Source organism: Streptomyces sp. NPDC027962, from assembly GCF_055566095.1.
Window position 1 is genome coordinate 48,138 of sequence record NZ_JBVHTA010000008.1, and the last position, 56,459, is coordinate 104,596.

Sequence of the window (56,459 nt, forward strand, 5' to 3'; positions counted from 1 at the left end):
TTCTTTTTTCCTCTCCTCTTTCCCGCGCAAGCAGATCCCCTTCTCTCCCCCCCCCCCCCCCCCCCCCCCCCCCCCCCCCCCCACGAGGCGGATGACCGTCGTCAGAAGGACGAGAGCCTGAGCAGACGCTCCTTGGTGCCGTCGCCGTCCTGCGAGGGCCAGGTCCAGTCCAGGCTGCCGGCGCCCTGCAGAGCCGTCTTGACGCTCTGCGGCGGTGCGCCGGGGTGGGTGGCCAGGTACAGCGCTGCGCCGCCCGCGACGTGGGGCGCGGCCATCGAGGTGCCGGACAGCGTGGTGTAGCCGCCGCTGTTGGAGGTGGAGTAGATGCACACGCCAGGCGCGATCAGGTCGATGTCGGGGCCGTAGTTGGAGAAGTCGGCGAAGGTGTCGTCCTGGTCGTTGCGACACGTCGGCCGGCCGAGACCGCCCGGCTTGCCGTCGAAGTCGGCCAGGGCGCTGACGGTGATGACTTCGTCGTACGCGGCGGGGATCATGTTCTTGGCGTCGGCGTGGTCGTTGCCGGCCGCCACGGTGTAGGTGACGCCCTTGGCGACGGAATTGCAGATCGCCTGGTGCATGGCGTCGTTGTTGCTCTTGCCGCAGTTGCCGTCGTCGGTGCCGGCGCCGCCCAGGCTCATGTTCGCGACCTCGATCTCGTCGGCGTGCTGGGTGACGTAGTCGATGCCGCAGATGACTGACGAGGTGGTGCCGCTGCCCAAGGGGTCGAGCACCTGGACCGGCCAGAGCCGGGCGCCCGGTGCCGTACCCACCACCCCGGTGCCGTTGTCCAGGGCGCCGATGGTTCCGGCGACATGCGTTCCGTGACCGTGCCAGTCGTTCGGGGGCAGGATGGGGAGCCAGCAGTTCTTGCCGCCGGCCCGGTACACATTGAGGTCGGGGTGGTTCGGGCTGATCCCGGTGTCGATGACGGCGACATCAGCGTCCACCCGGGTGTCGACGCCGTCGATGGCCGCTGTGGGGCTCTTGTCCGCCTCAACCCGGTCCACACCGGTCGGGACCGACTGAGCGGTGGCCTGTACCCGCCGGTCGGGCTCCACCGAACTCACCCGCGGGTCGTCCGTGAGCGTGGCTGCGACGCTCGGGCTCATGGACGCCGCATAGCCCTGGAGGGCGTGGCGGTACACGTGCTGCACCTCGGCCCCGAGGTTGGCGGCCTCCTCGACAGCCGCGTTCACAGCCGCCTCCACGCCGGCAGCGTCGGCAGCGGCCGTGTCCTTGAGGGTCACGATGTAACGGCCGGGGATCTGGTCGGACTGCGGAGGCGCCTTGGCCACCGCCGGGCTCAGTGGTGTGGCGGCAAGAGCGAGCGCGAGGAGGGCCACAGGGAAGATTTTGAGCATCCCAGACCTTTCTTGAGGCATGGAGACCGGAGAGCAACGCCGTGTTTCCGGAGGACTTTTCGTAGCTGTACGTGTAGCTACCGCGCTCACAGCTAGCAGCTTCGCGGAGGTGGCCGCAGGCCGACATCCGGCGTTCACCGGATTCCCTGACTCTCTGTCAACCATGTGGTCCTGTGCTCCCGGCTGCCGGTCGCAGTCCGGGCCACCCCGGGAACGGGGCGTGTGGACGCTACCGTCCGGTGTTGGCGCCATCGGCGAAGCCCGAGCCGCTGATGGTGACCGGGGTGCCGGCCTTTCCGCTGGTCGGGCTGACCGCACTGACCACCACAGGTGCGGGTCCGCGGTAGGCGAACTGCTCCATCGCGACGTGCGTGCAGTTCGCCGAGCCAGGTGCGCAGCGCGGTCGCCAGAGCTGCGGTGTCCGCGGGCAGGCCCGGGGCGGCGGCCCAGGCGACGATGCGGTCGGGGCGGATGAAGGCGGCCGACAGATCGCCGCGGTCGGCAGGGGCGGCCGCCATGGTCGACAGGCGGTCCCGCTGTCCGGCCGCATCCTCGAAGACTCGGCTGCCGCCCGGGGCGAGGAGGCCTCCCGCTCATAGGCCAAGGGCCGGAGGCATCAGCCTCCGGCCCTTTGACAACTACGGCTGACAGCGCAACCTGCGGCACCCATCACAGCAGGTCACCGACCCGCCCCGTTACCGGGAGACCAAGAAGGCTGCCGCCGCACACCGAGCCTGGACGAGCCAGCGAGGGCCGCTGCCCCGGCTATGGGGTAGCGGCCCTCGCAGTGTTTCTGACATCAAGTCAGCGAATCGGCCGGGCGATGCGCACTCGGTGCACAAGGTGGCGGAGACCAAGCGGTGACAGTGAGGACTGCTGAGAAGAGTTTTCGCAGGTCACAGTCTGTTTCCAGGGCTCCAGGCCAGGTCGCGCGACCCCGCTCTCTTAGATGTCGAAGTACAGCTCGAACTCGTGCGGGTGCGGACGCAGCTGGATCGGGGCGATCTCGTTCGTGCGCTTGTAGTCGATCCACGTCTCGATCAGGTCGGACGTGAACACGCCGCCCGCCTGCAGGTACTCGTTGTCCGCCTCGAGGGCGTCGAGGACGGCCGGGAGGGAGGTCGGGACCTGCGGGACGCTCGCGTGCTCCTCGGGGGCCAGCTCGTAGAGGTCCTTGTCGATCGGCTCGGCCGGCTCGATCTTGTTCTTGACGCCGTCGAGGCCCGCGAGGAGAAGGGCCGAGAAGGCCAGGTACGGGTTGGACGACGGGTCCGGGGCGCGGAACTCGACGCGCTTGGCCTTCGGGTTCGAGCCCGTGATCGGGATACGCATCGCCGCGGAGCGGTTGCGCTGCGAGTAGACCAGGTTGACCGGGGCCTCGAAACCGGGCACCAGGCGGTGGTACGAGTTCACCGTCGGGTTGGTGAAGGCCAGCAGCGACGGCGCGTGCTTGAGGATGCCGCCGATGTAGTAGCGGGCGGTGTCCGACAGGCCCGCGTAGCCCTGCTCGTCGTAGAAGAGCGGGGAGCCGCCCTGCCAGAGCGACTGGTGGACGTGCATGCCGGAGCCGTTGTCACCGAAGATCGGCTTCGGCATGAAGGTCGCGGTCTTGCCGTTGCGCCAGGCGACGTTCTTCACGATGTACTTGAAGAGCATCAGGTCGTCGGCCGCCGCGAGCAGCGTGTTGAACTTGTAGTTGATCTCGGCCTGGCCGGCGGTGCCGACCTCGTGGTGCTGGCGCTCGACCTGGAGGCCGTTCTTGTCCAGCTCCAGGGAGATCTCCGCGCGCAGGTCGGCGAAGTGGTCCACCGGCGGGGCCGGGAAGTAGCCGCCCTTGTAGCGGACCTTGTAGCCGCGGTTGTTCTCCAGCGCGCCGGTGTTCCAGGCGCCCGCCTCGGAGTCGATGTGGTAGAACGACTCGTTCGCCGAGGTCTGGAAACGCACGTTGTCGAAGACGTAGAACTCGGCCTCGGGACCGAAGTACGCGGTGTCGGCGACGCCGGTGGAGGCGAGGTACGCCTCGGCCTTCTTGGCCACGTTCCGCGGGTCACGGCTGTACTGCTCGCCGGTGATCGGGTCGTGGATGAAGAAGTTGATGTTGACCGTCTTGTCGCGGCGGAAGGGGTCGACACGCGCGGTCGACAGGTCCGCACGGAGCGCCATGTCGGATTCGTGGATGGCCTGGAAGCCGCGGATCGACGAACCGTCGAAGGCAAGCTCCTCCGCCGGGTCGAACGCCGCAGCCGGGATGGTGAAGTGCTGCATCACGCCCGGGAGGTCGCAGAACCGGACATCGATGAACTTGACGTCCTCGTCCGCGATGAACTTCTTCGCGTCGTCGGCGTTCTGGAACATCCAACTCCTCCTACTCCCACCCGGGAGGGGCGGGGTTGCAGCTCGTCCGTGAGGCCAGTGCGGTGGCACACGCTGGTCTCGACCGTAGGCGGACGGGATTTCTCCAGCATGACCCATTTGTTTCGTCGAAGTTAACCGGATCGAACTCGCAGCGCCGGATCGGCCCCCGGGCGCAGGCGGGTGAAACCGAGCACAGTACCGTGGACGGGTGGACAACAGGCAAGCAATCGGATCGTGGCTCTCCGGGCCCCGCGCGGCGGCCGAGGACATGGGCGTCGACTTCGGATACCGAGGTCAGCGGCTCGGTCTGCCGGAGACGGGACCGGGCTCCGTGGCCCCTGTCGGGCGGCGCTTCGGGGCGCTCTTCATCGACTGGGGGCTATGTTTCCTGATCGCATACGGACTGTTCGCGGGCGGTGACCGGCAGGCGGCCGGCAACTGGGCCCTCGGCATCTTCTTCGTGCTCAGCGTGCTGACCGTGGGGACGGTCGGGTTCACCCCCGGCAAGCGGCTCCTCGGCCTGCGCGTCGTCTCCGAGAACGGCGGACGCCTCGGCGCCGGCTGGGTCGTCGTACGCAGCGCGCTGCTGTGCCTCGCGATCCCGGCGCTCATCTGGGACCGCGACGGCCGCGGACTGCACGACCGCCTCGCCCGCGCCGTGCAGGTGCGGATCTGAGCGAGGGGCTGCTGATCTGAGCGAGGGGCGATGCCTCTCGCATGAAACGAAGCACATGAACGAGTCAGGCGGCCGGGGCATCGTCCCGGCCGCCTGACTCGTTCGTTCGCTCGTTCGTCGCGTCAGCGCATCTTTCCGCCGCGAGGCATCCGCATGCCCTTCGGCATCGGCCCCTTCGGCAGCGGCATGTTGCTCATCAGGTCGCCCATGGCGCGCAGTCGGTCGTTGGTCGACGTCACCTGGGGGCCGGTGAGCACCCGAGGAAGCTTGAGCATCGTGGTGCGCACCTTGTTCAGCGGCACCTGGCCCTCGTCGTTGCCGACCACGATGTCGTGCACGGGGACGTCCACGACGATGCGGTTCATCTTCTTCTTCTCGGCCGCGAGCAGGGTCTTCAGCCGGTTCGGGTTGCCCTCGGCCACCAGCACGACCCCGGCCTTGCCGACCGCGCGGTGCACCACGTCCTGGTTGCGGTTCATCGCGACCGCCGGGGTCGTGGTCCAGCCGCGTCCCACGTTCTGCAGGACCGCGGCCGCCGCGCCCGGCTGGCCTTCCATCTGTCCGAAGGCCGCCCGCTCCGCGCGCCGTCCGAAGATGATCGCCATGGCCAGGAAGGCCAGCACGAAGCCGAGGATGCCGAGGTATACGGGATGGCCGATCAGGAAGCCGATCCCGAGGAAGACACCGAAGGTGACGATTCCCACACCCGCGACGACAAGACCGACCTTCGGGTCGGCCTTCCGGGTCATCTTGTACGTCAGAGCGATCTGCTTCAGTCGCCCCGGGTTCGCAGCTGCGTCAGCGCTGTCTGAGTTTGCCTTCCTCGCCATACGAGGAAGTTTACGTGGCCTACGAAGTGCGGGCAGCCACGGCCTCCAGTACGTGCTGGGCCTCGACCCGGTCCTTGGCCCTGCGGCGGTCCTCGAGGACCGCCGTCCACGCGTTGCGGCGGGCGGTGCGCTGGCCGCCGGAGAGCAGCAGGGACTCCACGGCGCGCAGCGCGCCGGTGACGGACGGGATCGGGTGGGCAGTGACGTGACGTACCGGCGCGGCCTGCATGGTGAAGGTTCCCCCTCGGGGTGAGCGGCGATGAGTGGGAGCTGTGCGTGAGTCAAGCGTCACTGATTGGTGTTACCAGGGCATGACGGGGTGGTCAAACGCTGATGAAAGACAAATGCGCGGGTCGCATGCACCCGCAGGACGCCGACGCGGTCCGCCCCCTGCCCCCGACCTGCGGGGAGGGTGCGGACCGCGTCCAACTGAGCGTTACCGACCGGTAGCTGCTTGTGCTTGACTTCACACAGTCCTGGTGGCCGGAGCTGCGGCGCCGGCTCCGCGGGCCTCCATCGCCTGCTGGAAGAGGCGGCCGGCCCGGTACGACGAACGGACCAGCGGGCCCGACATCACACCGGAGAAACCGATCTCGTCGGCCTCCTCCTTCAGCTCCACGAACTCCTGAGGCTTCACCCAGCGCTCCACCGGGTGGTGGCGCACCGACGGGCGCAGATACTGCGTGATCGTGATCAGCTCACAGCCCGCGTCGTGCAGGTGCTGCAGCGCCTCGCTGACCTCCTCGCGGGTCTCGCCCATGCCGAGGATCAGGTTCGACTTCGTCACCAGCCCCGCCTCACGGGCGCGCGTGATGACCTCGAGGGAGCGCTCGTAACGGAAACCGGGACGGATCCGCTTGAAGATCCGGGGCACGGTCTCGACGTTGTGCGCGAGCACCTCGGGGCGCGCGGAGAAGACCTCGGCCAGCTGTTCGGGCACCGCGTTGAAGTCGGGGATCAGCAGCTCGACCTTGGTGTGGCCGCCCTCGCGGTCGGCCGTCATCGTGTGGATCTGGCGCACCGTCTCCGCGTACAGCCAGGCGCCGCCGTCCTCCAGGTCGTCGCGGGCGACGCCGGTGATCGTGGCGTAGTTCAGGTCCATCGTGACGACCGACTCGCCGACCCGGCGGGGCTCGTCACGGTCGAGGGCCTGCGGCTTGCCGGTGTCGATCTGGCAGAAGTCGCAGCGCCGGGTGCACTGGTCGCCGCCGATGAGGAAGGTCGCCTCGCGGTCCTCCCAGCACTCGAAGATGTTGGGACAGCCCGCCTCCTGGCAGACCGTGTGCAGACCCTCGCTCTTGACCAGTTTCTGCAGCTGGTTGTACTCGGGACCCATCTTCGCCCGGGTCTTGATCCACTCGGGCTTGCGCTCGATGGGGGTCTGGCTGTTGCGGACCTCCAGACGCAGCATCTTGCGTCCGTCGGGTGCGACTGCGGACACGACCGGCTCCCTACAGCTTCGATTCTTCGGCGAACACCAGAGTACGCCCGTTAAAAGTGCGGCATTACGTCTGGCCAACCCATGGCCAGAGGGGCGCATTCCCCAGCGCCCTCGGCGGGCGTCAGACGGAGGCTTTCTCGGCCTTCTGCTGCCCGGCCTCCGGCTTCTCGATCTCGCGGGGGCGCGGCTCGGCGTTCTCCAGCACCACTCGCAGATGCCTCTCCAGAACGGGGAGCACCTCCTCGATGGTGATGTCGCGGCCCAGCTCGTCAGCCAGCGAGGCCACGCCCGCGTCGCGGATGCCGCAGGGCACGATCCGGTCGAACCAGGTGTTGTCCGGGTTCACGTTGAGCGCGAAGCCGTGCATCGAGACGCCCTTGGCGATACGGATGCCGATCGCGGCCAGTTTGCGGTCCTCACGGCGCTGGCCGGCGTTGGAGGGCGCGTACTCCGGGCCGCTCAGCCGCGGGTCGAACTCCTCGTCGTGCAGCCGGGGATCGAAGTCCAGCGACAGCCCTCCGGTCGTGGGCCGCTGCTCCAGCGGATCGCCGAGGACCCACACGCCGCTGCGGCCCTCCACGCGGCTGGTCTCCACGCCGAACTCCGCGCAGGTGGCGATCAGCGCGTCCTCGAGACGGCGCACATGCGCGATGACGTCCACCGGCCGCGGCAGCTTCAGGATCGGATAGCCCACCAGCTGGCCCGGACCGTGCCAGGTGATCTTCCCGCCGCGGTCCACGTCGACGACCGGAGTGCCGTCCAGGGGGCGCTCGCTGTCCTCCGTACGCCGGCCGGCCGTGTAGACGGGCGGGTGCTCCAGCAGCAGACAGGTGTCCGGGATCTCGTCGGCGAAGCGGGCGGCGTGGACCTCGCGCTGCTTCTGCCATGCCTCCCGGTACTCGACGGCCTCGTCGCCGAACCCCAGTCGGACGAACCGCAGCTCACTCACGGCTGTGCCTCCCTCGAACCTCGCCCGGCGGTGAGCCGGGCCCCAGCCACTGTACGGCGGGTGAAAACAAGGCGGCCGGGCAGGTCGATGCCCGTCAGCCCCATGGCCAGTACCGGCACCAATCCTCACACGATCGGATGAATGTGGGGCGAAGGCGGCGGAACGGCCGTGGCGGGCCGCTACATTCGCGCCGTTCCAAGAGGGCTGCTCCCGGCCCGGAAGGCAGGAGACCCCGTAACCGATGACGGAACGGACCACACAGCGCACCCCCAACCGGCAGCTCGCGGCGCTCATCGCGGAGGCCGGCTTCTCGCACGCCGGCCTCGCCCGCCGAGTGGACCAGTTGGGGCTGGAGCACGGCCTCGACCTCCGCTACGACAAGACGTCCGTCACCCGCTGGCTGCGCGGGCAGCAGCCGCGCGGCACCACCCCCGCGCTGATCGCCGAGGTGTTCACCCGCAGACTCGGCCGGCGGCTGTCCGCCCAGGACCTGGGACTCGACGCCTGCGCGCCCGTGTACGCGGGACTGGAGTTCGCCGCCACCCCCGAGGAGGCCGTGGACATCGTCAGCGGTCTGTGGCGCAAGGACTCGGGGAGCCACGCCGAACTGCGCAAGATCGCGTTCACCCCGGCCGGACTGGTGGTGCCGAGCAGGGACTGGCTGATCGGGCGGGCCGACGAGCACGTGGGCAGAGGCGACGCGGCGCACACCGGGTCGGGGCGGGTCCCCCTGCAGGGCCCCAGGATGGTGGTGCCCCGGCAGCGGGGCACCACCGACCGTGGGCCGGGCCAGCGGGTCTCCGGCGGTGACATCGCGGCGCTGCGCTCGGTCGGTGAGCTGTTCCGCGCCCTCGACCACGCGTACGGCGGCGGGCACGCGCGGCAGGCCCTGGTGCGCTACCTCGAGCACGAGGCCGAGCCCATGCTGCGCGGCACGTACGGCGAGACCACGGGTCGGCGGCTCTTCGCGGCGGCCGCGGACCTGACCAGACTCGCCGGCTGGACCTCGTACGACATCGCGGCCCACGGTCTCGCCCAGCGGTACTACGTCCAGGCGCTGCGGCTCTCGCAGGCGGCGGGCGACCGGGCGTACGGCTCCTATGTGCTGGTCACCATGAGCCGCCAGGCCGTCTACCTCGGCCACGGCAGGGAGGCCGTGCAGCTGACCAGGGTCGCTCAGCAGGGCGTCGGGCCGTCGGCCCCGCCGCTGGTGCAGGCGCTGCTGCACTCGGTGGAGGCGCGTGGGCACGGAGTGCTGGGCGAGGCACCGGCGTGCACGGCGGCGCTCGTACGGGCCGAGCGGGCACTGGAGACCGCCAGGCCCGGGGACGACGTGCCGCACTGGGCACGGGGCTTCGACGAGGCCCAGCTGGCCGACGAGTTCGGCCACTGCCACCGGGACCTGCGGCAGTACCGGACCGCGGCCCAGCACGCGGAACGCTCCCTGCAACTGCAGGCCCCGGCCTTCGCGCGCAGCCGGCTCTTCTCCCGCGTGGTCCTGGCCTCGGCCCGGCTGGGCCTCGGTGAACTGGACCAGGCGTGCGCGCTGGGGGCGGAGGCGGCGCTGCAGGCGTCGGAGATGCGGTCGGCGAGGGCGACGGAGTACGTACGCGATTTCGAACGCCGCCTGGAGCCGTACCGCGACGCGGCCCCGGTCCGCACGTACCGCGACCGCGTGTCGGCCCTCGGCTGAGGGCCGCCCCCGGGCCACCCGGGGGCGGTCCCCGGCGGCCCGGGGCGCTGTCCCCGGGCCTGGGGCCTGGTGATCGGCCCGGCCGGCGTTCGAGGACAGCGCCGAAGGCGGTACGGGGCCCGGGGCGTGCCCCGGTTTCGGCGTCCCCGTGGGCCCCGGCGGGCGGGTCCGGGGCCTGTTCCGCCTCAGCGTCCCGTGGGCCCTGATGGCCGGCGGACGGGGCCGGGGACCGCCCCGGTTCCGGTGTTTCCCCCGGGTGAGCCCGGCGGCCGGCGAACGAATTCCGGGCCGGCGGCCGGGGCTGCGGACTGCCCTCAACGTCCCCCGTGGGTGCCGGTGGCCGGCGGGCGGGGTGGCGGCCCCGTCCGCCGGGGTTTCAGGCCGCCGCCGTCAGTGGCTTCGGCGCGTGGTCGGCACGGATACCGAAGTCGCTCAGGACCGCCTGCGCCGCCCTGCGGCCCGAGTGCAGAGCGCCCTGCACCGTCCCCGTGTCGCGGTGGTCGCCGCAGACGTAGAGGCCGGAGAGCACCCGCACAGGGCGGCGCAGATCGTGCGGCGCGGGCGATGCCGGCACCGCGCGGGGGTCGTGGTGGACCGCGAGCAGCTCCCACCCGTGGGTGGGCGTGGCGTACAGCGCCGCCAGATGCCGGCGCACCCGCCGCTCCAGGTCCTCGCCCTCGGACCGCGCACCCAGCACCGTCGACGAGATCAGCACCCGGCCGTCCGACGCCCGGGACGGATCGACCTCGCTCATCACCGCGGTGTGCGAGACCGGGCCCGTCCGGTCCGCGTCCAGCACGAGCGACGGCTCCCGCAGTGGGGACTCGGGCGCGGTGTGGTGAAACACGGTCACCGTGTGGAACGACGGCACCCGCAGGCCCGGCAGCAGCCCGGCGGCGGCCCCCGCCCCCGTGGCCAGCAGCACGGCCCGGCAGCGGAGAACGCCGTGCTCCTCGGTGGTCACCGACGTGGTCGAGACGTCCGTGACCGACACCTCCGTCCGTACGGCTCCCGACGGCAGTCCCGCAGCCAGCAGTTCGGGCAGTGTCGCCGCACCGCCCGCCGGTACGCACAGGCGGCCGCGGGCGTAGCCCAGCAGCGCCAGATCGGCGCACCGGCTCGAGGTGCCCGTCAGATCCGGGTCGCTCAACAGCGCGGAGAGCAGCGGGCGCAGAAAGCCGTGCACCGTACGGGCCGGCAGCCCGCGGCCGTACAGCGCCTCCGCGGCGGTCCGTTCCGGGCGGGCCAGGATCCGGTCCACCGGCGTCGCGGCGAGGCGGGCCAGCGACGCCCCGAGCCGCGCCTGGTCGAGCTGGCGGGGCCGAGGGGCGCTCGCGAGGGCGCGCGCAACGGTGAATGCGACCCCTACGCCCCTCGGGGCGTTCGGTGCCCCCCGGCCCACGCTCCGCAGAGCGTGGGGAGAAGCCCCCACTTCGCCGGTCCGCTGGAGCCGGCCTCCGCTGTGCACCAGCACACCGGGCGAGAACATCCGCAGATCGGCGTCCCGGAGCGCCGCCGTGCGGCGCAGCTCCGGGTACGCGGTACTGACCAACTGGCCTGTTCGGTCGAGCCGGAAGCCGTCGAGCTGCTCGGTGGCCATTCTGCCGCCCACCACGGGGCCGGCTTCCACGACGCTGACCGTGACACCCGCACTGGTCAGACGGTGGGCCGCCGACAGTCCGGCGACTCCGGCCCCGACGATGACGACATCCGCATCATGAGCGGTGCTGAGCACGTGCCCCTCCCCGAGGTCGGCGCGGCTGGTGGGAGGGTCATGCCCCCAACAGGCCCGAGGAATACCCGAGTTCGGATCGAGACTAAGGAGGTATGGGGCCGGGGAGGTCGCGCACACCGCGGAGCACCGGAGCGCGGGGGCGCACACGGCGGCCCAGCTCGCCCCGATGTGCCTCCTGCGTCCTCCTCTACCGCAGCGCGGCCCTGATCGCGTCGTCGATGCGCGGGAACGCGAAAGAGAAATCCGATTCCAACAAACGTGCCGGAAGCGCCCGCTGACTGCTCAGCACGTCGGACGCCATGTCTCCGAGCGCCGCGCGCAGTACCGGCTGCGGAACCGCGAACGGCGTCGGGCGCCGCAGCACCCGGCCCATCGCCGCCGTCGCCTCCCGGTTGGTGACCGGTTCCGGCGCCGTCAGGTTCACCGGTCCCGACAGCGACTCGGTGTCCAGGATGTGCCGCAGGGCCGCGATCTCGTCGTGCAGGGCGATGAAGCTCCAGTACTGACGGCCACTGCCCAACCGCCCGCCCAACCCCGCCTTGAACAGGGGGAACATGCGCCCCCACGCGCCGCCGCTCCGGGCCACCACCAGGCCGGTACGGGCGAAGGCCGTCCGTACCCCCGCCTCCTGGGCCGGGGCCGCCGCCTCCTCCCAGTCGACGCACACCTGCGGCAGGAAGCCGTCGCCGGGCGGCGCGCTCTCGTCCACCGGCCGGTCACCGGTGTCGCCGTAGTAGCCGACGGCGCTTCCGCTCACGAGCACCCGCGGCGGTACGTCGAGGGAGACGAGGGCCTCCGCGATCGCCGCCGTACCGAGCACTCTGCTGTCGCGGATCTCCTTGCGGTACGCGTCGGTCCAGCGGTGGTCGCCCACCCCCGCTCCCGCAAGGTGCACGACGGCCTCGCAGCCGACCAGGCCGGCCACGTCCACGTACTGCCGCTGCGGATCCCATTCCACCTCGTCACCGGAGCTCGGCGGGCGCCGGACCAGACGCACCACCTCGTGTCCGTCGGCGCGCAGTGAGTGCACCAGCGCCTTGCCGATGAGTCCGGAGGCGCCGGTGACGGCAATTCGAGATCTCTGCATGGAGCCCATCCTGCCCCCGCCGTCCGCCGTGACACAGTGGCTCCATGCCCGAGTCGCACATACGCCCCGCCCGACGCGTCGACGACGCGGAGCTCGGCGAGCTCGACCGTGCCGCCTGGTCGCCGACGCATGCCGTGACGCCCCGGCCGCAGCCGCCGTACGACCCGTTCTTCGACCCGAAGCACCGGCTGGACCAGTTCCTCGTCGCCGAGGACGCCGACGGCACGATCGTCGGCTATATCCGGCTGGCACCGCCCACCCCGCTCGTCTGCAACCAGCACGTCCGCCAGATCCAGGGCCTCGCCGTGGCCGCCCGGGCACGGGGCCGCGGAGTCGGGCGGTCCCTGCTGCGGGCGGCGTGCGACGAGGCCCGGCGCCAGGGCGCCGTCCGCATCACGCTGCGGGTGCTCTCCCACAACGCGCCGGCGCGGGCGCTCTACGAGGCGGAGGGCTTCGTCGTGGAGGGGGTCCTGCCGGGCGAGTTCCACCTCGACGGCCGGTACGTGGACGACGTCCTCATGGGCCGGACCCTCGACGGGAACTGAGCGGAACTGAGCCGGGAGCCGCGCGGCGCGGGACCGGCCCGGAAGCCGAGCGGCCGGCTCACAGACCGCCGAACCGCTCCCACAGCCGGGGAAAGCGCCGAGCCAGCGCCATGTCGTCGTCGAAGTCGAACGGTGTGCCTGCCGGTTCCGCGGCCTGCACCGGGATGCCCAGGTCGGGCGCGGCGACACCGGTCAGCTGCTCGTACGCCTCGTCCGCCGCGTACCCGAGCTCCTCGCCGTCGCCGTCGATGTCCTCGTCGAACTCCTCCAGCAGCTCGACCAGAGAGTCCGGTTCGTGCACCGCGCCCTCGAAGATCTCCCGGCCCTGCCCGATCAGCCAGCAGCGGAAGTAGTCGAACGCGTCGTCGCTCGCCCCGCCCAGCAGCACCGCGGCGGCACCCCACAGGTCCCAGGTGTAGGCGCGGTTGTAACGGGACTCGAAGTGCCGCGCGAAGTCGAGCACGGAATCGGGGTCGAGCTGCAGCAACCGTTCGACGAGCAGCTCCGCGTGATCCTCGGGGTCGCCTTCGGCGGCCTCGCGGGTGCTGTCGATGATCTCCCAGAACTCCGTCTCGTCCATCACGGGTCCAGCATCGTGGTTGGCGGAGGGCGGCGCACGCGGAGCCGCCGAAAAGCGGCTGTTTCGCAATCGGACACACCTGCACGGGTCATACCAGACAGAAGATGTCCGGTATCCGTGCGACGGTCGGTTCATGACGATGAACAAGCCGCTGGACGGCAGCCTCTCGAACAGGATCGCGCTTGTCGCCGGCGCGACCCGGGGCGCCGGCCGCGCGATCGCCGTCCAGCTCGGCGCCGCCGGCGCGACCGTGTATGTGACCGGCCGGACCACCCGGGAGAGGGTCAGCGAGGTCGGCCGGCCGACCGAGACCATCGAGGAGACCGCGGAACTGGTCACCGCGGCCGGCGGTGAGGGAATCGCCGTGCCCACCGACCATCTCGAGGCGGATCAGGTACGGGCGCTCGTGGAACGCATCGACCGCGACCACGGCCGTCTCGACATCCTCGTCAACGACATCTGGGGCGGGAACTTCCTGCTCGACTTCGACACCAGGATGTGGGACGTCGATCTGCGGCGCGGGCTGCGGATGATCGACCTCGGGGTGAGGAGCCACATCATCACCAGCAGCATCGCGCTGCCCCTGCTGGTCCGTGAACCGGGCGGCATGGTCATCGAGGTCACCGACGGCACGAAGGAGACCAACAAGGGGTTCCGCGAGAACTTCTACTACGACCTGGCCAAGAACGGCCCGATCCGGATGGCGTTCATCCTCGGCGAGGAGCTGGAGGGCGTCGGCTGCACGGCCGTGGCGGTCACTCCCGGGTTCCTCCGGTCCGAGGAGATGCTCGACATCTTCGGCCTGACGGAGGCGAACTGGCGCGACGGCATCGGGAAGCAGCCGCACCACTGGGCGCTGTCCGAGTCGCCCGTGTACCTGGGCCGGGGGGTCGCAGCACTCGCCGCCGACCCGGACCGGTCCCGCTGGAACGGACAGTCCCTCGACAGCGGCCGGCTGGCCAGGGAGTACGGCGTCACGGACGTGGACGGCAGCAGGCCCGACGTGTGGGGGTACATGCTGGCGGAGCAGGCGGGGCAAACACCGGCGGTGGAGGACTACCGGTAGAGGTGCGGGACTGCCGGCAGAGGCGGAGGACTACAGATAGAGGTCCCGCATCCCGGCCGCCGCCCGCGCGAAGCGGTCCCGCAGCTCCTGCGGCTCCAGGACCTCCACCTCCGGTCCCAGGGACAGGAGTTGGCCGTATGCGACGTCGAGGGACTCCACCGGCAGCGTCACCGTCACCCTGCCGCCCCCGTCCGGCGGATCCGCCGCGGCGAGCGCCTCCTGCGCGGCGGCGCGGTCCGTCACGTACGGCAGCCGCCGTGCGCCGTCCGCGGTGGCGCGGACGACGACCTCGGCGCGGAGGATGGAGCGCGCGAACTGCGCCGCGCGCTCCTCCCAGAAGCCGGGCAGATCGAAGGCCTCGTCGCGTTCGAAGAACTCCCCGTCCGCCTCGGCCGCAGAAAACCGGTCGATCCGGTACACCCGGAACGTGTCGTTCGCCCGGGCGCACAGATACCAGACGCCGGCCTTCAGCACGAGCCCGTACGGCTCCAACTCCCGTTCCACCTCGGCGTCCCGGCGGCGGTACGCCGCCCGGATGCGGCGGTCGTCCCACACCGCCTCCGCGATCACCGGCAGCAGCTCCGGGGTTTGCGGCTCCTGATACCAGCCGGGGGCGTCCAGGTGGAAACGGCCGGCCGCGGAGTCGGAGGCGTTCCTGAGCGAGGGGAGCAGCGCCGCGGTCACCTTCAGGCGTGCCGCGGACGCCGCGTCCTCGAGCCCCATGTCGCGCAGGGCGCCCGGCAGCCCGGACAGGAACAGGGCCTCGGCCTCCGTGCGGGCGAGCCCGGTCAGCCGGGTGCGGTAGCCGCCGACGAGCCGGTAGCCGCCCGCCCGGCCCCGGTCGGCGTAGACCGGCACACCGGCCTCCGACAGGGCGAGCGCGTCCCGGGTGACGGTGCGCTCGGACACCTCGAGCTCCCGGGCGAGCTCCGCCCCCGTCATCGACGGCCTCGACTGCAGGAGCAGCACCATCTTGATCAGCCGGGCAGCGCGCATGCCCTCATCATGGCGCAGGTCAGGCCAGCGGTACCTGGAGCTCCGTCACCCACTTCCGCTTGTCCGGCGGGCACTCCAGATAGACCTCGCGGGCGTAGCCGGCCGAGATGTGGCCGCCCGCGTCGATCCAGCGGGCCAGGGTCTGCTCCGTGGGCATGATGGTGTCCATCGGCCCGCGGTGCACGATCGTCGCCGCCCGCTCGACGGCCGGGAGGTCGACGATCTCGAAGTCCTGACCGGGGGCCGCACCGGCCGCGACGGTGCACCCGGCGTGCACCAGGATCGTGCCGTCGCCCTCGGGCGTGTTCTCGTAGTAGGCGACGCCCGGGCCGGTCGGCGTGACGCCGGCCGCCTTCAGCCGCCTGAACAGCTCGTCGTACAGCGGGGAGATGACCGGGCCGATGTGCTCGGGTGCGTAACTGGCGGCGACCGCGGACAGTTCGGCGATCCGCACTGCCGGAACGGCCTTGGTGACGACGTCCTGGGTGGGCATGTGCCCCTCGCTCTCGATCGACCGGAGCCTCGCCTCGACCTGCGCCAGCCTGGCGGTCGCCACGGACATCGCCTCCTCCAGCTCCACCTGCCGCAGCTTGAGCATCCCGCGCAGCTCCAGTGGGGTCAGCTTGTCCTCGAGGATCTCCTGCACCTGCTGGAGCGTGAAGCCGAGATCCTTGAGGGCGACGATCCGGTTGAGCCGGTCGAGCTGTGCGGCGGAGTAGTAGCGGTAGCCGGTGAAAGCGTCGGTGTGCTCGGGGTGCAGCAGCCCGACGGCGTCGTAGTGACGCAGCATGCGGGCCGATACGCGGCCGTGCCTGGCGAAGTCTCCGATGGTGAACATGACGACTCCCACTGCACGGGTTCACACGGTGTCAAGGTCAAGCATCGCGCACGACGGCCCCGGAGGCAGCTGCCTCCGGGGCCGTCGTGCGCCGGTTCTACAGGCCGTAACGCTCGCGCGCCTCCTTCACGGCAGACACCGGGACCTCACCGCGCCTGGCGAGCTGGGCCAGCGCCGCGACCGTGATCGACTGCGCGTCCACGCCGAAGTGGCGGCGGGCGGCGTCTCGGGTGTCGGAGAGGCCGAAGCCGTCCGTGCCGAGCGACGACCAGTCCTGCTCCACCCACTGGCTGATCTGGTCCGGCACCTGGCGCATCCAGTCGGAGACCGCGAGGACCGGGCCCGGCGCGCCCTCCAGCGCCTGGGTGACGTACGGGGTGCGCTGCTCGCCGCGGAGCAGGGCCTCGTCCGCCTCCAAGGCGTCACGGCGCAGCTCGCCCCACGACGTCGCGGACCATACGTCGGCCGCCACGTTCCAGTCGGCGGCCAGCAATTGCTGGGCATCGAGCGCCCAGTGGATGGCTGTACCGGAGGCGAGGAGCTGGAGCCGCGGTGCGTCGGCGCCGGCGGAGCCCTCGTTGAAGCGGTACAGGCCCTTGACGATGCCCTCCTCCACGCCCTCCGGCATGGCGGGCTGCGGCTTGGGCTCGTTGTAGACGGTGAGGTAGTAGAAGACGTCCTCGGCGTCCGGGCCGTACATCCTGCGCAGACCGTCCTTGACGATCACCGCGATCTCGTACGCGAACGCCGGGTCGTAGTTCAGCGACGCGGGGTTCGTGGCCGCGATCAGGTGCGAGTGGCCGTCCGCGTGCTGCAGGCCCTCACCGGTCAGCGTCGTACGGCCCGCGGTGGCGCCGACGATGAAGCCCTTGCCGAGCTGGTCGGCGAGCTGCCACATCTGGTCGCCGGTGCGCTGCCAGCCGAACATCGAGTAGAAGATGTAGAACGGGATCATCGTCTCGCCGTGCGTCGCGTACGACGTGGCGGCGGCGATGAAGTCGGCCATGGCGCCGGCCTCGGTGATCCCCTCGTTGAGGATCTGGCCGTCCTTGGCCTCCTTGTAGTACATCAACTGGTCGCGGTCGACCGGCTCGTACGTCTGACCGAGCGGCGAGTAGATGCCCGCCGACGGGAACAGCGACTCCATACCGAACGTACGGGCCTCGTCCGGGACGATCGGGACCCAGCGCCTGCCGGTCTCCTTGTCCCGCATCAGATCCTTGACCAGGCGTACGAACGCCATGGTCGTGGCCATCTCCTGCTTGCCGGAGCCCTTGTGGAGCGCCTTGAAAGCGCGCTCCTCCGGCTGCGGCAGCGGGGCGGAGGCATGCATCCGGCGGGCCGGAGCGGGGCCGCCGAGGGCGGCGCGGCGCTCCTGGAGGTAGCGCACCTCCGGCGAGTCGGCGCCCGGGTGGCCGTACGGTACGAGGCCGTCCTCGAACGCGCTGTCCGCGATCGGGAGCCCGAGCAGCTCGCGCATGCCCTTGAACTCGTCGATCGTCAGCTTCTTCATCTGGTGGTTGGCGTTCTTGGACTCGAAGCCCTTGCCGAGCGTGTAGCCCTTCACCGTCTGGGCGAGGATCACGGTCGGCGCGCCCTTGTGCTCGACGGCCGTCTTGTACGCCGCGTACACCTTGCGGGCCTCGTGGCCGCCGCGGGAGGTGCAGAAACACTCGGCGATCTTCGCGTCGGTGAGCAGCTTCGCCAGCTCGACGAGCGCCGGCTCCGCGCCGAAGAAGTGCTCACGGATGTACGCCACGTCACGGGTCGCGTACGTCTGGAACTGCGCGTCCGGGACCTCACGGAGGCGGCGCACCAGCGCGCCCGTGGTGTCGAGCTGGAACAGCTCGTCCCAGGCCGAGCCCCACAGCGACTTGACCACATTCCAGCCGGCGCCGCGGAACTGGGCCTCCAGCTCCTGCACGATCTTGAAGTTGGCGCGGACCGGGCCGTCGAGACGCTGCAGGTTGCAGTTGACCACGAAAGTCAGGTTGTCCAGCCGCTCGCGCGAGGCGAGGGCGAGTGCCGCCGTCGACTCGGGCTCGTCCATCTCGCCGTCACCGAGGAACGCCCACACATGGGAGTTCGTCGTGTCCTTGATCCCGCGGCCCAGCAGATAGCGGTTGAAGCGCGCCTGGTAGATCGCGGAGAGCGGGCCGAGGCCCATGGAGACGGTGGGGAACTCCCACAGCCAGGGCAGCCGGCGCGGGTGCGGGTAGGAGGGCAGGCCGTTGCCGCCCGACTCCTGCCGGAAGTTGTCGAGCTGCTGCTCGCTGAGGCGGCCGTCGAGGAAGGCGCGGGCGTAGATACCGGGGGAGGCGTGGCCCTGGATGTAGAGCTGGTCGCCGGAGCCGTCACCCTCCTTGCCGCGGAAGAAGTGGTTGAAGCCGGTCTCGTACAGCCAGGCCGCGGAAGCGAAGGTGGCGATGTGGCCGCCGACGCCGTACCGGGAGCCGCGGGTCACCATGGCGGCCGCGTTCCAGCGGTTCCAGGCCGTGATGCGCTGTTCCATCGCCTCGTCGCCGTCGAAGGCGGGCTCGGCGGAGGTCGGGATGGTGTTGACGTAGTCCGTCTCCAGCAGGCGGGGCAGGGCCACACCCGCCTTCTCGGCGTGCTGGAGCGTGCGGCGCATCAAGTACGCGGCGCGGTGCGGGCCTGCGTGCTCCGTGACGGCGTCGAGGGACGCCGCCCACTCGGCGGTTTCCTCGGCGTCGCGGTCCGGGAGCTGGTCGAGCTCGCTCGGAAGCTTGCCTACGGGGTCGGTCATGATCGCCGCCTTCCGGACAGGAGGGGGGTGGAGACAAGGGGGTGCCGTGTCTGGCAGGACAGGGCGAGGGGTTGGTGAACCCGAGGTCGACTGTAAGTCTCTGATCGATGATCGATCAAAGTCTCCTGCGAAATTGGCATCCAGTGCCGCGAAAGTGGGCACGCTGTGCCGGGTTAAATCGGTCTTTTTCGGGCGCTCCGCGCCCGGACCCGGTGTGCTTGGGCTTGGCCGGTCGGGGGGTGTGGTGTTTCCCGGGGCGCCCCCGTGGTGGCCCGGTCCGGGGGCGGGCGGGGGCGGGGGCCGCCGGGGTCTCGTGGTCGGCCTGGTCGGGGGGTGTGGTGTTTCCGGGGGTGTCCCTGCCTTGTGGGTGGTGTGGGGGTCGGGGCCTCCGGAGGGGGGTGTCCGGAATGGCTTTCCTCACCGCGCTTCGCGCGAGTTGCGACGCTTTACTTCCGGACACCCCCCTCCTGTGACCCCGCCCCCCTCCCGCCGGTCGCGGGACCACCCGGCCGGCGGCCGTTTCCCACGGCCGGTACGGCTCCCCCCGGGGGGAGCGGAACCGTCGCGTCGGCGTTGTGGGCAGCATCGCCTTTCCCGGTGGGAACGCAACGGGCGTGCGGATGCCGTAGACGGTGGGGGTGGTCCGACACGGAGACTGGGTGCCGTGGGGGCGGTGCGGTGATCCACCGGGGGGAGCGAAACCGTCGGCCGCGGGCAGGGGGACGCGCAGGGGGGCGTGTTCGGGACGTAAAGCGTCGCAACTCGCGCGAAGCGCGGTGAGGAAAGCAGTCCCGGACACGCCCACCGGAGCGGCACCCGGACACCACCGGATACGGACCCGGCCACGCCCCAGACGCCAGGCCCGAGGCGCCGGGCCACGCCCGGCAGCGCACCCCGACACCACCGGATACGGACCCGGCCGCGCCCGGCGGTGTGACCCGGTTGGACGCGCCGTCAGGCGCGTGGCGCGCAGCCCAGCACGTGGGCCTTCACGAGCGCGCCGATCTCCGGGTCGCGGCGGCGGAACGCCTCCACGAGGTCCTGGTGCTCCTCCGCGTACGACTTCTGCACCGTGCCCAGCCAGCGGATCGACAGCGCGGTGAAGACCTCGATGCCGAGGCCCTCCCAGGTGTGCAGCAGCACCCCGTTGGAGGCGGCCTTGACCAGCTCGCGGTGGAAGGCGACGGTGTGGCGGACCTGGGCCGCGGAGTCCCCGGCCGCGTCCGCCTCGTAGAGGGCCGTCACGTGGGGTGTCAGGGCCGAGCAGTCGTCCGCGAGCCGGTCGGCGGCGAGTTCCGCCGCGATCTGCTCCAGGCCGGCCCGCACCGGGTAGCTCTCCTCCAGGTCCGCGGCCGTCAGACTCCGTACCCGTACGCCCTTGTTGGGCGCGGACTCGATCAGCCGCAGCGACTCCAGCTCGCGCAGCGCCTCGCGCACCGGGGTCTGGGAGACCTCCAGCTCCGTGGCGATACGGCGCTCGACGATGCGTTCACCCGGCTTCCAGCGGCCGCTGACGATCCCCTCCACGATGTGCTCGCGGATCTGATCGCGCAGCGAGTGGACGACGGGGATGGTCATGGAGCGCTCCTTAAAGCCGCGTTGACCTGTGACCCCTAGACAATACGGCGGCGCCCCCGCCGGGAAGTACTCCTGGCGGGGGCGCCGTCGTGAGGCTGGTTACAGCCGGGCGGTTCAGAGGCCGAGTTCGACCTCGAACTCGCCCGCCTCGAGGATCGCCTTGACCGTCGTCAGGTAGCGGGCGGCGTCCGCGCCGTCCACCAGACGGTGGTCGTAGGAGAGCGCGACGTACGTCATGTCGCGGATCGCGATCGTCTCGCCCAGGTCCGGGTGGTTCACGACCACGGGACGGCGGACCGTGGCACCGATGCCCAGGATGGCGACCTGGTTCGGCGGCACGATGATCGTGTCGAACAGCGCACCGCGCGAGCCGGTGTTGCTGATGGTGAAGGTCGCACCGGCGAGGTCGTCCGGCGTGATCTTGCTGGCGCGCACGGCGCCCGCGAGCTCGGCGGTCTTCTTGGCGACACCGGCGAGGTTCAGGTCGCCCGCACCCTTGATGACCGGCGTCATCAGACCCTTCTCGGAGTCGACGGCGACGCCGATGTTCTCCGAGTCGAAGTACGTGATGGTGCCTTCGGCCTCGTTGATCCGGGCGTTGATGACCGGGTGGGCCTTCAGCGCCTGGGCGGCGGCCTTGACGAAGAACGGCATCGGGGAGAGCTTGACGCCCTCACGGGCCGCGAACGCGTCCTTCGCACGGGCGCGCAGCTTCATCAGCTTGGTGATGTCGACCTCGACGACCGAGGTCAGCTGAGCCTGGTCGTGCAGCGCCTTCATCATGTTGTCGCCGATGACCTTGCGCATGCGGGTCATCTTGACCGTCTGCCCGCGCAGCGGGGACACCTCGAGCTTCGGCGCCTGCGCCGCGGCCGGGGCGGCAGCGGCGGCGGGAGCCGGTGCGGCGGCCTTGGCGGCCTCCGCGGCGGCGATGACGTCCTGCTTGCGGATACGGCCGCCGACGCCGGTGCCCTTGACGGAGCCGAGGTCGACGCCGTTCTCGGCGGCGAGCTTGCGGACCAGCGGGGTCACGTACGCGTCGCTCGCCTCCACGGAGGCGGGCGCAGCCGGAGCCGCGGGAGCGGCCTGGGCGGGGGCGGGAGCCGGCGCCGCGGGGGCCGCCGCGGCGGGTGCGGGAGCCGGGGCGGGCGCGGCGGCCGGAGCAGCCGGGGCGGGGGCCGCCGGTGCGGCGGGAGCCTCGGCCTGGGCCGGAGCGGGAGCCGGAGCGGCCGGGGCAGCGGCCGGAGCCGCGCCCTTCTCGCCGATGACGGCCAGCTTGGCGCCGACCTCGGCGGTCTCGTCCTCGGCGACCACGATCTCGAGCAGCACACCGGAAGCCGGGGCCGGGATCTCGGTGTCGACCTTGTCCGTGGAGACCTCGAGCAGCGGCTCGTCCTCCGTGACCTCCTCGCCGACCTCCTTGAGCCAGCGGGTGACGGTGCCCTCGGTGACGCTCTCGCCGAGCGCCGGAAGGACGACGTCGGTGCCGGAGGCACCACCGGCGGGGGCGGCGGCCGGGGCCTCGGCGGCCGGAGCCGGCGCGGCGGGCGCCTCGGCCGCCGCCGGAGCGGGGGCCTCGGCCTCGGCGGCAGCCGGAGCCGGCGCAGCGGCAGGCGCGCCGCTGCCGTCGTCGATGACGGCCAGCTCGGCGCCGACCTCTACGGTCTCGTCCTCGGCGACCTTGATGGACGCCAGCACTCCGGCGGCCGGGGCGGGGATCTCGGTGTCGACCTTGTCGGTCGACACCTCGAGCAGCGGCTCGTCGGCCTCGACGCGCTCTCCCTCGGCCTTCAGCCAGCGGGTGACAGTGCCCTCGGTGACGCTCTCGCCGAGCGCCGGAAGGGTTACGGAAACCGCCATGGTTTCAGTTGCTCCTTACAAATGGTGCGGAAGTGGTCGTCGCGCCCGGACTGATCAGTCGTGGGAGTGCAGCGGCTTGCCGGCCAGGGCCAGGTGGGCCTCGCCGAGTGCCTCGTTCTGCGTCGGGTGCGCGTGGATGAGCTGCGCGACCTCGGCCGGCAGGGCCTCCCAGTTGTAGATCAGCTGCGCTTCGCCGACCTGCTCGCCCATACGGTCACCGACCATGTGGACGCCGACCACGGCACCGTCCTTGACCTGGACGAGCTTGATCTCGCCCGCGGTCTTGAGGATCTTGCTCTTGCCGTTGCCCGCGAGGTTGTACTTCAGGGCGACGACCTTGTCCGCTCCGTAGATCTCCTTGGCCTTGGCCTCGGTGACGCCGACGGAGGCGACCTCGGGGTGGCAGTACGTCACCCGCGGCACGCCGTCGTAGTCGATCGGGACGGTCTTGAGACCGGCCAGCCGCTCCGCCACCAGGATGCCCTCGGCGAAGCCGACGTGTGCGAGCTGGAGCGTCGGGACCAGGTCGCCGACCGCCGAGACGGTGGGAACGTTGGTCTGCATGTACTCGTCGACCAGGACGTAGCCGCGGTCCATCGCGACGCCCTGCTCCTCGTAGCCGAGACCGGCGGAGACCGGGCCGCGGCCGATGGCGACCAGAAGCACCTCGGCCTCGAAGGTCTTGCCGTCCGCGAGGGTGACGCGCACACCGGTCTCGGTGTACTCGGCCTTCTCGAAGAAGGTGCCGAGGTTGAACTTGATGCCGCGCTTGCGGAACGCGCGCTCAAGAAGCTTCGAAGAGTTCTCGTCCTCGACCGGGACCAGGTGCTTGAGGCCCTCGATGACGGTGACGTCGGCGCCGAAGGACTTCCACGCCGAGGCGAACTCGACGCCGATGACGCCGCCGCCCAGGATGATCGCGGACTGCGGGACGCGGTCCAGGGTGAGGGCGTGGTCGGAGGAGATGATGCGGTTGCCGTCGATCTCCAGACCCGGCAGCGACTTCGGCACGGAGCCGGTCGCCAGCAGGACGTGGCGGCCCTGGACACGCTGGCCGTTGACGTCGACGGAGGTGGGGGAGGACAGGCGGCCCTCACCCTCGATGTAGGTCACCTTGCGGGAGGCGACCAGACCCTGCAGACCCTTGTAGAGGCCCGAGATCACGTCGTCCTTGTACTTGTGGACACCGGCGATGTCGATGCCCTCGAAAGAGGTCTTGACACCGAACTGGTCGGCCTCACGAGCCTGGTCCGCGATCTCGCCGGCGTGCAGCAGAGCCTTCGTGGGGATGCATCCGTTGTGCAGGCAGGTGCCGCCGAGCTTGTTCTTTTCGATCAGTGCGACGTCCAGGCCCAGCTGAGCTCCGCGCAGCGCCGCAGCGTAACCGCCGCTACCACCGCCGAGGATCACTAGGTCGAAAACGGTGCTGGCGTCGTTCGCCACGTCACGTCCTCCATGCATGTGCGCCGTTCGCCGGTCGTCGATGACCGGGCGGCGGCTGGTATTCGGCCGCTTAGTCTTCGGCCCTGTGGTGGGGCCCTGTCCTGCCGAGAACCCATCTTTGCACTTGTCGACGGGCGGCGGGACGCGGGGCCGGAGCTTGAGATGGTGAGCTTGAGCGCTTTTACGGGTTACCGAGTCGTAGCCAACGCGGTGAAGCGGGGCGTTGTTCCCGGGGTGGTGGGGCTGCCGTGCAGCCCCGTCCGGCGGGGGTGCGCGCCGCCGGAGCGACCCGCACCCGCCGTATCAGCCCAGGTCGCCGGCGGCCGTGCGCTCCGCCAGTTTCACGAGCGTGCGGACCGCGGACCCCGTGCCGCCCTTCGGGGTGTAGCCGAACGGCGCACCCTCGTGGAACGCCGGGCCCGCGATGTCCAGGTGCGCCCAGGTGATGCCCTCGCCCACGAACTCCTTCAGGAACAGGCCGGCGACCAGGCCGCCGCCCATGCGCTCGCCCATGTTCGCGATGTCCGCGGTCGGCGAGTCCATGCCCTTGCGCAGCTCGGCGGGGAGCGGCATCGGCCAGGACGCCTCGCCGACCTCCTCGGCGATCTCGTGGATGGAGGTACGGAAGGCGTCGTCGTTGGCCATGATGCCGAACGTGCGGTTGCCCAGCGCCAGCACCATCGCGCCGGTCAGGGTCGCCACGTCGACGATCGCGTCCGGGTTCTCCTCGGAGGCCCGGGTCAGCGCGTCGGCGAGCACCAGGCGGCCCTCGGCGTCGGTGTTGAGCACCTCGACCGTCTTGCCGCTGTACATGCGCAGCACGTCACCGGGGCGGGTGGCCGTGCCGGACGGCATGTTCTCGGCGAGCGCCAGCCAGCCGGTGACGTTGACCGCGAGGCCCAGGCGGGCGGCCGCGACGACGGCGGCGAACACGGCGGCCGCGCCGCTCATGTCGCACTTCATCGTCTCGTTGTGGCCGGCCGGCTTCAGGGAGATGCCGCCCGAGTCGTAGGTGATGCCCTTGCCGACCAGCGCCAGCGTCTTCGCGCCCTTGGAGTGGGTGTAGGAGAGCTTCACCAGGCGGGGCGGGTTCTGCGAGCCCTGGCCGACGCCGAGGATGCCGCCGAAGCCGCCCTTGGCGAGCGCCTTCTCGTCCAGCACCTGCACCTTGACGCCGTGCTCCTTGCCGGCGGCCGTGGCAACGGCGGCGAAGGCCTCGGGGGTGAGGTCGTTCGGCGGGGTGTTGATCAGGTCGCGGGCGCGGTTGATCTCCTCGGTGACAGCGATCGCACGCTCGGCGGCCGCCTTGAACGCCTTGTCGCGGGGTTTGGCGCCCAGCAGGGCGACCTCGGCCAGCGGCTTCTTGGCGTCCTTGCCGTTCTCCTGGTAGGCGGTGAAGGCGTACGCGCCGAGCAGCGCGCCCTCGGCAATGGCCTCCGCGTCCTCCACGGCCTCCGTCGGCAGTGCGAAGCCCGCCTTCTTCGAGCCGGACAGCGCGCGGGCCGCGGCGCCGGCCGCGCGGCGCAGCGCCTCGGTGCCGTACGGCTCGTCGTTCTCGGGCACGGCACCCAGACCGACCGCGATGACGACCGGGGCCTTCAGGCCGGAGGGCGCGGGGAGCTTGGTGACCTCGCCCTCGCCACCGACGGCGCCGAGGGTCCCGAGGACGGAGGCGAGCTTTCCGTCGAACGCCTTGTCAACGGCCTCGGCGCCCGGCACGACGACCGGGCCCTTGGCTCCCTTCGCCACGCCGACCACGATGGCGTCGGCGCGCAGCGTCGCAGCGCCTGCAGTGCTGAGAGTGAGAGCAGTCACGGTGGTGAAATCTCGCTTCCGTTGAGTTCCGAGGGTCCGGCGAGGTGGATCGACACCCCACACGGGAGAAGAGCCTACGCGCGGCCCCACGTATCGCTCACGGCGGCGGCGGTTCACTCATCCGTGGTGTCTCTTTCATGTTTGCCCCGGAGATTGTGAGAGCTCGGCCACACTCGCCACATTCGGGCAAGGGGCATGAGGCTCCTTCGCGTCATCTTCGAGGCAACTTCCTTGGGCGCGAAGGGCCGAGGGTGGTGCGGGGCCGTGCGTCGCGGTCGTGGTCGTCCGCGTGCCTGCCGTGCCCGGCTGTGTTCCGCTGGGCCGTGCGCCCGCCCGCCGTCACTGACTTCCTCTGGAACCGCCCGTGAAAAGTCTGTTGGTGCCGTTCTACGAGCATCCCGCCGACCGGCCCGACGCCTGGGACGCCGTGGTCGCCGCCGCGCCGCGCCTCTACGGCGTCGTGCTCAACCCGGCCGACGGCCCCGGCACTGCTGCGGACCCCGGGTTCGCCGCGGTGGCCGCGAGGCTGCGCCGGGCCGGGGTGCGCGTCCTCGGTTACACGGACACCGACTACGGACGCCGTCCGCACGCAGACGTTCTGCGGGACGTGGTCCGCCATCGTGACTGGTACGGCGCCGACGCGGCCTTCCTCGACCAGGTCTGCTCCGGGGCCGCCGCGCTGCCCCACTACCGGCGGCTCACGGACGCGGCCCGTGCGTCGGGCGCGGCCACCCTGGTGCTGAACCACGGCGTCCACCCCGACCCCGCGTACGCCGAACTCGCCGACCTGCTGGTCACGTTCGAGGGCCCCTGGGACGCCTATCGCACGGCCGGCGTCCCGTCCTGGACGGCCGCCCATCCGCCGGAACGGTTCTGTCATCTGATCTACGCGGCGCCGCCCGGCGCCCGCGCGGGCGCCGCGGTCCACTGTGTCGTCCCCGGTTCCGGCGCCCACCCGTGGGGCAGCCTCCCGCACACCCTGGAGCCTGCCCGCTGAACGCCGGTCCTGCGCGGCGTGCCGTGCGGATGAGCGCGGGTCGGGGGAGCAGACGGACAAGAACCTCAGCTCAGCACCAGCGCCACCAGCGCCACCGTGCCCGCCGTCTCCGCCAGTGCCCCGAACACATCGCCCGTCACCCCGCCGAAGCGCCGCACACAGTGCAGCAGCAGCAGTTGCGCCGCCAGGAGCCCTGCCGCCACCGCGAGCGCGTGGTGCAGTGCGCCGTACGGGCCGAAGAGTGCACCCGCGCCCGTCGCGCAGGCCATGACGAGTGCCGCGGCGACCCATGCCGCGGGTACGGGTACGGCCTCCGCGACCGTCGCGCCCAGGCCCTCGGGGCGGGCCGCGGGAACGCCTCTGCGGGACGCGAGAGTCAGCGCGAGTCGGGCGGTGACGGCGGACAGGGCCGCGGCCGTCGCGCCGGTTGCCCAGCCCCGCTCGTACAGCTCCGCGAGTGCCGCGACCTGGCCGAGCAGGACGAACAGCAGGGTGATGACACCGAACGGACCGACGTCCGACTGCTTCATGATGCGCAGCGCGTCCTCCGCGGGCCTGCCGCTGCCCAGTCCGTCGGCGGTGTCGGCGAGGCCGTCCAGGTGCAGGCCCCGGGTGAGTGCCGCGGGCACGGCCGCCGTGGCCACGGCGGCGAGCAGCCGGCCTGAGTCCAGCAGCATCAGCAGGCCGCCGGCCGCCGCGGCGAACCCGCCGACCACCAGGCCGGCGAGCGGGGCGCAGAGCATGCCGGCGCGGGCTGCCTCGCGGTCCCAGCGGGTGACGCGGACCGGGAGCACGGTCAGGGTGCCGAAAGCGAAACGTATGCCGTGCGCGCAGGCCAGGGCAGCAGTCCGAGGAGTCATCGCGCGAAGGGTAGCCCGGCGCCCCTGACGGTAAATTGCGCATAACACGCGAATCGGGAGCGGGTGGCATGGGTCACTGGTTTTACCGCAACATCGTCGAGCCCGGGAAACTCCCGATGCTCATCGCGCTGGCCGCCTTCATCGTGACCTTCCTGGCGACCCGCACCATCACCCGGATGATCCGCGCGGGCAAGGGCCCCTTCAGGAACGTCTCGCCCGGCGGACTGCACATCCACCATGTGGTGCCCGGCGTCATCCTCATGGTCATCGGCGGTTTCTGGGCCGTCGGCACCGGCGGGCACGGCGTCTCCGCCTCGGTCAGCGCCGTCGTCTTCGGGATCGGCGCGGGCCTCGTCCTCGACGAGTTCGCGCTGGTCCTCCATCTCGACGACGTCTACTGGACCGAGCAGGGCCGTCAGAGCGTCGAGGTCGTCGTCATCGCCACCGCTCTCGCGCTGCTCGTACTCGGCGGTTCCGTGCCGCTCGGTGTCAACGAACTGACCCCCGACGAACGCCAGGACCGCGCCACGGTGATCCTCACCATCGCTGCCAACTTCCTCTTCGTGCTCGTCGCCGCCTACAAGGGAAAGGGACGTATGGCGCTCATCGGCACCCTGGTCCCGCCGGTGGCGCTCGTCGGCGCGGTGCGCCTCGCGCGGCCCTCCTCGCCCTGGGCACGGCGCTTCTACCGCAACAGACCCAAGGCCCGGGCGAGAGCCGCGCTGCGCACGTTCCGGCACGACCGGCGCTGGAACCGGCCGCGCCGGGCGTTTCAGGACTTCATCGGCGGTGCGCCGGACCGGCTGCCGAGCCGCAAGCGCTGACGGCGGCGACTTCTCAGCTCGGCCGCCGCGCACACGACCAGCACGGCCGTGATCGACGCGAGATGCTCCTTGCCGGCGAGGTTGTTCTTCACAAGGACCTCGGCCACCATCGCCACCACGACAAGCCCCATCGTCAGCCACGCCCGGTAGCGGTGGCAGACATAGACCGCGAGTCCGACGACGGCCGCCGACGGCCCGGTGTCGACGACCTGCGCGTCCGAGGCCGGCAGCCCGAGCGGACCGTCCGGGCCGACCGCGATCCCGATCCGGGCGTACGCGGTCCCGGCCAGCGTCGCCCCGTAGGCGACCACCAGCGTCCGAGGCCTGCCCAGGGTGATCTCCGCGATGCCGAACACCAGCAGGATCTGGGCCAGCGCGCCCCATACGGGCAGGTCCAGCGCCGGTACGAACAGTGACAGCGGTGTCCGCAACAGCGCGAGCCACAGAGGGTCCTCGGCCCGTACGAAGCCGATGTCGCGGACCGGCTCCAGTCCCCAGGGCTGGTTCTGCACGAGATGGAGCAGGGCGGTCAGGAAGACGGCGGCGAGCGTCATCGGTACGGCCCGCCACCGCCGGGCGGCGAGTGCCCCGCGGACCGCCCCGTACAGCGGGCCCCACTCGCGGCGCGCGAACGCGGACGCCGTGTTCAACGCCGGCTCTCCAGATGTCTGCGGTGCAGCCACTTGGGCAGGCTGGGCGCTTCCAGGAAGCCCTCGGCACGTCCGGCGGCGAGGCCGATGCGCAGCAGGTCGGCGCTCTTCTCGAAGAGCATGAAACGAGGCTCCCAGATCGGTCGGTACTTGGCGTTGGCGCGGTACAGCGACTCGATCTGCCACCAGCGGGAGAAGAAGCCGAGCAGTGAACGCCACAGCCTCAGTACCGGTCCCGCACCGAGCTTCGAGCCACGTTCGAAGACCGATCTGAACATGGCGAAGTTCAGCGAGACCTGCGTGATCCGGATCTCCTTCGCGCGCTGCAGGAGTTCGATCACCATGAACTCCGTCAGGCCGTTGTCGGCGTCCCGGTCACGCCGCATCAGGTCCAGGGAGAGCCCCTCGGGCCCCCACGGAACGAAGCTGAGCAGCGCCCGCAGCCTGCCGTCGCGGTCGGTGCACTCGACCATCATGCAGCGGCCGTCCGCCGGGTCGCCGAGCCGTCCCAGCGCCATGGAGAAACCACGCTCGGTCTCCCCGTCCCGCCAGTTGTCCGCGCGCCGCAGCAACTCGGCCGTCTCGTCGGCGGGAATGTCCTCGTGCCTGCGGATACGCACCTCGTACCCGGCCCGCTTCACGCGGTTGCAGGCCTGGCGCACCGTCCGCATCGCACGCCCCTCGAGCGTGAACTCGGCGGTCTCCACGATCGCCTCGTCGCCCAGCTCCAGGGCGTCCATTCCGTGTCGCGTGTACACCGTCCCCGCCTCCTCGCCGGCCCCCATCACCGCCGGGATCCAGCCGTGCTCGCGGGCCTGCGCCAGCCACGGCTCGATCGCACCCGGCCAGGCCTCCGGATCACCGATGGGGTCGCCGGACGCGAGCGACACACCGCCGACCACCCGGTAGGCCACGGCCGCCTTGCCCGTCGGCGACCACACGACGCTCTTCTCGCGCCGGAGCGCGAAGTAGCCCAGCGAGTCCCGCTCGCCGTACCGGTCCAGCAGGGCGCGGAGCTTCGCCTCGTCCTCCTCGGTGAGGGGGTCGACGGCCCGGCGCGAACGGAACGCCGCGTACAGCACGGCGAGCAGCAGCAGCATCGACATGATGTTGATGAGGACGTCGGCCCAGCCGGGGGTGGCGATCGTGGGGAAGCGGTCGTCGTCGACGTCGATGGACACCAGCCGCGTCGCGCCGTAACGCCAGCGCTCCAGGAAGGTGGAGCGGTCCGGCGAGGTGTTGGTCGCGGTGACGAGCAGCGCCGCGAGCAGCGAGGTGGTGAGCAGCCCGCCGACGGCAACGCCCGTCGCCAGTTTCGGGTTGGAGCGGTCGCCCTTGGCGTAGAACTCGCGCCGCCCGAGCAGCGACGCGGCCATGAAGGCGGCGGTCAGGAGGAAGGAGACCCAGTTCTGCGCATGCTGCCGGATCGCGGGAAGCACCATGGCGATGGCGAAGAGCAGCAGGAAGATCCCGCAGAGCACCACGTTGAGGATCCATGCGGCCCGCTTGCGGCGGCGCATGGTGACGGCGAGGAAGAGCGCGAAGAGACCTGGCGCGAAGCCCGCGGTGAGCAGGTAGGGCGTGAAGTAGTTGTCCTCGTTGTGGCGGCGCAGGTCGTTGCCGAACGAGACCCACACGGCGCCCAGGAAGTTGAGGAACGCCATGACGCGCACGTACCAGACGGTGAACGCGGCACTGCGCCGTGATCGGTCGGTGCCGACGCGCGTGGCGGCACCGTCACCGGATGGACGGGCCCTTCCCACTTCTTTCATGGAAAGGGATCATATGGGGCATATGGCCTCGTGGGCGGGTGGGCGCCGGCCGGGCGGCGGGGCACCGGTCCCGGCCCCGCCGCCCTGCGCGCAGGGCCCGGCCCGTCACTCCGCCGCCGTCTCCGGGACCTCGCGCTCCGGCAGCTCCGCAGCCAGCGCGGCCGCCGCCTGTACGAGGGGGAGCGCCAGCAGCGCACCCGTTCCCTCGCCCACTCTCACCCCGTGGTCGAGCACCGGGGCGAGCGCCATCCGGTCCAGCGCCTTCGCCTGCGCCGGTTCGCCGCTCAGCTGGCCCGCGATCCACCAGTCCGGCGCGCGGAACGCCGCACGCTGCCCGACCAGCGCGCACGCCGCCGAGACCACCCCGTCCAGGATCACCGGCATCCGGCGCACCGCGCTCTGCAGCAGGAACCCGGTCGTCGCGGCCAGGTCCGCGCCGCCGACGGCCGCCAGCAGCTCCAACTGGTCGCCCAGCACCGGCCGGGCCCGCCGCAGCGCGTCCCGGATCGCCGCGCACTTGCGCATCCACGCCAGGTCGTCGATGCCCGCGCCGCCGCGGCCCGTCACCACCGAGGCGTCCGTGCCGCACAGCGCCGCGATCAGGGTGGCCGCCGGCGTCGTACCGCCGACGCTCACGTCGCCGAGGACAACGAGGTCGGTCCCGGAGTCCGCCTCCTCGTCGGCGATCGCCATGCCGAGCCGTACGGCCTGCTCCGCCTCCTCGACCGTGAGCGCATCCTCGATGTCGATACGGCCACTGCCACGTCGCACCCGGTGGCGTACCACGTCCTCCGGCAGCAGCTCGGGGTCGCAGTCCAGACCGGCGTCGACGACCCGCACCGGCACACCGGACCTGCGGGCCAGCACGGCCACCGGGCTCGCGCCCTCCAGCACGTTCCGCGCCAGCCGATGCGCGCTGCCCGACTCCCGGGCGGACACACCCAGTTCGGCGACGCCGTGGTCACCGGCGAACAGCACCACACGCGGGTGCTCGATCGCCTTGACCGGGACCGACCCCTGCGCGGCGGCCAGCCACTCGCCCAGCTCGTCGAGACGGCCCAGCGCACCGGACGGCACGATCAGCCGCTCCCGGCGTTCCTCGGCGTCACGCCGCGTTCCGCCGTCGGGGCGCTCGATCAGATCGGAGAAGTCGTCGAGATTCAGCCTGCTCATTCGCCGAACAGTACCGGCACCGCCCCGAGCTCAGCCGCGCAGTACGAGAGCCTGGCCCGCGACCACCAGGAGCACATGCTCGCACTCGGCGGCGAACGCCGCGTTCAGCCGGCCCAGCTCGTCGCGGAAGCGCCTGCCGGAGGCGGTGGCGGGGACGACGCCGGAACCCACCTCGTTCGTCACGGCCACCACCGTACGGGCCGTCGCCCGTACCGCCGCGACCAGTTCGGCGACCCGCTCGCGCAGTGCCCGCTCACCCTCGGCGGCCCAGCGCTCGTCGTCCCAGGCGCCGACCCTGTCCATCGCGTCCGTCAGCCACAGCGACAGACAGTCGATCAGCACCGGCGGCCCGTCCTCCGCGAGCACCGGCACCAGGTCGCAGGTCTCCGTCGTACGCCAGGAGCCAGGCCTGCGGTCACGGTGCGCGGCGACCCGTGCGGCCCATTCCGTGTCGCCTTCGCGGCCGCCGCTTGTCGCGACGTACAGCACGTCGGGGAAGGCGTCCAGCCGCCGCTCGGCCTCCAGCGACTTCCCCGAACGGGCCCCGCCCGTCACCAGAGTCCGCCGTGGCACGTCCGGCACCGCGTGGTACTCGCCGACGATCAGCGTGGTCCCGTCCGGCACGGCGCGGGCACCCGATGCGGCCAGACGCCGGGTCAGCTCCGGGCCGCAGGGGATGTCGTGGTCGAGGTGCACGGCGACCACGTCCGTCGTGGAACCGATGGCGCCCGAGGCGCGCAGCCGTGCCAGCGCGTCCGGGCGGCCCACCACGTCGGCTACCACCATCTCGTACGCGGCGAGCCCCTCCGCGAGCCCGGCCGGTGCCGCGCCCGGCGGCAGGTAGAGCAGCCGCTCGCCGTCGGGGGACGTCACCTCGTACCCGGTGCCGGGGTGGTCCATCGGCATGGCCCGCACCCGGTGCCCGCTGATCAGCGTCAACTCCCGTCCGTCGGGCACCCTGCCCGCCGTCGGCAGCCCGGCGGGCAGATCCACGGCCGGCCCGTCGTGAGGATGCGTCAGCAGCACCTGCCGTACGCCCACCAGCGAGTGCCCCGCCCGTGCCGCGGCCAGCGCGGCTCCCGGGGTGAGGTCGAGAAGCAGCGCGCCGTCGACGAGCAGCGCGGTCGCGGCCCGCGCCTCCCGTCCGCGGGCGGTGGCGCACACGGCGCAGGGGCAGTCGGGCCGGGGGAGACCGGCGGGGGCGCCGGTGCCGAGCAGAGTCAGTTCCACGCCTCTGATCCTGCCGTCTCGCCCCCGGCGGTGCGCGCCCGGCTACGCTGCGGGCAGCAAACTGATCAGCTTGCCCTAGGGACCTGGGAGGCGCACATGGCGTGGACGTGGCGGTTCGAGAAGTCGGACGGTACGGAGGTCCAGCCGGCGGTGGAGCCGGAGGAGTTCACGACGCAGGGCGACGCGGAGTCCTGGATCGGCGAGTACTGGAAGCAGCTCCAGGAGGGCGGCGCGGACCAGGTCGTCCTCTCGGAGGACGGCGCGAAGATCTACGGCCCGATGAGCCTCCACGAGTCCTGACCCTCGGCGCCGGGGGCGCTGCGCCGCGTGGCGCAGCGCCCCCGGTGTGTCTTCGGGCGGCTGGTCACCTTTGGGATCAGATCTCCCCGAGCGTGACCTCGACCGTCCGCTCGCTGCCCGCTCGTTCCACGGTCACGGACACCTTCTCGCCGGGCTGCCGCGATGCCAGCGCCTCCGCCAGGGACGTGATCGTGGTGATCTCCGTGCTGCCGACCCTGGTGATGATGTCTCCCGGCCGCAGGCCCGCCCGCTCCGCCGCGCCGCCCCTCATCACGGAGACCACGGCCACCCCGGCCGGGCGGTAGTCGTCGTCCAGCACGGTACGGCCGGTGATGCCGAGAGCCGCCCGGCCCGAGTCCCGCACGTCGCCGTACTTGATGATCTGGTCGGCGACCTTCTTCACCATCGAGGCGGGGATCGCGAAGCCGATACCCGGCGCCGCGCTGCCCTCGAGGCCGGGGTCGGACGCGGCCAGCGTCGGGATGCCGATGATCTCGCTGCTCAGGTTCACGAGCGCGCCGCCGCTGTTGCCGGGATTGATCGCCGCCGACGTCTGCACCATGTTGCCGAGCGTCACCCCGGTCCCGCCGCCCTCACCGCTTTCGCTCACCGTGCGGCCGACCGCGGAGACGATGCCCTGGGTGACGCTGCTCGACAGGCCGAGCGGGGACCCCATCGCGAGGACGATCTGGCCGACGGCGACCTCGGACGAGCCGCCGAACCGGGCCGCCCGCAGCCCCGGCGGTACCGACCGGAGCTTGATCACGGCGAGGTCCTGCTCGGGAAACGCCGACACCAGGGAGGCGGTCAGCGGCTGCTCACCGGTGGCGACGGTGACCGTGAACTCCATGGCCCGGCCCACCACGTGCGCGTTGGTGACGATGTGGCCCTTGTCGTCGTAGACGATGCCGGAGCCGAGACTCTCCCCGGCCTCGATCTGGACGACGGACGGCAGCACGTTCCTGATGACCGCGCGGTAGTCGTCCTCCAGCTTGCTCGCGGCGACGGGAACGGGGGCGTGTGCCGTCGGCCCGGTGGAGGACGCCGGTGCGGGCCCGGAGACGGGGGAGCAGCCCATCGAGAGGGTGATCACGCAGAGCGCCGCGGTCGCGGGCAGCAGCAGCCGGCGTGCCGGCCGACCGGGGCGGGGGGATGCGTACATGCCCGGAGTATCCCTTTTGCCGTCGCGTCGGTGCCCGCGGTACGCCGCCGATCAGGGGCGCCGACGACGCCCCCTCTCGCGACGCGACCTCGATGTCGAGCACGGTGCCGAGCGCCCTGTCGAGCGGAGTGCAGAACGAGATGCCGACCGAGACGCCGACCGGTCAGTTCCGCCGCACTCCGCACAGGTGCAGCAGCGCCGCCACCCGGCGGTACGGGTCGGTGCGGCCGGCCTTCTCCTCCAGCGCCAGCACGCGCTCCAGCTCCTGAGCGGCCGGGAGCTCGACCTCGTTGCCCACGTTGTCGGTGAAGATACGCACCCCGTACCAGGTGTGCAGCGGCGCGGCGATCCCCGCCAGCGTCGCCGTCAGCGCCTCCAGCCGGTCGGCCCGTACCTTCAGCCCCAGCCGGTTGGTGTAGGTGTCCGTCCCGAAGGCATCCAGCGCCGTCTGCCAGTCGCCGGCCGTCCCCGGCCGGATGGCGAGCGCGTCGCCGTTGCGTACGAGCAGCGAGAGCAGACCGCCGGGTGCCAGCATCCGGGCCAGGCCCGCGAGCAGCGCGTCCGGCTCCTCGACGTACATCAGCACCCCGTGGCACAGCACCACGTCGAAGCTGCCCGGCAGGAAGTGCACGCCGGTGTCCCGGCCGTCACCCTCCACGAGCCGGACCCGCTCCCGGATACCGGCCGGTTCGCCCGCGAGCGCGTCGCGGGCGGCCTTCAGCATCACCGCGTCGGACTCCAGGCCGGTGACCGTGTGACCGGCCCGTGCCAGTCGCAGGGCCTGCTTGCCCTGGCCCATGCCGACATCGAGTACACGCAGCCGCTGGCCGACCGGATAGCGCGCGGTGATCTGCTCCTCGAGCTGACGGGCCACGAGCTCCTGGCGGACGGTGTTGCGCAGCCCGCCCGCACCGGCCAGCCAGTTCGCAGACGCCTCGGCAGTGAAACCGGACGGCTGCAAGGAATCGGTGCTCAGGGCCGCTCTCCGCGTTTGACCTGCGGCTTGGGCAGGCGCAGCCGACGCATCTGGAGCGTACGCATCAGGCCGTAGGCGACGGCGCCGCGCTTCGGCTCGTTCGGGAAGCGCTCCTTGAGCTGCTTCTTGAGCCGGATCACCAGACCGATCGAGTCGACGACGATCAGCACGATGACGCCCAGCCAGAGCAGCAGCGCCACATTCTGCAGCTGCGTGACCCGGACCATGCTGAGGACCAGGATCACCACCGCGAGCGGCAGAAAGAACTCGGCGATGCAGAAGCGGGAGTCGACGAAGTCGCGCACGAAGCGCCGCACCGGGCCCTTGTCACGGGCCGGCAGGTAACGCTCGTCGCCGCTGGCGAGGGCCTCGCGCTGTCTCGCCAGGTCCGCACGGCGGGCCTCGCGCTGGCGCTTCATCGCCTCCTTGCGGTCCAGCGGCGCACCGCTGGAGGCACGGCGGCGCTGGCCCTGTGCCTCACTGCGCTTCGGCGTCGGGCGGCCCTTGGGGGCCTCGGGGTCGCGGGGCTGCTTGGAGAGGTCCGCCGTCACCTTGCCGGTGGGGGCCTTCTCTTCCTTGGAACGGCTACGGAACACAAAACCCAAGGGTACGGGGTGCCGGGCATGGACCCCACCCTTGTGGGGAACGATCCCGCAACGGCGTGCGTCCGTACCGGACAGAACGGGACGCCGTGCACAGCTCCCTGACGGCCATCTACTCCTTGCGCCGGATCAGGGCCGTGCGCAGTCGTCCTTGGGGATGAGCGCATCCGCGTCCGAACAGTGCGGTAATGGATGCAGGGCCCGTACGCTGGGTTCTGTTGGAGTGCTGAAGCCGTAGTCCGTCAGAAGGGGGCGCGCGAAGCCCATGAGCGGTGTCATGAAGCGTATGGGGATGATCTTCCGCGCGAAGGCGAACAAGGCCCTCGACCGGGCCGAGGATCCGCGCGAGACCCTCGATTACTCGTACCAGAAGCAGCTGGAGCTGCTCCAGAAGGTGCGCCGCGGTGTCGCCGATGTGGCGACCTCCCGCAAGCGCCTCGAGCTGCAGCTGAACCAGCTCCAAGGACAGTCCTCCAAGCTCGAGGACCAGGGCCGCAAGGCTCTGGCGCTCGGCCGCGAGGACCTGGCGCGCGAGGCGCTCTCGCGCCGCGCCGCGCTCCAGCAGCAGGTCACCGACCTCGAAACGCAGCACCAGACGCTGCAGGGCGAGGAGGAGAAGCTGACCCTCGCCGCACAGCGGCTGCAGGCGAAGGTCGATGCCTTCCGCACGAAGAAGGAGACCATCAAGGCCACCTACACCGCGGCCCAGGCGCAGACCAGGATCGCGGAGTCGTTCTCCGGCATCTCGGAGGAGATGAGCGATGTCGGCGTCGCGATCCAGCGGGCCGAGGACAAGACCGCCCAGCTCCAGGCGCGGGCCGGCGCGATCGACGAGCTGCTCGCGTCAGGCGCCCTCGACGACCAGTCGGGACTGGCGAAGGACGACATCCAGGCCGAGCTGGACCGCCTCTCCGGAGGTACGGACGTCGAGCTGGAGCTCCAGCGCATGAAGGCGGAACTGGCCGGTGGACCGGCTTCGAAGCAGGCCATCGAAGGCGGCGCCACAGGCGCCGAGGACGCCGCGCAGCAGCAGAGCAGCCCGCACAAGTTCGACAAGCAGTGACAAGCGGTTTCGACCAGCAGTAAGGACTCGTCATGATCGTACGGATCATGGGGGAGGGTCAGCTGGAGGTGGCCGAGAGCCACCTCCCCGAGCTGAACAAGCTCGACGACGAACTGCTCGCGGAGATGGAGAGCGGCGACGGGCCCGGCTTCCGCCGGACCCTGCAGGCGCTGCTCGAGAAGGTCCGCGCTCTCGGTGAGCCGCTGCCCGACGCTTCCCTGGAACCGTCCGGCCTGATCCTCCCTGCCGAGGAGGCGACGCTGGAGGAGGTCCGGGAACTCCTCGGCGACGACGGTCTGATCCCGGCGCCGGACGCGCCCACGGCCTGACGCGCCCGGCACTTCAGCACGGCACGGGGGCAAGCCCCCGGACCCCGTACGGCGCTTCGTGCCGCGCGGTCGTCCGAGGGCGGAGCCCGCGGTTCCGGAAAGCGGCGGGGTGGGGGGCAGCCCCGCGCGGCAGCCACCGCTCACGCCGTAACGTTGCCCGACGTGACCTCACTCGCCGCCCGCTACGACCGCACCCGCCGCTGGCTGCGCGAGCACCCCCTCGCGTTCGACGGCGCCCTGGCCGTCGCCGCGTTGATCGCCATGGTCGCCGGCTCGTTCGCCGAGCCCAACGGCCCGCACGGCCCCACCTTCGGTACCCGCAGCCCCGACCTGCGCAGCATCGTTCTGATAGTGGTCGCCGCCGCCGCGCTCGTCTTCCGCCGCCGCGATCCGATGGTCGTGCTCATGGTCACCGGCGCGCTGTCCGTCGTCGAGCTCGTCGCGGGCGACCCGGCCGCACCCGTCGCGATGAGCGCCGTCATCGCCCTGTTCACCGTCGCCGCCCGTACCGACCGTCCCACCACCTGGCGGGTCGGTCTGCTGACGATGGCGGTGCTGACGGGCTCCGCGATGTTCTTCGGCTCGAGCCCCTGGTACACGCAGGAGAACCTGGGCATCTTCGCCTGGACCGGTATGGCCGCCGCCGCGGGCGACGCCGTGCGCAGCCGCCGCGCCTTCGTCGACGCCATCAGGGAGCGGGCCGAGCGCGCCGAACGGACCCGTGAGGAGGAAGCAGGGCGCCGGGTCGCGGAGGAGCGGCTGCGGATCGCCCGCGATCTGCACGACGTCGTCGCGCACCACATCGCGCTCGTCAACGTCCAGGCCGGAGTCGCCGCGCATGTCATGGACAAGCGGCCCGACCAGGCCAAGGAGGCCCTCGCCCACGTACGGGAGGCCAGCCGCTCCGCGCTGAACGAGCTGCGCGCCACGGTCGGGCTGCTGCGCCAGTCGGGAGACCCCGAGGCGCCCACCGAACCGGCCCCCGGACTCGCCGTCCTCGACGAACTGGTCACCACCTTCCGGCACGCCGGCCTCCCCGTCGAGGTCGCCCTTGCCGACGACTCCGCGATGCCGTCCGCCGCCGTCGACCTCGCCGCGTACCGGATCATCCAGGAGGCGCTGACCAATGTGCAGAAGCACGCGGGCCCGGAGGCCAGGGCCGAGGTGAGCGTGGTGCGGGTGGGCTCGAGGCTGGAGGTCACTGTCATCGACAACGGTCCCGTCGTCGATGACGGTCCGGTCGACGCCGCCGCCCCCTCGGACGGCGGCGGCCACGGCCTGATCGGCATGCGCGAACGCGTGATCGCGCTCGGCGGCACCCTCACCGCGGGCCCCCGCTACGGAGGCGGCTTCCGGGTGCAGGCGATACTGCCGCTGGAGGCGCGGAGTGCCCGCGCGGGAGAGGACACATGACGATCCGGGTGCTGCTCGCCGACGATCAGACTCTGCTGCGCAGCGCCTTCAGGGTCCTCGTGGACTCCGAGCCGGACATGGAGGTGGTCGGCGAGGCGGCGGACGGCGCCCAGGCCGTCGCGCTGACCCGCTCCGAGCGGGCCGATGTGGTGCTGATGGACATCCGGATGCCCGGCACGGACGGGCTCGCCGCCACTCGGATGATCAGCGCGGACCCCGAGCTGTCACACGTACGGGTTGTCATGCTGACCACCTTCGAGGTGGACGAGTACGTCGTGCAGTCGCTGCGGGCCGGTGCCTCCGGCTTCCTCGGCAAGGGCGCCGAGCCGGACGAGCTGCTCAGTGCCATCCGTATCGCCGCTGCGGGCGAGGCACTGCTGTCGCCGGCGGCGACGAAGGGACTGATCGCCACGTTCCTCGCGCAGGGCGGGGGCACGCAGGACGACCGCGAGCCGTACTCCGAGCGGCTGTCGGCGCTCACCGTGCGCGAGCGCGAGGTGCTGGTCCTGGTGGCCGGCGGGCACTCCAACGACGAGATCGCGGAACGGCTCGAGGTCAGCCCCCTCACGGTCAAGACCCATGTGAACCGCGCGATGGCCAAGCTCGGCGCCCGCGACCGCGCTCAGCTGGTGGTCACCGCGTACGAGTCGGGGCTGGTACGTCCAAGGGCGGAGTGAGTCCGGGCGAGCGGTACTCCGGCTGCGGTATGTGCGGCATAAGGAACGGGACCTGCGGTCTACGGATCGCCCCCCTCCGCGTGGCCGAAGGTGTAGGGGTGGGCACCTGACTCTGCCCGTCCCCGTGCACGCCACAGAAGAGAGACGTCAGCCCGTCCGGCGTTCGAGGCACGGGGTTCGGGGCGGAGCCCCGAGCGGACCGGCAAGTTCACGTCCCGCCGACGGATTCCCACACGGCCGCCAGGCCGTAGCGGGAGGTCTAGTGCTGTGACCGGCAAGGTTCACCGGCTCGCGACGCCCGGCACGGCACCTCGCTGCGTTGTCGCATCACCCAAGTACATCCAGTACGCGGGAGATCCTCCGCCTTGCGATGCACCGCACCGGACGCCGCGAGCTTTCCGGCAAACCTTTCCGGTCACAGCACCAGGCGCGAGGTCCCGGGGGGCAGCGCCCCCCGGGACAGGGGCTACGGCAGCGCCAGCATCCGCTCGAGTGCCAGCTTCGCGAAGCTCTCCGTCTCCCTGTCGACCTGGATGCGGTTGACGAGGTTCCCCTCGGCCAGCGACTCCAGCGTCCACACCAGGTGCGGCAGGTCGATGCGGTTCATCGTCGAGCAGAAGCAGACCGTCTTGTCGAGGAAGACGATCTCCTTGCCCTCTTCCGCGAAACGATTCGCCAGGCGACGGACCAGGTTGAGCTCCGTGCCGATCGCCCACTTCGAGCCGGCCGGGGCCGCCTCCAGCGTCTTGATGATGTACTCGGTCGAGCCCACGTAGTCCGCGGCGGCGACGACCTCGTGCTTGCACTCCGGGTGCACCAGCACGTTCACGCCCGGGATGCGCTCGCGCACGTCGTTGACCGAGTCCAGCGAGAACCGGCCGTGCACCGAGCAGTGGCCGCGCCACAGGATCATCTTGGCCGAGCGCAGCTCCTCGGCCGTCAGGCCGCCGTTCGGCTTGTGGGGGTTGTAGAGGACGCAGTCCTCGAGGGACATCCCCATGTCGCGGACGGCGGTGTTGCGGCCCAGGTGCTGGTCCGGCAGGAAGAGCACCTTCTCACCCTGCTCGAAGGCCCAGTCCAGTGCGCGCTTCGCGTTCGACGACGTACAGATCGTGCCGCCGTGTTTGCCGGTGAAGGCCTTGATGTCGGCGGAGGAGTTCATGTACGAGACGGGCACGACCTGATCGGCGATGCCGGCCTCCGTGAGTACGTCCCAGCACTCCGCGACCTGCTCGGCCGTGGCCATGTCGGCCATGGAGCAGCCGGCCGCCAGGTCGGGCAGGACGACCTGCTGGTCGTCGGAGGTCAGGATGTCCGCCGATTCGGCCATGAAGTGCACACCGCAGAAGACGATGTACTCGGCCTCCGGCCGGGCGGCGGCGTCCTTCGCCAGCTTGAACGAGTCGCCGGTGACGTCGGCGAACTGGATGACCTCGTCACGCTGGTAGTGGTGGCCCAGGACGAAGACCTTCTCGCCGAGCTTCTCCTTCGCCGCGCGGGCACGCTCCACAAGGTCCGGGTCGGACGGCGACGGCAGGTCGCCGGGGCACTCCACTCCGCGCTCGCTCCGCGGGTCGGCCTCCCGGCCGAGCAGCAGCAGGGCGAGCGGCGTCGGCGACACGTCGAACTCGGGGCTGGTTTGGGCGGTGGTCACGTCACGCACCCTTTCTTCGTCTGGCAGAGACCTTCTCGTCTATTTGACGCTATCTATCATAACCGCTTCACGTCACTTTGACGACGGCCATAGCGTCTATGTGACGCACCCCCTGTCGACAGGTCGGTGCCTGTCGGCGGCCCGGTGTGCGAGCATGAAGAGGAGAGACGAGCCGGTCCGGAATGAATCCGCGGCCACACCGGTTGCACCGTCGGCAAGCAGTCCGCACAACCCGGGAGAGAAGCAGATGTCCGTATCGGACGAGACCACCACCGTGAGCGACGGCATCCTCCTGTCCGACGCCGCCGCGGCCAAGGTCAAGGCCCTGCTGGACCAGGAAGGCCGGGAAGACCTGGCCCTGCGCGTCGCGGTTCAGCCCGGTGGCTGCTCCGGCCTGCGTTACCAGCTGTTCTTCGACGAGCGCTCGCTCGACGGCGACGTCGTCAAGGACTTCGACGGCGTCAAGGTCGTCACCGACCGCATGAGCGCCCCGTACCTGGGCGGCGCCTCGATCGACTTCGTCGACACCATCGAGAAGCAGGGCTTCACCATCGACAACCCGAACGCCACGGGTTCCTGCGCCTGCGGCGACTCCTTCAGCTAGGAGTCCTGCTGCTTACGCCGAAGGCGGCGATCCCGACCCGGGACCGCCGCCTTCGGCGTGTGTCAGGGCACTCGCTATCCCTTGCGCGGCAGCGCCTTGCCGGTGCCCGCGTCGACGACCTTGCGGTCGTCCAGCGGCCTGTCGAGCGTCACGGATTCCGTCAGTTCCTTGGCCAGCATGATGCAGACCCGCTTCGGGTCCGGATTCGTCTCGACGATCCGCACCTTCACCGTGTCGCCGCTCTCGGTCGCCTTCGCCTCGTAGGTGCTGCACACGCCGCCCCAGAACGTGACCTTCAGCGTCCGGCCGTCCACGCTGTACGAGATCTGGGCGGGCCCCGACTGCCCGTCGGCCGGGTCGGCCGGGTCGGCCGGGTCGGTCGGGGCGACGTCCTTCATCGGCGGCTCCGCGCTCTTGACGAACCGCTCCTCCACCGCCGGGTGCGTCACGGTGAATGGCTGGTTCCCGTCCTTGGCCTTCACCTCGAACAGCCAGGAGGGCACCAGCGCCTGCCGCCCGTCCACGTACTGCGCCGCGAGTCCGAAGACGGCCTTGCCGATCGTCAGGCGCTCCGGCTCGGCCGGGGAGCTCTCCGGCTCGCAGGGCGCGTCCGGCTTGATCTCGCCGTCCAGCTTGATCTCGCCGTCCGGCTGGTCGCCGTGCGGGACGGGAGTCGCGCATCCGCCGATGCCGGCGCGGCCGGTGCCCTTGCCCGCCTCGTTCAGCTGCCGTACCGCCTCGTCGGCGGAGATCACGGGATATGTGTCGCCCTTCGTGGGCTTCTTCAGCTGGCCGCTGCCGCCGACGACGGTTCCATCGGCCCCGACCTGGACGCCGGTCGTCCAGCCGTACGTCGGCAGGCCGCTGACGACGGGGTTCGCGTTCACCACCCGTACCGCGCCCATCAGCTGGCCGGCGGTCAGCTTCGCGTCACCCTGACCCACCGCCTCGAGCACCGGGGCGGCGGCTTTCCTGGCCTCGGCCTCGCTGACGGGCGGACCGGGCTCGCCCCCACCGCCCGAGGGGCAGGACTTGCCCTTGAGACAGTTGTCGCCGCCGGGCGCCGGCCCGAACCGCGCGAACGTCCAGGTGCCCGGAGCGTCCTTGTTGACCTGCAGCATCGGCCCCTGGCCGTCCTTGGTTGGCCCGATCTTCCAGGCCGACCCCTCGAGCTGCGGGGTGCCCTGCACGCCGAGCGCCTTGGCCAGACGGGTCACCTCGTCCTGCGTGACCGCCCCCGCCGCCCGGTGCACGGCCGCACGGCCGGGTCCCTCCGGCAGGTCGCCCTCGGCGCGGTAGACGACGCCGCCACCGGTCGGGTCGGGCTCGCCCGGGGCGATACCCCGCTCGGTTCCGGGTCCGCCGAGATCCAGGGCGAGCATCGGCGGCTGCTTTCCGCCTCCGGGCGCGCCGCTTCCGGCGTCACCCGCGCCGTTCCCGCTGAAGCCTGAGGTCGCGAAGTACGCACCGCCACCGCCGGCCACCAGCACCGCGGCCGCCACCGAGGCGACGACAAGCGGGGAACGCCGATGGCGGGGACTGTCATGCGTGTTCTCGGTGCTGCTCACCGCATCGCTCCTTGTCTCGTGCCTCCTGCTGCGGAGGACACGGGTGGGACGGAGCGGGGGAGCGCGTGGTTCCCTTCGCCTCTTCCCCGGCGTCAGTGGCCGGCGGCTGTGGCCGGCGTCAGTCGCCGTAGTCGGACATCGCGTCCACCAGCCGCGCGGAGGCGGGAGGTACCACGACGCCGTGGATGAGGGACGGGTGCACGGGCGCGGGCGCCGCTGCCGCCGGTACGACCCAGTGTGGAGCCATCCTGGCGCAGTCGCCGCGAAGCAGGGCCAGGCTCATCTCGGATTCCCGCGGATCCGGCTGCTTGCGCGGCTCGAACGCGGCAACGTGCTTCCTCATAGGCGCACCGTATGCACCGGGGAGTCCAGGAAAAAGCCCTACTATCGGGTAGTTTCCGCGCGTGGGCACCGGGCAGGACCCGGTAGCGTGAAGTGACACTGCCACCCCGCCTCAGGAGCGCCTCACCGTGCGTATCGCAGTCACCGGCTCCATCGCCACCGACCACCTCATGACTTTCCCCGGCCGATTCGCCGACCAGCTGGTCGCGGACCAGCTGCACACGGTCTCCCTCTCCTTCCTGGTCGACACGCTCGATGTGCGCAGGGGCGGAGTCGGGGCGAACATCTGCTTCGGCATGGGTCAGCTGGGCACCGGTCCGATCCTGGTCGGCGCGGCGGGCTCGGACTTCGACGAGTACCGGGCCTGGCTCGACCGCCACGGTGTGGACACGGCCTCCGTCCGTATCTCCGAGGTACTGCACACCGCCCGTTTCGTGTGCACCACCGACGCCGACCACAACCAGATCGGTTCCTTCTACACCGGCGCGATGAGCGAGGCCCGCCAGATCGAGCTGAAGGCGGTCGCGGACCGTGTCGGCGGCCTCGAGCTCGTCCTGATCGGCGCGGACGACCCCGAGGCGATGCTCCGCCACACGGAGGAGTGCCGCTCGCGCGGCATTCCGTTCGCCGCGGACTTCTCGCAGCAGATCGCCCGGATGAGCGGCGACGAGATCCGGATACTGCTGGACGGCGCGGCGTACCTCTTCTCCAACGAGTACGAGAAGGGCCTCATCGAGTCGAAGACCGGCTGGACCGACGAGGAGATCCTCGGCAAGGTCGGCCACCGCGTCACCACGCTCGGCTCGCGCGGCGTCCGCATCGAGGCCTCGGGCGAGGACCCGATCGAGGTCGGCTGCCCGGAGGAGGACGCCAAGGTCGACCCGACCGGCGTCGGCGACGCCTTCCGCGCCGGCTTCCTCTCCGGCCTCTCGTGGGGCGTGGGCATGGAGCGTGCGGCGCAGGTGGGCTGCATGGTGGCGACGCTGGTGATCGAGACGCTGGGCACGCAGGAGTACACCCTGCGGCGCGCCCACTTCATGGACCGCTTCACCAAGGCCTACGGCGACGACGCGGCCTCAGAGGTCCGCGAGCACCTGTCCTGACGCAGCGCGCGCGGCGGGGCGCGGCCGCGCCCCGCCCCGGGAGGGCGGACGGTCGCGCCCCGTCCGTGGCGCGACCGTCCGCCCTCCCCCGCCTGGCGGCCGTGGGGCGACCCCGCTTCCCGAACCGGGGCAAGCCCCGGCCCGTGCTGCGCTTCGCGTGAAGTCCTCCCCCCTACGCCACTGGGCGTAGGGGGGAGTCCCCCCGGACGGGCTGGATTTCGCTCCGCGAAATCAGCCTCGCCGGCGTATGAGGCGTGGGGTTCGGGGCGGCGCCCCGGCGGGACGGGCAAGTTCAAGCCCGCCGCCAGGCGTCACCGCACCCGTCGGACCACGTACGCCACCCCCACCTCGGCGTCCCGTTCCCCCACGTACTCCTGCCCCCGCATCGCGCACCACGCCGGGATGTCCAGGCGTGCCGCCTCGTCGTCGGAGAGCACCGTCACCGTGCCGCCGACCGGGACGTCGTCGATGACCTTCGCCAGCTCGATCACCGGGATCGGGCACCGGCGGCCCAGCGCGTCGACCACGAGGGACCCGGCGGACGGCTCCGGCGCGCCCGGCCCCTCGGCGCAGGACCCCGACGGCGACGCCGCCCCCGCAGGCCCAGCCGGCGCGCCGAGCCGCTCGCGTACCTGGCGGACCACCCCCGGAAGCACGTCCAGGAAGGCGTCCACGTCCGCCTCCGACGTGCCGAGCGGCAGGGAGACCCGTACGTTTCCCTCGGACAGCACCCCCATCGCCCGCAGCACATGGCTCGGGATCAGCGTGCTGCTCGTGCACGACGAGCCGGAGGACACGGAGAAGCCCGCCCGGTCCAGCTCGTGCAGAAGGGTCTCTCCGTCGACATAGAGACACGAGAACGTCACCACGTTCGGCAGCCGCCGTACCGGATCGCCCACGACCTCCACATCGGGTACCAGTTCCGGCACACGCCCGCGGATCCGGTCGACCAGTGCCCGGAGCCGCGCCGCCTCGTCCGCCGCCTCGGCGCGTACGGCACGAAGGGAGGCCGCCGCCGCCACGATCGCCGGAAGGTTCTGGAAGCCGGGCGACCTCCCGGACTCCCGCTCGTCGGTGGGGCCTTGCGGGGCGAACCGGACACCCTTGCGTACGGCGAGCAGCCCGACCCCCGCCGGCCCGCCCCACTTGTGCGCGCTCGCCGTGAGCAGCGACCAGTGCCCGTCCACCGGCCCCCAGGCCAGGGACTGTGCCGCGTCCACGAGGAGCGGCACGTCCACGGCCCGACACGCCTCCGCCACCTCGCGCACCGGCTGCTCGGTGCCGACCTCGTGGTTGGCGGACTGCAGGCAGGCCAGCGCGGTGGTGTCGTCGAGCTCGGCGGCGTATGCCTCGGGGGCCACCGTCCCGTGCCGGTCCACGCCGACCTCGGTCACCGAGCCGCCGGCCGCCTCCCAGGAGGCTGCCGCGTGCAGCACGGCCGAGTGCTCGACCGCGGAGACGACAAGACGGCGGCCGACGCGCCGACGGCCCGCGAGGGCTCCGGAGATTCCCGAGTGGATCGCGTGCGTACCCGAAGGAGTGAAGAAGAGCTCGTCGGGGCGGCATCCCACGGCCTCCGCCGCGGCCTCCCTCGCGGCGTCGAGAAGCAGCCGGGCGCGCCGCCCCTCGCGGTGGAGCCGGGCGGGGTCGGCCCAGCCCTCGTCGAGGGAAGCCTGCAGGGCCTGGCGGGCTACGGGGTGCAGGGGAGCGGAGGAAGCAGCGTCGAAGTAGGGCACGTCGTCACGCTAACCCCGGTCAGGAGAGGGAGCGTCAGTTGCCTGCCGGAAGCGGGCATTCCGGGGCGCTCCTCACGTCCACCGAAGGGCCCAGCCACCCCTTCGGGGTGTCGGGCGGCGCGTTGGGCACCCTCCCCGCGCGACCCCAAATAGCGTCCAGTAGGGTTTGGTCCGCATAAACATCCAAACCCCTGCCCGCGTCAGGGCCGGCGACCGACCAGCGAGACGGCCGCAGCCGGCCGCGCGGGCCGAGACTCTCGGGAAGGCGCTACGTGAGTCCCAACGGCTCCGACCTCCCCCACCGCCTGAAGGGCGGGGGCGGTACCCCCATGTCGCGGCGCCCGATGCGGCGGAAGCTGCCGCAGGTGCTGACTGCGGGCCTGATCCTGGCTACCGCCTCCGGTTGCTCATACAACTGGGAGGATTTCCCCCGCCTTGGTATGCCAACCCCCGTCACGGAGGAGGCGCCTCGGATCCTCTCCCTCTGGCAGGGCTCGTGGGCGGCTGCGCTCGCCACGGGCGTGCTGGTGTGGGGTCTGATCCTGTGGAGCGTCTTCTTCCACCGGCGCACGCGCACCAAGGTCGAAATCCCTCCGCAGACCCGGTACAACATGCCCATCGAGGCGCTGTACACCGTGGTCCCGATCATCATCGTCTCGGTGTTCTTCTACTTCACCGCACGTGATGAGTCGAAGCTCCTCGCTCTCTCCGACAAGCCGGCCCACACGGTCAACGTCGTCGGTTACCAGTGGAGCTGGGGCTTCAACTACCTCGAGGACGTGGACGGGGACCCGGCGACCGGTGACGCGGCCGCGAACAAGGAACTGAACGCGATTCCGGACGCGTACAGCAACGACTTCCCCGCGGGTGCGGAGGGTGTCTACGACGCCGGTATCCCTGGCACCCGGAACCCCCAGACCGGCAACCCGGGGCCCACGCTCTGGCTGCCCAAGGGGGAGAAGGTCCGGTTCATCCTGACCTCCCGTGACGTCATCCACTCCTTCTGGGTGGTCCCCTTCCTGTTCAAGCAGGACGTCATCCCCGGCCACACCAACGTGTTCGAGGTGACCCCGAAGGACGAGGGGACCTTCCTGGGCAAGTGCGCCGAGCTCTGCGGCGTCGACCACTCCCGGATGCTCTTCAATGTCAAGGTCGTCTCCCCGGAGCGCTACCAGCAGCACCTGAAGGAGCTTGCCGAGAAGGGGCAGACCGGCTTCATCCCGTCGGGCATTGAGCAGACGGACCCGGCCAGGAATGCGGAGAAGAACCAACTGTGAGCATCCTCAACGAACCCCAGGGTGCCGCCGCGGCAGATGAAGACTCGTACGAGAACGAGCTGCCGGTCAGGCGCAAGCAGCCCGGCAATGTCGTCGTGAAGTGGCTGACGACCACCGACCACAAGACGATCGGCACGCTGTACCTCGTCACGTCGTTCTTCTTCTTCTGCATCGGTGGCCTGATGGCGCTCTTCATGCGCGCCGAACTGGCCCGGCCGGGCACGCAGATCATGTCGAACGAGCAGTTCAACCAGGCGTTCACGATGCACGGCACGATCATGCTGCTGATGTTCGCGACGCCGCTGTTCGCCGGCTTCGCGAACTGGATCATGCCGCTGCAGATCGGCGCGCCGGACGTGGCCTTCCCGCGTCTGAACATGTTCGCGTACTGGCTGTACCTCTTCGGCTCGCTGATCGCGGTGGCCGGCTTCCTCACCCCGCAGGGTGCGGCCGACTTCGGCTGGTTCGCCTACTCCCCGCTGTCGGACGCCGTCCGCTCGCCGGGTGTCGGCGCCGACATGTGGATCATGGGTCTGGCCTTCTCCGGCTTCGGCACGATCCTCGGCTCGGTCAACTTCATCACCACGATCATCTGCATGCGCGCTCCCGGCATGACGATGTTCCGGATGCCGATCTTCACCTGGAACGTGCTGCTGACCGGTGTGCTGGTCCTGCTCGCCTTCCCGGTCCTGGCGGCCGCGCTGTTCGCCCTGGAGGCGGACCGAAAGTTCGGGGCGCACGTCTTCGACGCGTCCAACGGCGGCGCGCTGCTGTGGCAGCACCTCTTCTGGTTCTTCGGCCATCCAGAGGTGTACATCATCGCCCTGCCGTTCTTCGGCATCGTCTCGGAGATCATTCCGGTCTTCTCCCGCAAGCCGATGTTCGGATACATCGGCCTGATCGGTGCGACGATCGCGATCGCGGGTCTGTCCGTGACGGTCTGGGCGCACCACATGTACGTCACAGGCGGTGTGCTGCTGCCGTTCTTCTCCTTCATGACGTTCCTGATCGCCGTGCCGACGGGCGTGAAGTTCTTCAACTGGATCGGAACGATGTGGAAGGGCTCGTTGTCCTTCGAGACACCGATGCTCTGGACGGTGGGCTTCCTCGTCACCTTCACCTTCGGTGGCCTGACGGGCGTCATCCTGGCCTCACCGCCGCTGGACTTCCACGTCTCGGACTCGTACTTCGTCGTCGCGCACTTCCACTACGTCGTCTTCGGCACCGTGGTGTTCGCGATGTTCGCCGGATTCCACTACTGGTGGCCGAAGTTCACGGGCAAGATGCTGGACGAGCGGCTCGGCAAGATCACCTTCTGGACGCTGTTCATCGGCTTCCACGGCACGTTCCTGGTGCAGCACTGGCTGGGCGCAGAGGGCATGCCGCGTCGTTACGCGGACTACCTCGCGGCCGACGGCTTCACCGCGCTGAACACCATCTCGACGATCGCCTCGTTCCTGCTGGGCCTGTCGATCCTCCCCTTCATGTACAACGTCTGGAAGACGGCGAAGTACGGCAAGAAGATCGAGGTCGACGACCCCTGGGGCTACGGCCGTTCGCTCGAGTGGGCCACGTCCTGCCCGCCGCCGCGGCACAACTTCCTCACCCTGCCCCGCATCCGCAGTGAATCCCCGGCGTTCGACCTCCACCACCCGGAGATCGCCGCCATGGAGGAGCTCGAGAACCACGGGCAGAAGGACACCGCGCTGTTCGGTGGCAAGGAGGCCGGCAAGTGAAGATCCAGGGCAAGATGTTCCTCTGGCTGGGCGTCTTCATCCTCGCCGTCGCCATCCTGTACGGCGTCTGGTCGAAGGAGCCGGCCGGTACCACCGCGCTCTTCCTGGCCTTCGGTCTGAGCGTCATGATCGGCTACTACCTGGCCTTCACGGCCAGGCGGGTGGACGCCATGGCGCAGGACGACAAGGAAGCCGACGTGGCCGACGAGGCCGGCGAGGTGGGGTTCTTCTCCCCGCACAGCTGGCAGCCGCTCTCGCTGGGAATCGGCGGTGCGCTCGCCTTCCTCGGCGTGGCGATCGGGTGGTGGCTGCTGTACTTCTCGCTGCCGCTGATCCTGGTCGGCCTTTTCGGCTGGGTCTTCGAGTACTACCGCGGTGAGAGCCAGAACCAGTAGTACCGCCTGAGCGGACCACGGGACGGGCCCGGATCACCTCACTCCAGTGAGGTGATCCGGGCCCACTCGTTTGCAGTCATCCGGCGCGCCGCGGCTGACAACCGTTCATAGCGTGTGGTTATGAACCAGACGCCTCGCATGCGCGCTTTTGTCAGCTGCACCGTGCTGGTCGTGACCCTCGGGGTGGTCGCGACCGCGTGCGGCGAACCGGACAGGCATCCGCTGTCCGCGGCCCCGTACGACGCGGGACAGCAGGTGAGCCTCAACGCCGAGCCGGGCAGCTCGAAGGTGGATCCCGACAAGCCCCTCGAGGTCACCTCGAAGGGCGACGACGGCCGCCTCACGGATGTCACCGTCATAGACGACGCCGGCCACTACCTGGCCGGCGAACTCGCCGCGGACGGCGTCCGCTGGCGCTCCACCGCCCCCCTTTCCGCCGGCGCCAAATACACCGTAAGGGTCTCCACGGAGGACGACGACGGCGCGCCGGGCCTGCGCACGCTGGTCTTCGAGACGGCGCCCGCGAAGAGGTTCCTGACCGCCGAGTTCGGCCCGCAGGCGGGCACGTACGGCGTGGCGCAGCCCATCACCGCGAAACTCAGCCTCGCCGTCACCGACGGCAAGGGCAGGGCGGTCGTCGAACGCGCCCTGAAGGTCACGTCGAAGCCCGTCGTGGAAGGTGCCTGGTACTGGGTCGACGACAAGACCCTGCACTACCGGCCCAAGGAGTACTGGCCCACCGGCGCGGTCGTGAACGCCACGAGCAACCTCCACGGCGTCAAGGTCGCGGGCAAGCTCTACGGCGGCCGTTCCAAGCCGCTCAAGCTCACCATCGGTGACCACGTGGAAGCCGTCACGGACGCCGCGTCGCACACCATGACGGTCATGAAAAACGGCGAAGTGATCAAGACCATGCCGGTGACCACCGGCAAGCCCGGCTTCGAAACCCGCAACGGCATCAAGGTCGTGCTGGGCAAGGAGTACTTCGTCCGGATGCGCAGCACCAGCATCGGCATAGCCGCGGGCAGTTCCGAGTCGTACGACCTGCCCGTCTACTACGCGACACGCATCACCTGGAGCGGTGAGTACGTGCACGCGGCGCCGTGGTCCGTCGGCTCGCAGGGCTACGCGAACGTCAGCCACGGCTGCACCGGAATGTCCATGGCCAACGCCAAGTGGTTCTACGAGACCGTTCGTCCGGGTGACATCGTCAAGGTCATAAACAGCTACGGCAACATGATGGACACGTTCGGGAACGGCTTCGGCGAGTGGAACGTGTCCTGGGACAAATGGCGCAAGGGCAGCGCTCTGGTGCCGGGCTCGGAGGCCTCGAACGGCCACGTCACCGCCGTCTCGGCCCGTCTGCGTCCGGCCGTCTGACCGGCCCGTCGCGTCAGGCTTCGATGGACAGCCGGCGGCGCAGCAGCGAGGCGAGGGAGGCGGCGAACTCCACCGGCTCCACCGGCAGCGTCACCGCGGCCTCCGCGCGGCTCCAGGTGGCCAGCCAGGCGTCCTGCGGGCGGCCGATCAGCAGCAGGACGGGCGGGCAGTCGAAGATCTCGTCCTTGATCTGCCGGCACACGCCCATGCCGCCCGCCGGAACCGTCTCCCCGTCCAGCACGCACACATCGATGCCGCCCTCGTCCAGGGCCTTGAGAACGGCGGGCAGCGTCGCGCACTCCACGATGCGCACGGGAGGAACATCCGCGGCGGGCCTGCGGCCGGTCGCCAGCCCGACCTGCTCGCGGGTGTTCGCGTCGTCGCTGTAGACAAGGACCGTGGCGCTCGACTGCATTGTTCCTCCGCACTCGTTCGATCAGGCTTGTCTGCCGGATGCTACTCCGTCCCACTGCCTGTCAGCACCGGTTCGGACAGGGCTTCGATGGGCCGTTCGGGCCCGCTCGGGAGACCCGTTGAGGGTGGGAACACTCCGAACGGCACCCCCCGGAGTGAGGGCGGGATAAGCGACCGACATAATGTCGGTCGTGGCGACAGCAACGACAGTAGAAACCGGGCACGCGCACCCGTCGGTCAATCGACCGAACCTCACCAGCGTCGGAACCATCATCTGGCTGAGTTCCGAGCTGATGTTCTTCGCGGCCCTCTTCGCGATGTACTTCACCCTGCGATCGGTGACGGGCACCGAGTACTGGACGGCTCAGGCGGAACACCTGAACTTCCCGTTCTCGGCGACCAACACCACGATCCTGGTGCTTTCCTCCCTCACCTGCCAGCTCGGCGTCTTCGCCGCCGAGCGCGGTGACGTGAAGAAGCTCCGGACGTGGTTCATCATCACGTTCGTCATGGGTGCGATCTTCATCGGCGGTCAGGTCCTGGAATACACCGAGCTGGTGAGGGACGCGGGCATGTCGCTCTCGTCCGGCCCGTACGGTTCCGTGTTCTACCTGACCACCGGCTTCCACGGCCTGCACGTGACGGGCGGTCTCATCGCCTTCCTGCTGGTCCTGGGAAGGACCTACGCGGCCAGGAGATTCACCCACGAGCAGGCAACCGCCGCCATCGTCGTGTCCTACTACTGGCACTTCGTCGATGTCGTCTGGATCGGCCTCTTCGCCACGATCTACATGATCAAGTAATCGGCGCGGGCGGTTCGTCCCGAGCGGGCACCGCCTGAAGCAGACACAGTCCAGAAGCACCGACGCAGAAGATCCTGACACCGGGGTAATCCGTGAAAAAGCTCTCCGCACGACGACGCCATCCGCTGGCGGCGGTCGTCGTCCTACTCCTCGCGCTGGCGGCCACTGGGGGGCTGTACGCCGCGTTCGCACCCGCGGACAAGGCGCAGGCCGATGACACCGCCCAGTCCCTCGCCATCAAGGAGGGGCAGAAGCTCTACACCGTCGGCTGCGCAAGCTGCCACGGAACCGGCGGTCAGGGCACCACAGACGGCCCGTCCCTGGTCGGTGTCGGCTCGGCCGCTGTCGACTTCCAGGTCGGCACGGGCCGTATGCCCGCCCAGCAGCCCGGCGCGCAGGTGCCCGAGAAGCCGGTCGTGTACTCGCAGGCCGAGATCGACCAGCTCGCGGCGTACGTCGCCTCCCTGGGCGCCGGTCCGATCACGCCGACCGAGAAGCAGTACAGCCCCGAGGGCGCGGACATCGCCAAGGGTGGCGAACTGTTCCGCAACAACTGCGCCCAGTGCCACAACTTCACCGGCGAGGGCGGCGCGCTGACCGAGGGCAAGTACGCCCCGAGCCTGGAGGGCGTCAGCCCGAAGCACCTCTACGAGGCCATGCAGACCGGCCCGCAGAACATGCCCTCCTTCCCCGACACCACGATGCCCGAGCAGCAGAAGCGGGACATCATCGCGTACGTCAAGACCGTGAACGGCGACGAGACGCCGACCCCCGGCGGTTTCGCGCTGGGCGGCCTGGGCCCCGTCAGTGAGGGTCTCTTCGGCTGGATCTTCGGTCTCGGTTCGCTGATCGCTGTTGCCATCTGGGTCGCGGCCCACACCGCTAAGGCCAAGAAGTCATGAGTAGCCAAGACATTCCAGAAGAGAACCTGCCCGCAGAGCAGGGCGCCGCGCACGACGCGGCCCACGGTGGCACCACCGCCGTCGCACAGCGCCACGACGAGCCGTTCGCCGACCCGGGACTGCCGGCCCACAAGCCGCGCATCCAGGACATCGACGAGCGTGCCGCCAAGCGCTCCGAGCGTGCCGTCGCCTTTCTGTTCACGCTGTCGATGCTCGCGACGGTCGGCTTCATCGCCGCGTTCGTGATTCTCCCGGTCGACAAGATCGTGTACATCTGGCCGTTCGGTCACATCAGCGCGCTGAACTTCTCGCTGGGCGTGACGCTGGGTCTCGCGCTCTTCTGCATCGGCGCGGGCGCCGTCCACTGGGCGCGCACCCTGATGTCCGACGTGGAGGTCGCCGACGACCGGCACGCGATCGAGGCCGCTCCCGAGGTCAAGGCCAAGGTCATGGCCGACTTCGCGGACGGTGCGCGGGAGTCCGCCATCGGTCGGCGCAAGCTGATCCGCAACACCATGTTCGGCGCGCTGGCCATGGTGCCGCTCTCCGGCGTCGTGCTGCTGCGTGAACTGGGCCCGCTGCCCGAGGACAAGCTGCGCAACACCCTGTGGGCCAAGGGCAAGCAGCTCATCAACATGAACACGAACGAGCCGCTGCGTCCCGAGGACGTCGCGGTCGGTTCGCTGACCTTCGCCATGCCCGAGGGCCTGGAGGAGAGCGACCACAACTTCAACACCGAGATCGCCAAGGCCGCCCTGATGATCGTCCGTCTCCAGCCGGAGGACATCAAGGACAAGCAGGAGCTCGAGTGGTCCCACGAGGGCATCGTGGCCTACTCGAAGATCTGCACCCACGTCGGCTGCCCGATCAGCCTGTACGAGCAGCAGACGCACCACGTCCTCTGCCCGTGCCACCAGTCCACCTTCGACCTCTCCGACGGCGCCCGCGTCATCTTCGGTCCGGCCGGTCACCCGCTTCCGCAGCTGCGTATCGGTGTGAACGCCGAGGGCAACCTCGAGGCGCTCGGCGACTTCGAAGAGCCCGTCGGTCCGTCTTTCTGGGAGCGCGGATGAGTACACAGACAGAAACGCAGAAGAAGGCGCCCGCCGGTGAGCGGGTCGCCGACTGGGCGGACGGCCGGCTCGGGATCTACTCGTTGGCCAAGGCCAACATGCGGAAGATCTTCCCGGACCACTGGTCCTTCATGCTGGGCGAGATCGCGCTCTACAGCTTCATCATCATCATCCTCACGGGTGTGTATCTGACGCTGTTCTTCCACCCGAGCATGAACGAGATCGAGTACCACGGCTCGTACGTGCCGATGCAGGGCATCCGCATGACCGAGGCGTACGCCTCGACCCTGGACATCAGCTTCGACGTCCGCGGCGGTCTGCTCATCCGGCAGATCCACCACTGGGCAGCGCTGATCTTCCTCGCGGCGATGTTCGTGCACATGATGCGCGTGTTCTTCACCGGCGCGTTCCGCAAGCCGCGTGAGATCAACTGGCTGTTCGGCTTCCTGCTCTTCGTCCTGGGTATGTTCACCGGCTTCACCGGTTACTCGCTCCCGGACGACCTGCTCTCCGGCACCGGTGTCCGCTTCACGCAGGGCGCGATCCTGGCGACGCCGATCGTCGGCACCTACATCTCGATGTTCCTGTTCGGCGGCGAGTTCCCCGGCCACGACATGGTCGCGCGGTTCTACTCGATCCACATCCTGCTGCTGCCGGGCATCATGCTCGGGCTCGTGGTGGCGCACCTGATCCTGGTCTTCTACCACAAGCACACGCAGTTCGCGGGCCCCGGCCGTACGAACAAGAACGTCGTCGGCATGCCGCTGCTGCCGGTCTACATGGCCAAGGCCGGAGGTTTCTTCTTCCTGGTCTTCGGTGTCATCGCGATCATCGCCGGCCTGTTCACGATCAACCCGGTGTGGGCCCTCGGCCCGTACCGGCCGGACATGGTTTCGACCGGCGCCCAGCCCGACTGGTACATGGGCTTCGCGGAGGGGCTGGTCCGGGTGATGCCGGGCTGGGAGATCAACCTGTGGGGCCACACCCTGGCCCTGGGGGTGTTCGTCCCGCTGGTCCTCTTCGGCCTCATGCTCGGGGCGCTCGCGGTGTACCCGTTCATCGAGTCGTGGATCACCGGCGACAAGCGCGAGCACCACATCCTGGACCGCCCGCGCAACGCTCCGACGCGCACCGCGCTGGGCGTCGCCTGGGTGACCGCCTACGTGATCATGCTGCTGGGTGGCGGAAACGACATCTTCGCCACGCACTTCCACATGTCGATCAACGCGATCACCTGGTTCGTGCGCATCACGTTCTTCGTCGGACCGGTTCTCGCGTTCGTCATCACCAGGCGGATCTGCCTGGGTCTGCAGCGGCGCGACAAGGACAAGGTGCTGCACGGACGCGAGTCCGGCATCATCAAGCGTCTGCCGCACGGTGAGTTCGTCGAGGTCCACGAGCCGCTGGCGCAGGGCGACCGGTACAAGCTGACCGCGCACGAGCAGTACGAGCCCGCCGAGATCGGCCCCGAGGTGGACGAGAACGGCGTCCGGCGCAAGGTGACGCGCAGGGAGAAGCTGCGCGCCAGGCTCAGCAAGGGCTACTACGGCGAGGGGACGCAGATCCCCAAGGCGACCGTCGAGGAGTACAAGGAGATCACCAGCGGCCACGGCCACCACTGATCACCTGAGCTGATACGTCGCCACGGCTGGGATCACCTCCCGGCGCAGCCAGGCGAAGAGCCCCGTCCATTCGCTGGACGGGGCTCTTCGCCGTCCCCGGGGCTGGATAGGGTGGAACCATCCCTATTGGCTTGTGGACCCAGGAGTGGACCATGAACGTTGTGACCCCGGTCGGCGGCGACAGCGGGCTGGCCCTCCCCCAGACTC

52 protein-coding genes and 1 pseudogene (1 of these 53 only partly in view) are annotated in these 56,459 nt (G+C 70.5%); 22 read left to right on the forward strand and 31 right to left on the reverse strand.

Annotated elements, in window-relative coordinates; genetic code table 11:
- Positions 1-101 precede the first annotated feature (101 nt).
- The 4 genes and pseudogenes from ACZ4SA_RS10190 to glnA form a co-directional block, all read right to left on the reverse strand.
- On the reverse strand, positions 102-1,361 hold the full coding sequence (locus tag ACZ4SA_RS10190; protein WP_468271979.1) for a S8 family peptidase: 1,260 nt from the start codon (positions 1,359-1,361) through the stop codon (positions 102-104).
- A 229-nt stretch (positions 1,362-1,590) separates the two neighbouring features.
- On the reverse strand, positions 1,591-1,722 hold the full coding sequence (locus ACZ4SA_RS10195) for an IPT/TIG domain-containing protein (protein WP_468271981.1): 132 nt from the start codon (positions 1,720-1,722) through the stop codon (positions 1,591-1,593).
- Positions 1,723-1,750: 28 nt separating this feature from the next.
- A pseudogene (locus ACZ4SA_RS10200) lies at positions 1,751-1,924 on the reverse strand (aromatic-ring hydroxylase C-terminal domain-containing protein); the annotation flags it as partial.
- A 382-nt stretch (positions 1,925-2,306) separates the two neighbouring features.
- Positions 2,307-3,716, reverse strand: a complete 1,410-nt coding sequence (gene glnA, locus ACZ4SA_RS10205; RefSeq protein WP_468271983.1) for a type I glutamate--ammonia ligase — start codon at positions 3,714-3,716, stop codon at positions 2,307-2,309.
- A gap of 208 nt (positions 3,717-3,924) precedes the next feature.
- On the opposite strand from glnA, the gene ACZ4SA_RS10210 reads away from it, so the two are divergent.
- Positions 3,925-4,392 carry an RDD family protein gene (locus ACZ4SA_RS10210; protein WP_468271985.1) on the forward strand — a complete coding sequence of 156 codons (468 nt, stop codon included), beginning with the start codon at positions 3,925-3,927 and terminating at the stop codon, positions 4,390-4,392.
- Between the two features lie 122 nt (positions 4,393-4,514).
- On the opposite strand, the gene ACZ4SA_RS10215 is transcribed toward ACZ4SA_RS10210, so the two are convergent.
- The 4 genes from ACZ4SA_RS10215 to lipB form a co-directional block, all read right to left on the reverse strand.
- Positions 4,515-5,222 (reverse strand): DUF4191 domain-containing protein, encoded by a 708-nt coding sequence (locus ACZ4SA_RS10215; RefSeq protein ID WP_468271988.1) that lies wholly within the window; start codon positions 5,220-5,222, stop codon positions 4,515-4,517.
- Positions 5,223-5,241: 19 nt separating this feature from the next.
- Positions 5,242-5,451 carry an SCO2195 family GlnR-regulated protein gene (locus ACZ4SA_RS10220; RefSeq protein WP_468271990.1) on the reverse strand — a complete coding sequence of 70 codons (210 nt, stop codon included), beginning with the start codon at positions 5,449-5,451 and terminating at the stop codon, positions 5,242-5,244.
- Positions 5,452-5,688: 237 nt separating this feature from the next.
- On the reverse strand, positions 5,689-6,663 hold the full coding sequence (gene lipA / locus ACZ4SA_RS10225; RefSeq protein ID WP_468271993.1) for a lipoyl synthase: 975 nt from the start codon (positions 6,661-6,663) through the stop codon (positions 5,689-5,691).
- A gap of 121 nt (positions 6,664-6,784) precedes the next feature.
- A complete protein-coding gene (lipB, locus tag ACZ4SA_RS10230) occupies positions 6,785-7,612 on the reverse strand; it encodes a lipoyl(octanoyl) transferase LipB (RefSeq protein WP_468271995.1) in 828 nt (275 codons plus the stop codon).
- Positions 7,613-7,853: 241 nt separating this feature from the next.
- On the opposite strand from lipB, the gene ACZ4SA_RS10235 reads away from it, so the two are divergent.
- Positions 7,854-9,305 (forward strand): regulator, encoded by a 1,452-nt coding sequence (locus tag ACZ4SA_RS10235; RefSeq protein ID WP_468271997.1) that lies wholly within the window; start codon positions 7,854-7,856, stop codon positions 9,303-9,305.
- Between the two features lie 376 nt (positions 9,306-9,681).
- Here ACZ4SA_RS10235 and ACZ4SA_RS10240 read toward each other — a convergent pair whose 3' ends face one another.
- Both ACZ4SA_RS10240 and ACZ4SA_RS10245 read right to left on the reverse strand, forming a co-directional pair.
- Positions 9,682-11,040 (reverse strand): NAD(P)/FAD-dependent oxidoreductase, encoded by a 1,359-nt coding sequence (locus ACZ4SA_RS10240; RefSeq protein ID WP_468271999.1) that lies wholly within the window; start codon positions 11,038-11,040, stop codon positions 9,682-9,684.
- A gap of 187 nt (positions 11,041-11,227) precedes the next feature.
- Entirely contained in the window at positions 11,228-12,127 is a 900-nt protein-coding gene (locus tag ACZ4SA_RS10245; protein WP_468272000.1) for a TIGR01777 family oxidoreductase, read from the reverse strand.
- Positions 12,128-12,171: 44 nt separating this feature from the next.
- Between ACZ4SA_RS10245 and ACZ4SA_RS10250 the strand changes: the two genes are divergently transcribed.
- Entirely contained in the window at positions 12,172-12,672 is a 501-nt protein-coding gene (locus ACZ4SA_RS10250; protein WP_468272002.1) for a GNAT family N-acetyltransferase, read from the forward strand.
- 58 nt (positions 12,673-12,730) lie between these two features.
- Here ACZ4SA_RS10250 and ACZ4SA_RS10255 read toward each other — a convergent pair whose 3' ends face one another.
- A complete protein-coding gene (locus ACZ4SA_RS10255; protein ID WP_468272357.1) occupies positions 12,731-13,252 on the reverse strand; it encodes a DUF4240 domain-containing protein in 522 nt (173 codons plus the stop codon).
- Between the two features lie 133 nt (positions 13,253-13,385).
- On the opposite strand from ACZ4SA_RS10255, the gene ACZ4SA_RS10260 reads away from it, so the two are divergent.
- Entirely contained in the window at positions 13,386-14,318 is a 933-nt protein-coding gene (locus tag ACZ4SA_RS10260; protein WP_468272005.1) for an SDR family oxidoreductase, read from the forward strand.
- A gap of 30 nt (positions 14,319-14,348) precedes the next feature.
- Here the strand turns inward: ACZ4SA_RS10260 and ACZ4SA_RS10265 are convergent, their stop codons facing one another.
- The 7 genes from ACZ4SA_RS10265 to ACZ4SA_RS10295 form a co-directional block, all read right to left on the reverse strand.
- Entirely contained in the window at positions 14,349-15,314 is a 966-nt protein-coding gene (locus ACZ4SA_RS10265; RefSeq protein ID WP_468272007.1) for a helix-turn-helix transcriptional regulator, read from the reverse strand.
- 19 nt (positions 15,315-15,333) lie between these two features.
- Complete coding sequence (locus ACZ4SA_RS10270) at positions 15,334-16,152, reverse strand: MerR family transcriptional regulator (RefSeq protein WP_468272010.1); 819 nt, start codon at positions 16,150-16,152, stop codon at positions 15,334-15,336.
- Between the two features lie 97 nt (positions 16,153-16,249).
- Positions 16,250-18,919, reverse strand: a complete 2,670-nt coding sequence (aceE, locus tag ACZ4SA_RS10275) for a pyruvate dehydrogenase (acetyl-transferring), homodimeric type (protein WP_468272012.1) — start codon at positions 18,917-18,919, stop codon at positions 16,250-16,252.
- A 954-nt stretch (positions 18,920-19,873) separates the two neighbouring features.
- Entirely contained in the window at positions 19,874-20,497 is a 624-nt protein-coding gene (locus ACZ4SA_RS10280; protein WP_356637514.1) for a GntR family transcriptional regulator, read from the reverse strand.
- Between the two features lie 114 nt (positions 20,498-20,611).
- A complete protein-coding gene (gene sucB / locus ACZ4SA_RS10285; RefSeq protein ID WP_468272015.1) occupies positions 20,612-22,357 on the reverse strand; it encodes a 2-oxoglutarate dehydrogenase, E2 component, dihydrolipoamide succinyltransferase in 1,746 nt (581 codons plus the stop codon).
- Between the two features lie 54 nt (positions 22,358-22,411).
- The gene (gene lpdA, locus ACZ4SA_RS10290; protein ID WP_468272017.1) at positions 22,412-23,800 is read right to left on the reverse strand and encodes a dihydrolipoyl dehydrogenase; all 1,389 of its coding nucleotides are present in this window, start codon (positions 23,798-23,800) and stop codon (positions 22,412-22,414) included.
- A gap of 303 nt (positions 23,801-24,103) precedes the next feature.
- A complete protein-coding gene (locus ACZ4SA_RS10295) occupies positions 24,104-25,615 on the reverse strand; it encodes a leucyl aminopeptidase (RefSeq protein WP_468272020.1) in 1,512 nt (503 codons plus the stop codon).
- Between the two features lie 364 nt (positions 25,616-25,979).
- On the opposite strand from ACZ4SA_RS10295, the gene ACZ4SA_RS10300 reads away from it, so the two are divergent.
- The gene (locus ACZ4SA_RS10300; RefSeq protein WP_468272023.1) at positions 25,980-26,612 is read left to right on the forward strand and encodes a spherulation-specific family 4 protein; all 633 of its coding nucleotides are present in this window, start codon (positions 25,980-25,982) and stop codon (positions 26,610-26,612) included.
- A 65-nt stretch (positions 26,613-26,677) separates the two neighbouring features.
- Here the strand turns inward: ACZ4SA_RS10300 and cobS are convergent, their stop codons facing one another.
- Positions 26,678-27,472 carry an adenosylcobinamide-GDP ribazoletransferase gene (cobS, locus tag ACZ4SA_RS10305; protein ID WP_468272025.1) on the reverse strand — a complete coding sequence of 265 codons (795 nt, stop codon included), beginning with the start codon at positions 27,470-27,472 and terminating at the stop codon, positions 26,678-26,680.
- Between the two features lie 68 nt (positions 27,473-27,540).
- Here cobS and ACZ4SA_RS10310 point away from each other — a divergent pair, with 68 nt between their 5' ends.
- Entirely contained in the window at positions 27,541-28,296 is a 756-nt protein-coding gene (locus ACZ4SA_RS10310) for a hypothetical protein (protein WP_468272027.1), read from the forward strand.
- On the opposite strand, the gene ACZ4SA_RS10315 is transcribed toward ACZ4SA_RS10310, so the two are convergent.
- From ACZ4SA_RS10315 to ACZ4SA_RS10330, 4 genes are all read right to left on the reverse strand, one after another.
- Positions 28,245-28,979: a hypothetical protein gene (locus tag ACZ4SA_RS10315; RefSeq protein WP_468272029.1), complete on the reverse strand. Its 735-nt coding sequence runs from the start codon at positions 28,977-28,979 to the stop codon at positions 28,245-28,247. The genes ACZ4SA_RS10310 and ACZ4SA_RS10315 overlap by 52 nt on opposite strands.
- A complete protein-coding gene (locus ACZ4SA_RS10320) occupies positions 28,943-30,718 on the reverse strand; it encodes a phosphatidylglycerol lysyltransferase domain-containing protein (RefSeq protein WP_468272030.1) in 1,776 nt (591 codons plus the stop codon). Before ACZ4SA_RS10320 ends, ACZ4SA_RS10315 begins: the two co-directional genes overlap by 37 nt.
- A 105-nt stretch (positions 30,719-30,823) precedes the next feature.
- Positions 30,824-31,891 carry a nicotinate-nucleotide--dimethylbenzimidazole phosphoribosyltransferase gene (gene cobT / locus ACZ4SA_RS10325; RefSeq protein WP_468272033.1) on the reverse strand — a complete coding sequence of 356 codons (1,068 nt, stop codon included), beginning with the start codon at positions 31,889-31,891 and terminating at the stop codon, positions 30,824-30,826.
- 30 nt (positions 31,892-31,921) lie between these two features.
- A complete protein-coding gene (locus ACZ4SA_RS10330) occupies positions 31,922-33,121 on the reverse strand; it encodes a bifunctional adenosylcobinamide kinase/adenosylcobinamide-phosphate guanylyltransferase (protein WP_468272035.1) in 1,200 nt (399 codons plus the stop codon).
- Between the two features lie 96 nt (positions 33,122-33,217).
- Here ACZ4SA_RS10330 and ACZ4SA_RS10335 point away from each other — a divergent pair, with 96 nt between their 5' ends.
- Positions 33,218-33,421 carry a hypothetical protein gene (locus ACZ4SA_RS10335; protein ID WP_356635307.1) on the forward strand — a complete coding sequence of 68 codons (204 nt, stop codon included), beginning with the start codon at positions 33,218-33,220 and terminating at the stop codon, positions 33,419-33,421.
- A gap of 76 nt (positions 33,422-33,497) precedes the next feature.
- Here ACZ4SA_RS10335 and ACZ4SA_RS10340 read toward each other — a convergent pair whose 3' ends face one another.
- From ACZ4SA_RS10340 to ACZ4SA_RS10350, 3 genes are all read right to left on the reverse strand, one after another.
- Entirely contained in the window at positions 33,498-34,583 is a 1,086-nt protein-coding gene (locus tag ACZ4SA_RS10340; RefSeq protein ID WP_468272037.1) for a S1C family serine protease, read from the reverse strand.
- Between the two features lie 163 nt (positions 34,584-34,746).
- Positions 34,747-35,544 (reverse strand): class I SAM-dependent methyltransferase, encoded by a 798-nt coding sequence (locus tag ACZ4SA_RS10345; protein ID WP_468272039.1) that lies wholly within the window; start codon positions 35,542-35,544, stop codon positions 34,747-34,749.
- An 11-nt stretch (positions 35,545-35,555) separates the two neighbouring features.
- A complete protein-coding gene (locus ACZ4SA_RS10350) occupies positions 35,556-36,155 on the reverse strand; it encodes a DUF3043 domain-containing protein (protein WP_468272042.1) in 600 nt (199 codons plus the stop codon).
- 271 nt (positions 36,156-36,426) lie between these two features.
- On the opposite strand from ACZ4SA_RS10350, the gene ACZ4SA_RS10355 reads away from it, so the two are divergent.
- From ACZ4SA_RS10355 to ACZ4SA_RS10370, 4 genes are all read left to right on the forward strand, one after another.
- Positions 36,427-37,224: a PspA/IM30 family protein gene (locus tag ACZ4SA_RS10355; protein ID WP_468272045.1), complete on the forward strand. Its 798-nt coding sequence runs from the start codon at positions 36,427-36,429 to the stop codon at positions 37,222-37,224.
- A 32-nt stretch (positions 37,225-37,256) separates the two neighbouring features.
- Complete coding sequence (gene pspAA, locus ACZ4SA_RS10360) at positions 37,257-37,553, forward strand: PspA-associated protein PspAA (protein WP_468272047.1); 297 nt, start codon at positions 37,257-37,259, stop codon at positions 37,551-37,553.
- A 153-nt stretch (positions 37,554-37,706) separates the two neighbouring features.
- Positions 37,707-38,966, forward strand: coding sequence for a sensor histidine kinase (locus ACZ4SA_RS10365; RefSeq protein ID WP_468272050.1), 1,260 nt, complete (start codon positions 37,707-37,709; stop codon positions 38,964-38,966).
- Positions 38,963-39,643: a response regulator gene (locus ACZ4SA_RS10370; RefSeq protein ID WP_468272052.1), complete on the forward strand. Its 681-nt coding sequence runs from the start codon at positions 38,963-38,965 to the stop codon at positions 39,641-39,643. Before ACZ4SA_RS10365 ends, ACZ4SA_RS10370 begins: the two co-directional genes overlap by 4 nt.
- Before the next feature lie 466 nt (positions 39,644-40,109).
- On the opposite strand, the gene nadA is transcribed toward ACZ4SA_RS10370, so the two are convergent.
- Positions 40,110-41,297, reverse strand: a complete 1,188-nt coding sequence (gene nadA, locus ACZ4SA_RS10375; RefSeq protein ID WP_468272055.1) for a quinolinate synthase NadA — start codon at positions 41,295-41,297, stop codon at positions 40,110-40,112.
- Between the two features lie 247 nt (positions 41,298-41,544).
- Here nadA and ACZ4SA_RS10380 point away from each other — a divergent pair, with 247 nt between their 5' ends.
- Positions 41,545-41,901 carry a HesB/IscA family protein gene (locus ACZ4SA_RS10380; protein ID WP_159692765.1) on the forward strand — a complete coding sequence of 119 codons (357 nt, stop codon included), beginning with the start codon at positions 41,545-41,547 and terminating at the stop codon, positions 41,899-41,901.
- Between the two features lie 74 nt (positions 41,902-41,975).
- Here the strand turns inward: ACZ4SA_RS10380 and ACZ4SA_RS10385 are convergent, their stop codons facing one another.
- Complete coding sequence (locus ACZ4SA_RS10385) at positions 41,976-43,469, reverse strand: hypothetical protein (RefSeq protein ID WP_468272057.1); 1,494 nt, start codon at positions 43,467-43,469, stop codon at positions 41,976-41,978.
- A 118-nt stretch (positions 43,470-43,587) separates the two neighbouring features.
- Positions 43,588-43,812: a hypothetical protein gene (locus tag ACZ4SA_RS10390; RefSeq protein WP_468272059.1), complete on the reverse strand. Its 225-nt coding sequence runs from the start codon at positions 43,810-43,812 to the stop codon at positions 43,588-43,590.
- Positions 43,813-43,939: 127 nt separating this feature from the next.
- Between ACZ4SA_RS10390 and ACZ4SA_RS10395 the strand changes: the two genes are divergently transcribed.
- Entirely contained in the window at positions 43,940-44,914 is a 975-nt protein-coding gene (locus ACZ4SA_RS10395; RefSeq protein WP_468272061.1) for a carbohydrate kinase family protein, read from the forward strand.
- 311 nt (positions 44,915-45,225) lie between these two features.
- On the opposite strand, the gene ACZ4SA_RS10400 is transcribed toward ACZ4SA_RS10395, so the two are convergent.
- Positions 45,226-46,650: an aminotransferase class V-fold PLP-dependent enzyme gene (locus tag ACZ4SA_RS10400; protein WP_468272064.1), complete on the reverse strand. Its 1,425-nt coding sequence runs from the start codon at positions 46,648-46,650 to the stop codon at positions 45,226-45,228.
- 272 nt (positions 46,651-46,922) lie between these two features.
- Between ACZ4SA_RS10400 and ctaC the strand changes: the two genes are divergently transcribed.
- The 4 genes from ctaC (at position 46,923) to ACZ4SA_RS10420 (ending at position 51,438) form a co-directional block, all read left to right on the forward strand.
- A complete protein-coding gene (ctaC, locus tag ACZ4SA_RS10405; RefSeq protein ID WP_468272067.1) occupies positions 46,923-47,927 on the forward strand; it encodes an aa3-type cytochrome oxidase subunit II in 1,005 nt (334 codons plus the stop codon).
- Positions 47,924-49,663 carry an aa3-type cytochrome oxidase subunit I gene (gene ctaD, locus ACZ4SA_RS10410; protein ID WP_468272070.1) on the forward strand — a complete coding sequence of 580 codons (1,740 nt, stop codon included), beginning with the start codon at positions 47,924-47,926 and terminating at the stop codon, positions 49,661-49,663. The genes ctaC and ctaD overlap by 4 nt, the downstream gene beginning before the upstream one ends.
- Entirely contained in the window at positions 49,660-50,058 is a 399-nt protein-coding gene (locus ACZ4SA_RS10415) for a cytochrome c oxidase subunit 4 (protein WP_468272073.1), read from the forward strand. Before ctaD ends, ACZ4SA_RS10415 begins: the two co-directional genes overlap by 4 nt.
- Before the next feature lie 120 nt (positions 50,059-50,178).
- On the forward strand, positions 50,179-51,438 hold the full coding sequence (locus tag ACZ4SA_RS10420) for a L,D-transpeptidase (protein WP_468272075.1): 1,260 nt from the start codon (positions 50,179-50,181) through the stop codon (positions 51,436-51,438).
- 13 nt (positions 51,439-51,451) lie between these two features.
- On the opposite strand, the gene ACZ4SA_RS10425 is transcribed toward ACZ4SA_RS10420, so the two are convergent.
- On the reverse strand, positions 51,452-51,853 hold the full coding sequence (locus tag ACZ4SA_RS10425) for a response regulator transcription factor (protein ID WP_468272078.1): 402 nt from the start codon (positions 51,851-51,853) through the stop codon (positions 51,452-51,454).
- A 181-nt stretch (positions 51,854-52,034) separates the two neighbouring features.
- Here ACZ4SA_RS10425 and ctaE point away from each other — a divergent pair, with 181 nt between their 5' ends.
- The 5 genes from ctaE to trpD all read left to right on the forward strand — a co-directional run.
- On the forward strand, positions 52,035-52,655 hold the full coding sequence (gene ctaE / locus ACZ4SA_RS10430) for an aa3-type cytochrome oxidase subunit III (RefSeq protein ID WP_468272080.1): 621 nt from the start codon (positions 52,035-52,037) through the stop codon (positions 52,653-52,655).
- A 92-nt stretch (positions 52,656-52,747) separates the two neighbouring features.
- Positions 52,748-53,557: a cytochrome bc1 complex diheme cytochrome c subunit gene (gene qcrC, locus ACZ4SA_RS10435; RefSeq protein WP_468272083.1), complete on the forward strand. Its 810-nt coding sequence runs from the start codon at positions 52,748-52,750 to the stop codon at positions 53,555-53,557.
- Positions 53,554-54,630 carry a cytochrome bc1 complex Rieske iron-sulfur subunit gene (gene qcrA / locus ACZ4SA_RS10440; RefSeq protein ID WP_468272086.1) on the forward strand — a complete coding sequence of 359 codons (1,077 nt, stop codon included), beginning with the start codon at positions 53,554-53,556 and terminating at the stop codon, positions 54,628-54,630. Before qcrC ends, qcrA begins: the two co-directional genes overlap by 4 nt.
- Positions 54,627-56,252: a cytochrome bc1 complex cytochrome b subunit gene (gene qcrB / locus ACZ4SA_RS10445; RefSeq protein WP_468272089.1), complete on the forward strand. Its 1,626-nt coding sequence runs from the start codon at positions 54,627-54,629 to the stop codon at positions 56,250-56,252. Before qcrA ends, qcrB begins: the two co-directional genes overlap by 4 nt.
- Positions 56,253-56,404: 152 nt before the next feature.
- Positions 56,405-56,459: the start of an anthranilate phosphoribosyltransferase gene (gene trpD / locus ACZ4SA_RS10450; RefSeq protein WP_468272091.1), read on the forward strand. Its footprint extends 1,037 nt past the window's final position; only the first 55 of its 1,092 coding nucleotides appear in the window; its start codon is at positions 56,405-56,407; the stop codon falls past the right edge of the window.

Bases quoted from the DNA above. Each gene is read 5' to 3' on its own strand.
- ACZ4SA_RS10190 (WP_468271979.1), bottom strand. From the start codon at position 1,361: ATGCTCAAAATCTTCCCTGTGGCCCTCCTCGCGCTCGCTCTTGCCGCC.
- ACZ4SA_RS10195 (WP_468271981.1), bottom strand. From the start codon at position 1,722: ATGGAGCAGTTCGCCTACCGCGGACCCGCACCTGTGGTGGTCAGTGCG.
- glnA (WP_468271983.1), bottom strand. From the start codon at position 3,716: ATGTTCCAGAACGCCGACGACGCGAAGAAGTTCATCGCGGACGAGGAC.
- ACZ4SA_RS10215 (WP_468271988.1), bottom strand. From the start codon at position 5,222: ATGGCGAGGAAGGCAAACTCAGACAGCGCTGACGCAGCTGCGAACCCG.
- ACZ4SA_RS10220 (WP_468271990.1), bottom strand. From the start codon at position 5,451: ATGCAGGCCGCGCCGGTACGTCACGTCACTGCCCACCCGATCCCGTCC.
- ACZ4SA_RS10235 (WP_468271997.1), top strand. From the start codon at position 7,854: ATGACGGAACGGACCACACAGCGCACCCCCAACCGGCAGCTCGCGGCG.
- ACZ4SA_RS10245 (WP_468272000.1), bottom strand. From the start codon at position 12,127: ATGCAGAGATCTCGAATTGCCGTCACCGGCGCCTCCGGACTCATCGGC.
- ACZ4SA_RS10250 (WP_468272002.1), top strand. From the start codon at position 12,172: ATGCCCGAGTCGCACATACGCCCCGCCCGACGCGTCGACGACGCGGAG.
- ACZ4SA_RS10255 (WP_468272357.1), bottom strand. From the start codon at position 13,252: ATGGACGAGACGGAGTTCTGGGAGATCATCGACAGCACCCGCGAGGCC.
- ACZ4SA_RS10260 (WP_468272005.1), top strand. From the start codon at position 13,386: ATGACGATGAACAAGCCGCTGGACGGCAGCCTCTCGAACAGGATCGCG.
- ACZ4SA_RS10265 (WP_468272007.1), bottom strand. From the start codon at position 15,314: ATGCGCGCTGCCCGGCTGATCAAGATGGTGCTGCTCCTGCAGTCGAGG.
- ACZ4SA_RS10270 (WP_468272010.1), bottom strand. From the start codon at position 16,152: ATGTTCACCATCGGAGACTTCGCCAGGCACGGCCGCGTATCGGCCCGC.
- aceE (WP_468272012.1), bottom strand. From the start codon at position 18,919: ATGACCGACCCCGTAGGCAAGCTTCCGAGCGAGCTCGACCAGCTCCCG.
- ACZ4SA_RS10280 (WP_356637514.1), bottom strand. From the start codon at position 20,497: ATGACCATCCCCGTCGTCCACTCGCTGCGCGATCAGATCCGCGAGCAC.
- sucB (WP_468272015.1), bottom strand. From the start codon at position 22,357: ATGGCGGTTTCCGTAACCCTTCCGGCGCTCGGCGAGAGCGTCACCGAG.
- cobS (WP_468272025.1), bottom strand. From the start codon at position 27,472: ATGACTCCTCGGACTGCTGCCCTGGCCTGCGCGCACGGCATACGTTTC.
- ACZ4SA_RS10310 (WP_468272027.1), top strand. From the start codon at position 27,541: ATGGGTCACTGGTTTTACCGCAACATCGTCGAGCCCGGGAAACTCCCG.
- ACZ4SA_RS10320 (WP_468272030.1), bottom strand. From the start codon at position 30,718: ATGAAAGAAGTGGGAAGGGCCCGTCCATCCGGTGACGGTGCCGCCACG.
- cobT (WP_468272033.1), bottom strand. From the start codon at position 31,891: ATGAGCAGGCTGAATCTCGACGACTTCTCCGATCTGATCGAGCGCCCC.
- ACZ4SA_RS10335 (WP_356635307.1), top strand. From the start codon at position 33,218: ATGGCGTGGACGTGGCGGTTCGAGAAGTCGGACGGTACGGAGGTCCAG.
- ACZ4SA_RS10340 (WP_468272037.1), bottom strand. From the start codon at position 34,583: ATGTACGCATCCCCCCGCCCCGGTCGGCCGGCACGCCGGCTGCTGCTG.
- ACZ4SA_RS10355 (WP_468272045.1), top strand. From the start codon at position 36,427: ATGAGCGGTGTCATGAAGCGTATGGGGATGATCTTCCGCGCGAAGGCG.
- pspAA (WP_468272047.1), top strand. From the start codon at position 37,257: ATGATCGTACGGATCATGGGGGAGGGTCAGCTGGAGGTGGCCGAGAGC.
- ACZ4SA_RS10370 (WP_468272052.1), top strand. From the start codon at position 38,963: ATGACGATCCGGGTGCTGCTCGCCGACGATCAGACTCTGCTGCGCAGC.
- ACZ4SA_RS10380 (WP_159692765.1), top strand. From the start codon at position 41,545: ATGTCCGTATCGGACGAGACCACCACCGTGAGCGACGGCATCCTCCTG.
- ACZ4SA_RS10390 (WP_468272059.1), bottom strand. From the start codon at position 43,812: ATGAGGAAGCACGTTGCCGCGTTCGAGCCGCGCAAGCAGCCGGATCCG.
- ACZ4SA_RS10420 (WP_468272075.1), top strand. From the start codon at position 50,179: ATGAACCAGACGCCTCGCATGCGCGCTTTTGTCAGCTGCACCGTGCTG.
- ACZ4SA_RS10425 (WP_468272078.1), bottom strand. From the start codon at position 51,853: ATGCAGTCGAGCGCCACGGTCCTTGTCTACAGCGACGACGCGAACACC.
- ctaE (WP_468272080.1), top strand. From the start codon at position 52,035: ATGTCGGTCGTGGCGACAGCAACGACAGTAGAAACCGGGCACGCGCAC.
- qcrA (WP_468272086.1), top strand. From the start codon at position 53,554: ATGAGTAGCCAAGACATTCCAGAAGAGAACCTGCCCGCAGAGCAGGGC.
- qcrB (WP_468272089.1), top strand. From the start codon at position 54,627: ATGAGTACACAGACAGAAACGCAGAAGAAGGCGCCCGCCGGTGAGCGG.